The organism is Microbulbifer maximicatervae (SeqCode) (assembly GCF_052468295.1).
In genome coordinates this window covers 2,764,973-2,820,676 of sequence record NZ_CP174340.1, presented here as the reverse complement: position 1 = coordinate 2,820,676, position 55,704 = coordinate 2,764,973, and the positions used below count along the sequence as shown (strand labels likewise).

Here is a 55,704-nt window from a genome sequence, read left to right as displayed (position 1 = left end):
ACAAAGTGGGACTCGAGTCCAATCCTCACAACTTCCTGTTGATGCACGCAATGGGCCCCAACGTAGCCGGTGTTATCGGTTCTGCGGTAGCTGCGGGTGTGATGATCAGTATGGTGCGGAGCCTTACTGGCGGGTAACCAAAATCCATGGCTTTGGAAGAGAGGGCGAACAGTGTTCGCCCTTTTTTGTTGACCTAAAACAAATGCATTTTGTCCGCTTTTGCTGGTTAAAACAGATCCTTCTGATTTAAATAATGTGAAGAGGCAGTCATGGATGGATTTGGTACGCTTATCAGGTCAATAGAGCATCTCCATCGATAGAATTCATTTTGAGTTAAGGTTAGTTGCGCTATATTCCTCCCAAAATGTTTACTGGAATAAAATTCATTAGGAAGTAACCCCAATGCGTAGTTTGCCATTCTTAATTGCCTTTGCTCTTTTCTCCACCAGTGCGTTTGCACATGATAATCATCAAACTGCGGAAGAAGTTCGCCTGTTAAAGAAAGAGGTGGTTAAGCTCCGTAAAGAAGTACGCTCTGAACACAAGCAGAGTGTGGGATCTGAAAATGTTCGTGACTTAGAAAAAGAAGTGGTGAGGTTGCGAAAAAATGTCCATCGGCTTCAAGATTTGATTTTGGAATTACAGGCGAGTATTGAAGCTCAGTCTGAACTCGTACATCCAGTTCCTGTAGAGGAGCGCCCTAAGTGGGCCTGCTATATGTCAGATGTAAAAGCTGGCGGTATTCACTCTAAGGGTTTTAGTCGTATTGAAGCGAAGGGGAGATTACTTGAAATTTGCTCTCAACGTGGTGGCCTTTGCTTTGAGAGCGGAATTAAATGCTCCGATGAGTAGTAACTAACAGCTAGTTTGATAGGGGGCAGCAACTCTTGAGTGAGTATGCGTCCCTGGCTACCCCTTACAAAGGAAGGACGATAACTATTAGGTGGGAGTACAGCTCAGCAACCCCTGTCCATACTTAAGCTTCTTATCTAAGGTTGCCTAGTTTGCTGAAGTGAGTGTCTAGGATCTTATATAAAAAGTCACGCCCTTGCTGATGGAGTTTCTCTGAGGAGCCATAGGTCTTAAAGTATTCAGGAAATAGTTGGGCAATATCTTCACTGGACCACTCTAGGTGAAACTGCAAACCCATTATTCTTTTGTTGAATAAAAAGGCCTGATGATGGCACAAATCAGATTCAGCCAAGCAGCTTGCCCCCTCCGGAATTTCAAAGAAATAACTATGTGCCTGGAACACATTCTCAAAATTAAAATTCAGTGCTGTTGTAGACCTTATAGGTAGCCAGCCCATTTCCTCTTGAGGAAGTTGGCGGACCTCTGCTTCCAATGCATATGCAAGAATCTGTGCCCCAAGGCAGATGCCCAATATTGGGATCGGAAGTTCAATGCAGTTTTTTACCCATGCAATCTCATTGGCAAGCCAGGGGAGCCTTGCGCGCTCACAAACGTTCATCATCCCACCAAGGATAATAACTCCGCTAAAGCCGCTTTGAGGAAGTGGTGACTTCTGGGGGTTAATGATAGAAAGCGGTATTCGCTTCTCTGTAGCCCAGTCATAAATATACCCCGGGCCCTCATTCTCCTCATGTTGGATAATCAGTATCGGTTTGGTCATTTACTGGAAATCCTGACTTTCAAAATACAGCTCTTCCTTATAGTGGATGCCGGCTTTAGTTAGGCTTTTTGGCCAGCTATCTTTCGAAAGCGGTTTTAAACTGCTGCTATAAATGTCGCTGGAAAAATTATGGTCGGTGCTGACCAGCAGTATTTGGTCGAAGCTGGGGGTGGATGCAATTTCATGCACAAGCAAAGTGTAATTTTTAAGGAGTATTAATTGGTAGTGCCCATTTTCTGTTCGGGTAAGGGGGCTGTCCATTAGTCGAGAGGTTACCCGGAAAGTAACAGCTTGCAGCGCAAGTTTTCCTCCTCGTTCAAAATGCCCTGTAAACATTTGGGCGTTAAAGGCATTGAGTTTTCCCTCGCGTAGTTCGCGTAAAGAAAATTCCTCTGGAAGCAATGTAACTAACTCGTTTCGCTTGAGGAGGTTTTGCACCTCCTCCTGGTCATCAGTCTCCAATTCCAAAATAACTTGATGACTGTGTTTTCCGCCATGTAGTGGCATGTGTGTGGCAATAATTTGCCCGCCGACGGTAAACAAGGCCATGCCATGAATTCCGATCGAATTGTCACTTCGTGCTAATGAAGGTTGTGCGGAGCATACGCTTGAGCTGATTGTCAGAGCGAAAAAGAGAAGAATATTTTTCATCGGTTTTGTGTAGCTATGACCTTGGATGCAGGGGATTCTAAGAGTACTCTAGTGAATAATCGATTCAAAAATAGAGACATTTGATTCCACTATGGAAATAGAAGCACTTGAGAAGTTTCTAGTGATTGCTGCGACGGAGAACCTGCAGCGCTCCGCAGACAGGCTGGATACGAGTCCAGGTGGATTGAGTAAAACCTTAAAAAGGCTGGAGGGAGAGCTGGGTACTCGCCTGTTTGATCGAGTTGGCAAGCAACTGAAAATCAATGACGCAGGCCGCAGACTGCAAAGTCGGGCAGTTGAGATTGTGGCGATTGCCAGAAGAATTCGCTCTGAAGTTGGTGGGCTAGAGGGAAATCAGGAGTGCCGAATTGCTGCTCCGACCATGCTGCAACTAGCTTGGAGTACATTTATCCACCGCAAAATTATTAGTGAGGAAGCAGGGGGGCAGTTGTCATTTACATCGGCCTATGAAGCCCTGGCATTGAAGATGTTATCCAGGGGGGAGGTAGATCTGGCTCTGATAACCGGAGCAGTGTTGGGGCAATTGTCATCCTCGATGGATGCCCGGCCACTTGGTTCAGTATCAATGTGTATTGCTGCAGGACCTGATCACCCTTTGATAGTGGAGCAGGGGGCTGAAGTGAAGGCTGCATTGTCAGATATTTTGAAATATCCATTTGCCGCACCTAGGATATCTCCCTTCTGTGGTGAAGAGCGGGGGATAGGTAGCGATGGCTGGCCGGAAATTAATCATCCTCGCAAGGTGCAGGTCGTTGTAAATGATTATGGGGTTCTTTGCCAGCTAGTAAAAAATAGTAGGCTGCTCGCTTTTCTGCCTGAGCCTCTGATAACTGAAATGGGTGGAGTAATCGTTAGGGTGGAGGATGGCGATATAAAATCTAGTGAAGAGATCTTTGTAGTAGGAAGGAAAACGAATGCCTCCTGGCTAAGTAAATTTGCCGAGAGGGCTTAGTGTTTGGATTGGAGCCAGCTTCCATAGAGGGTATTGTAGCAACTAAACTGCCGAAATATTCGGTTGGTAACTGCCATATTTCCACCTAGATGGCTTGCCCATCTCCTGATTCATCTCGAACCAGAGCCGGGCGCTCCTCCTCGGGGAGAACATAGAGTCGGTATTGGTGACTGGTTGTTGTTTTCTGAAATAACTGTTCTCCCCGCTTAGTGAGTTGCCAGTAGAGAGGTTGCTCTTTGAGATGTGCACCACAGACTACAATTTTTACCAGCTTGTCCTGTGTAGCTAATGGCGAGAGCCGCTGTCTTGGTTGGATGTCTCTCCCGGGCGTTCTCCTGTAGCAGCCAATGGGAGATTACAGGCCTGGTGTAAACTATTAGAAAAACTTAGCAGGGACATATCGCAATATTTCTGGCTAAACAAAGTGACTCCCCAACTAATTCCGGAACTAAGAAAGCCAACGGGTACTGCGGTCGCAGAATAGTCCAATAAGTTCATAAAATTTGTGTAGGTTCCGAGAATAGAATTTCTTTGAATGGGTTGCTCGGATATTTGCTGGCGGGTGTAAGCAGTCGGTATAGTGGGAATAATGATAAAATCGACATTCTCCAGTGTTTTATCACAGATTCTCTTTAGTGCTTGTAAGCGGTATTGTCCCAAGAAAGCATCAGCTGCAGTTTTTGTTTCCGCGGAGTTAATAACCTTCCGGATTACCTCAAGCATAGATTTCGGTTTTACACCTTGAGTTGCAATCCAGCGCTCGGCTACCCAAGGACCTTCGTATAGTAGCTTTGCCGCTTCTATAAAAGGATTAAAGTCTACAGTTACAGCCTGTCCGCCCAGCAGTTTTAATTTTTTGATAGATTGATTAAAGAGTGTCTGGGTTTCTTTGTTCCCTTGAAAATCAGGTTGCTCAGGTATACCAAAAGAAAAAATGATCTTATTGTTAGGGAAGCTTTCCTGGAAGTACCGCAGCCTATTTGAAGATGGGGTGGTACGGCTATAGATATCGGCTGAATCAAACTTCGCCGTAATATCAAGTAGCTTGGCGGCATCTTGACAATTTAGGGCGAATATTGACACGCAGTCGAGACTTTTACAGGCGGGGACAACCCCTGTAGTGCTCAGCAGTCCCCGAGTGGGCTTGTGGCCTATTAAATTATTGAGTGCCGCAGGTACCCGACCAGAACCAGCAGTATCTGTTCCCAAAGCAAAACTGACTTGCCCAAGTGCTGTGGCAATAGCTGATCCCGCACTGCTCCCGCCAGAAATATACTCCTGGTTAAAAGAGTTTTTACCTTCTCCGTAAGGGGAGCGAACACCTACTAGACCGGTGGCGAATTGATCGAGATTGGTTTTGCCGAGCGGTACGGCTCCTGCTTCAATCAATAGCTTTACAACAAATGCGCTTTCGCGAGGGATATAGCTAAAGTCTGGGCAGGCTGCTGTTGTAGGTACTCCAGCAAGATCAATATTATCCTTGATAGCAAAGGGCACTCCGTATAATGGCAGATCGCTGGGCCTTAATCGGTCCAATGCTTCTAGATAGGGCTCTAGCTCTTCTCGCGTTAATAGGGTTATCCAGGCGTTATAATTGGCTTGCTGCAGTGCTTGCTTTAATAGACTGGCAATGAGTTCACGCGGTGTTGTAATACCTTGGGAGTAAGTGTTTCTTAGATGGTCTAGCGTTAAATCGTGGGCCATAAAAGGGTTCCGAGAATAACTTCAACTAGATACCGGACTGTTATTTATTTCGATGTTTGTATTGCTAAGATTATATTTTTTCAAGAATTTTCATCTCAATGTAAACCGCATAATTTTAGATTTAGCAAATACATAATTAGTTTGATGTCCTCTCCGGTGGACAGGGTGTCCCTGCTGCAATCCAACCTTTCATTGCTTCAATGAACTTATCGTGGGGGATATTTACCGGTTGGCGGCTGTCTCCGGGGTGCCATCCCCACAATACCAGTGGGCTGGTACTGACAAACTCCAGTTGACTGGTTGGTGCTCGCCCGCCGTTGTCTTGGGGAGTAGTTAGCAGCTTGCAGATTTGAGCCGAGGATTTTTGTGACCAGTTCAACTCAATGGGTGCCATAACCCACCCTGGAGCTCCAGGCGCACCGGTAACAGGGTTGTTTTTACTTGAATGGCAGTTATTGCAACGCATGGTACCTGCCCCCATATTATCTGGACCGCGCTCCACTCTAGGAACATGGGGAGCCCCTTCATTAATAAGTGGCATCTCCAACTGGTGGCAATTGAGGCAGCGGGGGTGCAGAAGGACCTCTACGATAGTTTCCCAGTCCTGGTGCCCTGGAGTGCTGCTGGCCTCCTCTTGCTGGGATGCACCTCGATGTTGATCGCAACCGGTTAACGTGAGGAGTGCTATGGCACACAAAGCCAATAGGGGGCGAAAGAGAGCTGTGTCTGGCCGCATTTTCATTCGGCTTGCCTTTAAGTTCGATTTTCACTCTCAAACATAATTGGGCCTGAGGACTAGTGATAGTTTCGAGATTGATTGCCGCGTCAAAAGATAGACCTGGCGGGTTCAGTTCCATTGGGTTGTGACCAGTGATTCATATCTGGGGAATAAGGCGCCTTAGTACGTGGTATGATAGGCGCGTTTTACTTGTTTGATTCTTATATAGCGGGCGCGACTTTTAGCGTCTAGGAGAGTGTATGTCCTGGTTAGGGGCGGGGTTAGGTGCAGGCTTTGGTTTTATGTTTGGCGGCCCAATTGGTGCGGCATTGGGAGCCTGGATCGGCAGTTCATTTGGTTCCAGTTTGCAGCAGCGCCTCGGGAAGGCTGCTTCGGCCCTGAGCAGGGATGGAGCCCAGACAATCTTCATCGTGACTCTATTTTCGATGTTGGCAAAAATGGCTAAGGCAGATGGCCTGGTTTCTAAAGCTGAAGTGGAGTTTATAGAGGGCTTTATTAGAAACAACCTCCGTCTGGGCACTGAGGAGCGCAAGCATGCAATCCGTATTTTTGAAAATGCCAAGACTGATAAGTACAGCATTTACGATTACGCAAAACAGTATCGCCAGCTGGTTCGCGATCAAGCAATGCGGGAAATGGTGTATCGCCTATTATTTGCTGTTGCTTATGCCGATGGTGAATTACATAGCGCAGAAGAAGAAATTTTAAAACGCATCACTGTTGATCTTGGGTTGCATGAATCTTTATTTGCGGCAATGCAAAATGAGTTTGTGCACGGGGGTAGGAGTACGGCTGCAAATCTGGAGCAGCATTACGCAGTGTTGGGTTGTACCCCGGAGACTAGCGATAAAGAGCTTAAATTAGCTTATCGCCGAAAAGCAGCAGAGTACCATCCCGATAAAATTGCTTCTAAGGGGTTGCCTGAAGAGTTTATGCGTCATGCTGATGATCAGATGAAAAGTATTACTGTTGCCTATGAAGCGATTGTGGAGGCGAGAAAGCAACAGGCTAAGGTTGTCAGCTAGGTTCTGGAAAATAGCCTTGTTGTATCGCAAATAAAGGAGTTGATAGATGAGTCTTGCTGAGACAATTAAAGATAAACTGACTGCGGAATTTTCCCCTCAGCATATTGAAGTGCAATGCGAAAGTCATATGCACAATGTGCCTGTTGGCTCTGAAATGCACTTTCGGGTCGTTTTGGTGAGTGAGGCGTTTAATTCGGCAAGGAAAGTGCAGCGCCATCAAAAAGTCTATGCGGCTTTGTCTGAAGAAATGGCTGGCCCAATACATGCTCTGGCTCTGCACACTTACAGCCCGGAAGAGTGGGAGGGACAGGCCCCCCAGAGTCCTGAATGCCAGGGTGGTGGAAAAAAGTCGTAATTCAGCGCTTTATTTAAAACAACTCAGACAGGTTCCAGTTCTGGGGCCTGTCGCGTTTTTCATGTAAACAGTCATTCAAAAATTTCAGTTTCTTTTTGCGTCACGAAAGCCCTCATAAGCTTTTGCTGGTTGTAAGAATCAGTGGTGAAATGGCGTCTATTTTCTGTTTATTAATTTAGATCTCTTCATATCTCTCTTGCTCTGGTGGCCGCTAGAATTCCAAGAGGCGCCTATCCATTTTAAAAATCATACTTTGTTCGGGAAAATTAAACGCCAAAAAGCGGTTTAAGTGCCAGAAAACAATAAATACTTTTTTACACGCCAACATTTGTTTGTTTTTTCTACACCTGTTACTTCGTGCGACTAGACTGACCATTGATTGGGCTGATTGCTGTTTGATCTGCTGAATATCAATGGAGTTACCACAAATGAAGATGACGCGTATTCTGATCCCCGTTATGACGCCCCTCGCCTTAGCAATCTCTAGTGTCGCTTCGGCAGGACCGGCTGGCTATGCCCCTCCCCCACCAAAGACCCAGGAGTTTAAGGTTCGAATTGGTGGGGCCTATATCTCGCCCAATTCGGACAATGTCACATTTGCTGACAGATGGCTCGAAGGGCCAGATGATTTTATTGACGATTGGGGTGCATTCCGCTCCAACGTTGATCCCAGTGATGAGTGGGGCTGGTTTATCAATGTAGAGTGGCGGGCTACCGACCATATGAGTGTATCCCTGAGTTACACCGAGGGTGACCGCCATACAGGAGGAGACAATAGGCCCTGGCTACGTCGCTTTAATCCAGACTTTGACGAGTTCCATCGTCGCCGCGATTTCGCTAGGTGGAAGCCTCAGATCACGGCCGCCTATCTGAATTATTATCCGTTAGATCCCAGCTGCATGGTTCAGCCTTATATGGGAGTAGGTATCAACTATACCGACTTTACCGATGAGCGTCTGAGACATTGGGGTTGGTGGGATTTCGATGATGATGTTGAAGTGTTCCGGCCTTGGGATGGTCGTGTAAACCTGGGTGACAACTGGGGATACACTTGGCAGATTGGTGTCGACTTTAATTTCGGTCATGATAGTAGCTGGCTGATTAATCTTGCCGCTATTTACTATGATGTAGATACCGATATTGAGGTGGATGCCTTCTGGTTCGATACCAATGATGACAATGAGTTCTATCGCCACAGATTCGGTGGTGATTACCTCTTTGATCCCTGGTCATTCAACATTGGTGTAGGCTACAAGTTTGATTTCCACTGGTAATCAGTCATGCAGCCAAAAAAGGGCGCTTCGGCGTCCTTTTTTATTTAACGCACATTTGATATTAAGGGGAAGGCGCTTAACCTTTCTTGGGTGCTGCAGTTATCAATCACTTGATTACAAGTGACGCTTATATTGATCACAGTTATATTCTTTAAATTTCTCTCTCAGTTTTCTTATCTTGTCTTTCCATTTTTCCATCTGCTCTCCTGATCCGCCATCTTTTCTCTCTTCGCGGAAGTGCTCAATTTTTTGTTGCCACTTTTTACATTTCTTAAAGGATGCATCCTCCTGTGCATGTGCTGGGTTGGTGGAGAGAAGTACAGCAATTAGTGCGACAGTGAGGCCTGTTATTTTCATTGTTTTTCTCGTTTGTTGGTACGCAGATGATCCCATCTTCCAAATATAAAGTAAATAACTTGAAGTCTGGAGGTGTTATCTGTGTGGTAAGTGTTCTCTTAATGGTGCTTGATTGTTCTTGGTGCGATTACTTGTGTTGCTTACATTTTGGGTTTGATGGATGAGAGTCTGATTTTGGTCACTTTCGAAGTGTGTTTCTTCTTTTTATTTTTTTTGGGGGTTTTTTAAAAAATAATGCTCGATTGGTTCTCATTCTTTTATGGAGGTTTAATGTTGTTGTTGACTCTGTTTTTTGTGAATTGATAATCCCGCGCAAGAGGCTCCTTGATTGTTGAGTAATTTGGAGCTCGTTTATTTGACCATTAAATAAAACTAAAGATGAATTTATTTTTTAAGAAGTATTTAAAATTATTGTTGTCTGTAAATACGCGTATCCTGGCTGTTTTTGCGGTGCTCCTGCTTTGGGGGTGTGGCGGTGGAGGGAGCAGTGGCAGCTCTGGAGGTGACGATAGCTCTGGTTCCAGTGGGGGGCAGGTGTCTACAGATTTGGAGTCTCCCTCTAACTTAATAGCCGTCACGACTTCGGCTTCCACTATCCGTATCTCCTGGGAGCCAAATGAGAGTGGTGATGTTTCCTATTTAATATATCGCGATGGTGAAGAGATAGCGGAGACGCAGGCTGAGCGGTTCGAAGATAGTGGTTTGTCCAGCGGTACAAAATATAGCTACAGCGCTGCGGTGAAAGTCAGTGACGGTAGCTATAGTGAGCCGTCAAATGAGGATGTTGCAAGGACACTGGATAGCGATCGAGACGATGACTGGTATAACGGCACCTCCGTCGATACAACCTTTGCAGAAGTAAATACAACAATTGCACGTCTCGATGAATGTACGGCGGGTGAGCGAGTTAGCGATGTATGGGATATAGCTACAGAAAACCTTAATGAGTGTCTTAGGGCTGCCGCAGAGGTTATAAGCCTGGGAGATCGAGTAGGCGCATTAAGAGCTTATGTGGCGCGGCTGCGCAGAGAGGAAGATCCCGCACTTATTGAGTTGGGAATGCGCTTATTTCACAGTAAATCCCTGAGTTTAAATAACGATTCTTCGTGCTCATCTTGTCACCACCCCACACTGGGTTGTGGCAGTGATGGTTTGTCGTTACCGATTGGTGTAAATACGGTAAATCCTGACTTATTGGGGCCCGGTAGAAGCGATGGTAATCTGATGCCGCTATTACCGCGTAACTCGCCCCCCACCTGTAATTCTGCTATTTGGTCGGATAGCCTTTTTTGGGATAGGAGAGTCAGTTTCAGAACAGGTATTAACAACATTGAGGATAAAGCTACTTATTTAGCCAATCAGGTCAGAACTGATGATGGAGTTGTCTCTGATGACGTAAATAGTTTTTCTGAAGAGATAGCCAGTAATTCCCTGACACTGTTGATGGCCCAGGCCCACTTTCCTGTAGTTACAGCAGAGGAAATGGGTGAGCGGGGAAGCTTTGCCAGTGATAGCGATTATCGCGAGAACATTGCGTCTGGTTTGAGTGATGAGTGGGATTCACTTTTCGAAGACGCTTTTGGGGATAGCGAAAAAACTTTCCTGCGGGTGTCTGAAGCCTTGGCTGCCTACCAGGCTTCCCAGCTATTTATTGATAACCCTTTCTTTGACTTCCTTGATGGCAATGATGATGCCATGACTGAGATGCAGAAACGTGGTGGAATCCTGTTTTACACCAACACTGCTTGTGCACAATGCCATGATGGGCCATTTTTTACTTTGGAAACGTCCAGGGGGTTTCGCTATCCACAAATTGGAGTCGGTACCAATGAAGATGGTAGCGATTTGGAAAGATATAGGGTGCCGTCGCTTCTCAATGTTTCCATTTCCGGTCCATGGGGGCACGCGGGACAGTTTGGCAGCTTAGAGCGAAATATCTCTCATTACTTCAATACTGTGGATTCCATCCAAAGTTATTTTGGTGTTGATGATACTGGCACACCCTTGACCGATACTGTTGCAGATTTGTGTGAGCTGGAGCAATTCGAGTATTTGGGCAGTGGTTGTGTTGATATTGTCGCACCCAATGGTTATCAGCTTACCATGGACTTGGTTGGTGATAGCCCAGCAAATCGTGGCGAGTCCGATGACGAAATCGAAATTTTGGCTGAGTTCCTCCGGGCTTTGACTGATCCCAGTGCGTTACCTGGGACTCCAGAAATCGATGTATTGATTCCGCCGAGAGATGGAGGTCCGGATGGCCGTCAGCTGGATGCGGTAGATCAGGAGGGGAACTCTTTATAGTAAGAAAAAAGTGCCCGACAAAATCGGGCACTTTTTTTGAAGGGGAAACCTGAGGGGCTGCCACCCCAGTGCTTACTGATTTGAGGGGAAACTGAACTGAATACCTTCCCTAACCCCGCTGGCAGGCCAGCGCTGGGTGATGGTTTTGCGTTTGGTGTAGAAACGCACTGAATCGGGTCCATATGCGTGAAGGTCACCAAACAATGAACGCTTCCAACCACCGAAACTGTGGTGTGCTACCGGTACCGGCAGAGGTACGTTGATACCGACCATTCCAACTTTAATATTGTCGCTGAAATAGCGTGCGGCCTCACCGTCGCGAGTAAATAGACAGGTGCCGTTACCGTATTCATGAGCATCGATAATATCCATTGCCTCTTGCATGGACTCGACACGCATCACACAGAGTACCGGGCCAAATATCTCCCCGCTGTGAATCGACATTTCCGGAGTGACTCGATCAAATAGGCAGGCACCCAGATAATTACCATTTTCAAAACCGGAAACGGTTTGGTTGCGCCCATCTACAGCCAACTCGGCACCTTCTTCGATACCAGCGGCAATATAACTCTCCACTTTTTGTAAGTGTTGCCGGGTTACCAGTGGCCCCATATCGCTTTGGCTGTCCATACCATCGCCGATTTTCAGATCAGCAATTTGTACTTTGAGCTTCTCAACAAGGGCATCGGCGGTTTCATTACCTACCGCTACAGCGACAGAGATGGCCATACAGCGTTCACCACAGGAACCATAGGCTGCGCCCATTAGAGCAGCGGCAGCGTTGTCCAGGTCGGCATCGGGCATGATGATCGCATGGTTCTTGGCACCACCAAACGCTTGCACTCTTTTTCCATGGGCGGTGCCTGTGGTGTAGACATACTCTGCGATCGGAGTCGATCCCACAAAGCTCACCGCTTGGACACGTTTATCGGTGAGGAGTGTATCGACGGCCTCTTTACCGCCGTTAACTACATTTAGTACCCCTGTAGGGATGCCGGCTTCTATACCCAGCTCCGCGATAAACAGTGCAGAGGAGGGGGTGCGTTCGGAGGGTTTTAGTACAAAGGTATTGCCGCAGGCAATTGCCATGGGCCACATCCACAGGGGGACCATAGCGGGGAAATTAAAGGGGGTTATGCCGGCACAAACACCCAGCGGTTGGAATTCGCTCCAGGAGTCTATTGCCGGCCCGACATTTTTACTGTGTTCGCCCTTTAGCATTTCCGGAGTAGAGCAAACGTACTCGATATTCTCGATGCCCCGCTGTAATTCCCCCATCGCATCGTCGAGGACTTTGCCGTGTTCCAAGGTAATCAGTTCACAGATCTTTGCGGCGTTCTCCTGCAGCAGGTCTCGCAGGCGGTACATAATTCGTACTCGCTTGGCCGTCGGAAGGTTTCGCCAAGCGGGGAAGGCTGCTTCAGCTGCACTAATGGCCTCTTCAACAGTCGCTTTAGAGGCTAGCGAAACCTGGGCGATCACTTCGTTGGTGGAGGGGTTGGTGACCTCTTGGAGTTCGGAGTTACCTGCGGCACCGGTGTCATTAACCATGTTGCCATTAATCAGGTGGCCGATTACTTTCATAGTTCTCTCTCAGTCGGGTTTATCAATTATTGTTCTACTGCTTTGCCCCTTTGTAACACAGCTCTGTGTTTTGGGGAAAAGCTCCCGACTGTTCGGAGTTATTCGTGTTTGGGAAAATCCCTGAGAACCGCCAAAAATGCATCGCCGAAGCGTTCGAGCTTACTGTCTCCAACGCCGGAGACCGCTAATAGCTCGCTGCGTGTTTGCGGGTGGGCTTGTACCATACCGCGCAGAGTCGCATCGTGGAAGACGACATAAGGCGGCACGCCGCGCTCTTCTGCCAACTGTTTGCGACAGTTGCGCAGGGCTTCCCAAAGCACTTGGTTTTCTGGGCTGAGATCATCCAGGCTGCGATTGTCACGGCTCTGCGAGCGTGCGGCTTTTGGGGGAAGCTTGCGCAGGTTGAGAGTCTCCTCCCGGCGCAGCAGCGGGCGACAAATTTCAGTGAGTCTCAGCCCTTGGAATTCACCTTCTACCTCTAAGTAACCGCGAACAATCAACTGCCGCACCATCGCCCGCCATTCGGCTGCGCTCAGGTCTTTGCCGATGCCATGAGTGGAGAGCTGATCGTGCTCGAATTTGCGGACTTTCTCGTTCTCGGAGCCGCGCAGTACATCGATCACGTGGCTAGCGCCAAAGCGCTGTCCGGTGCGATAGACACAGGAGAGTAGTTTTACCGCTGCCTCACTGGCATCCCAGGTGGCAGGTGGCTCCAGACAGGTGTCACAGTTGCCGCAAGGTTCGTCCAGTGGTTCCGCAAAATAGTCCAGCAGGGCCTGGCGGCGGCAGCTGGTGATTTCACACAGCCCAAGCATGGTATTCAGGCGGCTGCGTTCCTGGCGCTTGTGTTCTTCGCTGCCCTCTGAGGACTCCACCATCTGGCCGATCTTTACCACATCCTCGAGACCGTAGAGGAGTAAAGCAACTGAGGCCCCACCATCGCGGCCGGCACGGCCCGTTTCCTGGTAGTAGGCTTCTATGCTTTTGGGCAGGTCCAGGTGAACAACGAAACGCACATCCGGCTTATCAATCCCCATACCAAATGCAATGGTGGCGACAACAATGACGCCCTCTTCACGCAGGAAGCGGCGCTGGTGCTCGGCGCGGGTCTCGGCGGGTAGCCCGGCGTGATAGGGCAAGGCAGTGAAGCCCTGCTGGCTCAACCACTCCGCAGTGTTCTCCACTTTGGCTCGGGACAGGCAGTAAATAACCCCGGCGTTGCCCTGGTGTCCGTTTTGTAAGAATTGCAGCAGTTGGCGACGCTGGTTGTCCTTGGGCTCAATGCGGTACTGGATATTGGGGCGGTCGAAGCTGCTGACAAAGTGGCGGGCCTCTTCCAAGTCCAAGCGGCGAGCAATTTCTGCACGGGTGCGCTTGTCTGCTGTCGCTGTCAGGGCAATACGGGGTACCCGGGGGAATTGCTCGTGCAGGCAGTTGAGTTGCAGATAGTCGGCGCGAAAGTCGTGCCCCCACTGGGAAACACAGTGGGCTTCATCAATGGCAAACAGCGACAGTTCCACCCTTTGCAGTAATGACAGGGTTCGTGGCTGTAGCAACCGCTCCGGGGCCAGATAGAGGAGATCCAGCTCACCGTGTAATAGCTGGTTTTCGATTGCCTGGATTTCGTCGTAGGCCACTGATGAATTCAAGTAAGCGGCGCGGATGCCGGCTTCCTGAAGAGCTTCTACCTGGTCCTGCATCAGGGCAATCAGGGGGGAGATTACAACTCCACACCCGGGGCGCGCCAGGGCGGGAATCTGGTAGCACAGGGATTTACCACCGCCGGTGGGCATTAATACCAGGGCATCATTGCCGGCTACCAGTGTGTCGATAACTGCTTTTTGAGGATCGCGGAAATCGGTATAGCCAAAAACGTGTTCGAGAATATGTTGTGGGGAATTCATGGGCGGGGAGTATACCTTGTGGCTCGATCGCGCGTGGTATGTTTATTGATGAGTATGCCGCTGAAATTGAATGAAATTGACGGCTTTACGCCTGTGACATATTTCGCGGGTTATAATCCTACGCCATCACAGCGGCAAGCTAAGGATAGGGCTATGCGCACATTGATTTTGTCAACTGTGTTGTCGTTGACGGTTCCTGCCGGACTTCTGGGGTGCGCCTCCACCTCCCCACATAATCTGGTTCAATCTGTTGTTGCTGACACTCACCTGGGGTGGCAAACAGCACCGGAAAACCAACTGGCATTTTCCCTGGCGACCGCATCGGGTGTTGCCCAGGTTGAGCTACAGCCTTTGCCGGAAGAGTTCACAGTGGTCACTCTCGAGTTACCCGGCATGCAAAAAGTTGAAAATATTCAGTGGGAAAATGAAGAAGGGAAATTCACTACGCTGTATGACGGCGAGGTGAGTTTGGAAGGCGTCAGCATACAGAGCCGGGGGCACGGCTATCGCTTGCAGTTGCAGTTGTCTGCGATGGACTATCTCCGGGATGGGGGGGTGCTGACCGTTACGGATCAGCGTTAGAAACTCTACTGGTACGCTCAAAGCCCAGTCCTGCAGGGCGAATCAAATAGAGCTGTTTCCAGTACTTTCCAGTTACCCAAAGCCCATTTTTGGCTTTGTCCCAGGCGATCCCATTGGCCACGGTGTCAGGATGATTTCTGCCGGCCGGATTGAGAGCGCTGAGATCGATAATGCCGCGCACCTGGCCACTCTCCGGATCGATGGCAATAATCTGTTTTTCTTGCCATATATTTGCCCAAATCAGGCCCTGGGCAAATTCCAATTCATTGAGTCTGGACCAGTTTTTACCTCCGCCTTGAACTTTGAGGTGTCGCACTACCTCAAAAGTATCGGGATCGCGGAAAACCAGTTCGCCACTGCCATTACTCATAATCAGCTGCTGGCCATTACTGGTGAGGCCCCAGCCTTCGCCTCGATAGTGCATGACCTTCAAATGTTGGAGCTTGTCTGCGTGGTAGACATGGACCTCTCCCGCCTTGTAGGTCAGCAGATAAAGTTTATCGTTGAGAACTGTGAGCCCTTCGGCGAAACGATTCCTAGCCAGCCATTTGCGTCTTACTGGATTGGCCCCAGGATCGGTATACTCGGCGAGCCAGGAGCGGCGGTAGCGACCACTGCTCTCCCACCAGCGTTGACCATCGTAGAAAAGCCCCTGGGTGAAATGGTCCCCTCCACGCTGGCGCTCTTCCAGGATGGAAAAAGGGATTGTCTGGAGTTGTGTCTCTGCAGCTGCACTTTGCGGCCACGGGGCGTAAAGCAATAACAGTATCCAGCTGTTCACGAGAAGTCGGTTCATCAATAGCCTATGACCAGAATTAAAACTTTTATCACTTTGACGCTGCTGGGTGGACTCGCAGTGGTGCTGCCTATAGCTATCTTTGTCCTGCTGTTTCAGTGGCTGTTCGGTCAAGTTAGTGATCTTGTAGCTCCCGCTGTGGTGTGGCTTGAGGCGCATACAGAATTTAAGAATACCCTTGCCAGGCTCGTGGTGATAGCCCTGATCCTTGGTGGTTGTTTCGCGATTGGTTTGTTGGTGAAAACCAGTGTTGGCAGCTGGTTGCACCGCCATGTGGATCACTGGTTGGGACGCCTGGCGCCGGGTTACAGCACCATCAAAGATGTGGTGATCCAGTTTATTGGTGGCGGTGGTGAAGGTGTGTTGGCGGGGCCGGTAGCCAAGGTCCGCATTCACGGCATTGATAATCCGCTCACTGTCACCGCAATTGTCACTTCTCAACACCCCAATGGAGATATGACCGTCTATGTGCCCACAGCGCCGGTACCCACCTCCGGGTTTGTGTTTCACGTACCGGCAGAGTGCGTAGAAATACTGCCCGGCGTGAGTGTTGAGGCGGCGATGAAGACGATCGTCGCCTGTGGTTCCGGCAGTGCCAACTTGCTGTCTTCAGAGAAGAAGGAGACTGGAGTCCCCTCTACTTGATATCTCGGTTTCTACCCAGATCGCGAATGGCAAAGCGAGCCGGGTGCAGTGCTTTGGCCAGGGTTGCGCTGACCGGAAGGGGCTCGTTGAGCATCCAGGCAGTCAGCACCTCGGCTGTTAGTGGTGCGTAGGTAAAGCCACGGGAACCCAAGCCTCCCATTACATAGAGGCCTTGCTGGTAGTCAGCCCGCTCGGGGACGTACTGCTTGCGGTTCTTGCGCAGTGCGACATAGGTATCGCTGATAGAGTCCCAGATGGGTAGGGGGCCGGCTAAGGGTAGGTAGTCGGGGGTCGCTGCGCGCAAAGCCGCTCGGCCAGTGAGAGACTGTTGTGAGAACTCATCTGCTATTTGCGGCAGTAGCTCTGCCAGGGTTTGTAGATTCTCGCTGTGCTCGCTAACTCGTAGGTCAGTAGCGGTCTCCTTAAGCTTAAAGGTGGCACCAAAGCTCTGACGCCCTTGATAGGCAGGAGTGATATAACCCTCACCGCACAAAGCCATTTGTAACTGCGAAGAATTTTCAGTGGCCGTTGCTCTGGACACCTGCCCGCGAATTGGCTTCAGGGGGAGGGCCGCCGCAGGAGCAAATTGGCGAATATCATTGGCGCCGCACAGAACTACCGCATCAAATTGAAAGTCACTGCGGTCTGTTTTTACTGACCAACCGCTCGATTCTCGCCCTAACCCTTTTACCAAGCTGTTGCTGTGCAGGTTGATATTTGGGTGCTGTAATAAAGTGGCGCAGACTTTGCGCGGTTCAATCCACCCGGCGTGAGGAAAGTGCAGTCCACCCACGGGTAGGTCGACGCCGGCCAGGGAGCTGGCCGCTCGAGCATCGACAGGTTCAGCCAATAGCTGCCCATCGCTCTCCGCCAGTGTGGCGGCAACCTGACTCTGTAATTGCTGTTCCCGCTCAGTTTGCGCCAATTGAAGCAGACCGCTGAAGTGGCTCACTTTAGAGCAGCGGCTGCGGTAGTAGCGCTGGGCAAACATCAAAGCGTGGAGATTGAAGTCTCCGTTGGGGCCGGGCTTGGGAGATAACTTGGCGTATAGAATTCCCTGGTCATTCCCAGAGCCGCCAGAGCCGGGTTCCTCACCCTGTTCAAATACCTGAACATCGATGCCGCGCTCTGCCAGTGCCCGGGCAATAGTGGCACTGGCTATTCCCGCGCCGACAATAGCGACGGTTTTAGGAGGCTTGCTTTCCTGGTGAGGCAGGTGCCACGGAGTTTCTCTGGTTTCGCTCACTTGCGGGCTCTCCAGAGTGCCACACAGCATCTCTCTTTTGCGCCCGAAGCCGGGAACCTTGCGCAGGGAAAAACCGGCATCACGGAGTCCGCGCTTAACCAGCCCGGCACAGGTAAAGGTGGCGAAAGTGGCGCTGGGACTGCTCAGAGCGGCCATGTTGTTAAACAGCTCTGGTGTCCACATATCCGGGTTCTTGGCTGGGGCAAAACCGTCCAGGAACCAAGCGTCTACCTGGTGATCGCTGTCCCTTTGCAGGAGCAAGCTGTTCAGGGCCTCACTTGCCTCCCCGATAATCAGGGTCAGGCTGACTGGGCCAAAGTGCAGCCGGTGAATGCCGGCGGCCAGCAGGGGAGGGTAGCTATCAATCAAAGGCTGAGCGAACGGGGCCAGTTGTGGCCAGAGATCCAGTGCCCTGCGCAGGTCGTTGGGACGCAGCGGGAACTTCTCGACCGAAATAAAGTGCAAGCGAGCACTTTCCGGGGCCGTTTTCTGCCAAAGCTCTGCGGCGGCGAGAAAGTTCAGGCCGGTGCCGAAGCCTGTCTCGGCGATGGTAAAGGTGCCGCTCTCCGCGAGCTGTTGCCAGCGTTCAGCCAGGGCATTTTGCTGCAGGAAAACGTAGCGGGTTTCCTCCAAGCCGGAGGCGCTGGAAAAATAGATATCGTCGTAGGCGCGAGACAGTGGTTGGCCGTCTTCACGCCATTCAATCTCTGCGTACTTCTTGTCCGGTTCGCTCACAATAAGACTTCCGTCAGCCCCCATCCTGCAAGCCAAACTCGCGCATTACCTGGTCGCACCAGCGCTGGATACGCTCTTCGCTCAGATCGAATTCGTTCTCCTCATCCAGGGCCAGCCCGACAAACTGGCTGCCATCGGCGGTTAGCCCCTTGGACTCTTCAAACTCGTAACCTTCTGCGGACCAATAGCCCACTGCACGGGCACCGCAGGCGAGCAGCTGTGAATGCAAATAGCCCAAGGCGTCCTGGAACCACTGGGGGTAGCCTTCCTGATCCCCCAGACCAAACAGCGCGACCTTTTTCTCGTGCAGGTCCAGCGCGGCCAAGTCGTCCCAGATATTTTCCCAGTCCTCTTGCAGTTCGCCGTAGTCCCAGGTGGGAATGCCGAACAAAAGGAAGTCGTAGTCTTCGGCGAGGCCAATATCCGCCTCTGCGATATTGTGGATATCAATCCATTGAGGACCGATACACTGGCGGATCTTCTCCGCAGCCATTTCGGTATAGCAAGTGCTGGAACCGTAAAAGAGTCCGATTGGGGCTTGGGAACTTTGCATAACAGGTGAACTTCTTACTGCTGGGACACGGCGCCACTAAAATCCAATTGTCGCCAAGCCTCGTAGATAACAATGGCGGCGGCATTGGACAGGTTGATACTGCGGCTCTCGGCACGCATGGGGATACGCAACGTGTTTTCGGCCCCTACTGCTTGCAGGAACTCTGCGGGTAGCCCCCGGGTCTCCGGGCCAAACACAATGGCGTCATCCGCCTGGAACTCGATCGCGGTATGGCTTTTGCTTCCCTTGGTGGAGAGCGCCAGCACCCTGGCGGGTTGTTCGCTATCGATAAAGGTCTGCCAGTCCTTGTGGCGCACCACGCGACTGTACTCGCTGTAGTCGAGGCCGGCGCGACGCAGGCGTTTGTCATCCATATCGAAACCTAAGGGCTCGATAAGGTGCAGCTCTGCCCCGGTATTGGCACAAAGTCGAATAATATTGCCGGTATTTGGCGCTATTTCAGGTTGGTATAGAACAATCTTGAACATGAGGTGGCGTTTGCGCTGGAGAGACTTCTAGCTAGACCGGACAGCAGTGCCCGGCCCTGTACGGCTGCGGATTATTCCACAATTAGATGGGGGTGGCGATCTCCTCGCAATCGATCTCGACCCCGAGTTCATTGGCAATCTGGTCCAGATCGTCACGCAGGCCGTCGAGATCTATGTCTTCGGCCACACTGATAGTGCACTCGGCATTAAACAGGGGCTCACCGCTCCAGGGGGTGCTGCCGTAAGTGGTTTCCAGATGCTCCATATTGATATGGTGAGCGGTAAGTGCGCGCGAGATCTCGCGGACTATGCCGGGACGGTCGTTGCCAACCAGTTTCAGCGTCAGCGTTTGCTGGGGTTTGGCGGATACTGCAATGGCATCTTCAATGACCAGGTTGTAGCCTGCGTTTGCCAGGGCTGATAACGCCTCTTTAAGTGTCTCGCTTTTATCTGCGGGCACCGCCACCCGCAGGATTCCGGCAAACTTCCCAGCGAAGTGGGCCATATGGCTGTCTTCCCAGTTGCCGCCGTTATCTGCGATAACTGCTGAAAGCTTTTCCACGACACCGGGCTTGTCATCAGAGATCATGGAGATAACGAGATGCTGTTGCATATAGGGTTCCTTTGCTTCACGAGAGACGTTGAGCTGACATTGTAATAGGATCTCGTCGAATAACTCTATCGGCCAATCTCAAAAGCGTTATTTTGAAACCAATATCCAAGTACTTTAACGAGGGACTGTTGATGAACGTGATTGCGGACTTATGTGTGATCCCTATCGGCGTTGGTGTTTCCGTCAGTAAATACGTTGCTGAGTGTGAACGGGTGCTGGAAGAGGCGGGGCTTTCCTATCGCCTGCACGCATACGGTACCAATATCGAGGGGGACTGGGATAAGGTGATGGCGGCAGTTAAAGAGTGCCACGAGCGAGTGCATCAAATGGGCGCCGACCGAATCAGTTCCAGTCTGAAATTGGGAACTCGTATTGACCGCGAGCAATCTATGCAGGATAAGATCGACAGTGTGCAAACGAAGTTGGACCAACGATAACAACACAGGAAAAACTATGACGAGCAATTTTAAGAAATCCCTGGTGGCCCTGGCCGGTGCCTTGGCTTTGGCGGGCACAGCCCAGGCTGCAGATTTCTCTGCAGCCATTAAGGGGGATCATCGCAACAAGGATTATATCGCCCGTGATCAGTACCGCAATCCAGCGGAGACCCTGAAGTTTATGGGGATCGAGCCGGATATGACGGTAGTGGAAATTACTCCGGGTGGCGGTTGGTACACCGAAATTCTGGGGCCCTACCTGAGCAAGGAAGGGACCTTATATGCGGCGCACTTCCCCGAGAATAGTGAGTCCGACTACTTCAAGCGCTCCCTGAAGAACTTCAAAGCGAAGCTGGCTGCCAATGATAAGGCCTACAAGAAAGTGATTGTGACTGAGTTTGCCCCGCAAACCGGTCGCGAGATTGCTCCGGCAGGCAGTGCCGATGCCGTTGTAACTTTCCGCAACGTACACAACTGGATGTATCGCGATTATGCCGATGAAGCTTTTGCCAGCTTTTTTGCCGCGCTGAAGCCCGGTGGTGTTCTGGGGATCGTTGAGCACCGTGCCAAGCCAGGTACCAGCCTGGAAGATATGGTGAAAAGTGGTTATGTCACCCAGGAGTATGTTATCGACCTGGCTAAAAAAGCGGGCTTTGAGTTCGAAGAGGCCAGCGAGGTAAATGCGAACCCCAAAGACACTGCTGACCACCCCAAAGGCGTATGGACCTTACCACCGGTAATGCGCTTGGGTGAAGAGGACCGTGAAAAGTATCTCGCTATCGGCGAGAGCGATCGTATGACCCTGCGCTTCCGCAAACCCAAGTCCTGATCGTTTTACAATATTCTGGGGGTGGTTATTGCCACTCCCAGCCTACCTGAATTAGTCGCTGTATGATTATTCCCTTCGAACAACTAGATGCCGATACCCTGCAAAGTCTGCTGGAAGAATACGCCACTCGCGAGGGCACCGAATACGGTGAGCGTGAGGTGGAACTGGTGGACAAAGTTGCCAGCCTGCGTCGCCAGCTGCAATCCGGGCAAGTGGTGATCTGGTTTGAGCCCGGTGAAGAAACTGTAAACCTGGTCCTGGCCGAGGACCTGCCCCCCGATGTCTGAATGGTTAATCGATAGCCCGAGTGAGCCCCGTGCGCGCTTTCTGTTTGCTCATGGCGCCGGGGCGCCGATGGATAGTGAGTTTATGCAGTTCCTGGCGCAAGGGCTGTGTGAGCAGGGTGTGGAAGTTGTCCGTTTTGAGTTTCCCTATATGGCGCAGCGGCGCACCGGGGGAAGTAAGCGGCCACCCAATACCATGCCCCAGCTGCAAGAGTCTTTTCGCGAGCAAATCGTCCAGCTAGGCCCCGAATTGCCCCTGTTTATCGGTGGTAAGTCCATGGGCGGACGCGTGGCGAGTCTATTGGCGGATGAATACTGGGGGCAGAAGGTGATTGCCGGTGCCGTATGCCTGGGGTATCCCTTTCACCCCCAGGGCAAGCCGGAAAAGCTGCGTACCGAGCACTTGGTGGATATTCGCTGCCAGACCTTGGTGATACAGGGAGATCGGGACCCATTAGGCAGTCGGGCTGAGGTAGAAGGCTACGGATTGGCGAACACCATTGAGGTCGAGTGGCTGGAAGATGGCGATCACGACTTTAAACCCCGTCGCGCCAGCGGTTTTAACCAACTTCAGCATTGGCAATCCGCAGTAGAATTGGCTGCCCAGTTTATGCTGCGATCTCCAGGACAGTAATGCGCTCTTCCCGCACCATCAGTGGGTTGAGTAGATTCATCTGTGCACGGCGCTCCTGGCTAGTATACCAGTGTTGCCAATGGAGTTCAGATTGCCATTTGGAGAGTGTGAAGCGCCGCAAGGGATTGCCCTTCTCGATATAGGTCTGCCCCTCGATAAAGCCTACGGTGCGGTAGGCGCAAGTGAGGATTTTGCGGGCGGCCTCTTCATAGCTGCCCTGCATTTCTGCCGCAATTTCCCGTTCTATCAACACATAGATCATTGTCAGCCCGAATTGCGTAAGCCCTATGAGGATTTTAGTGCGGGCGCAGGGGAATTACCGCGTGGCCCTCATGCCTCTGGAGATGACGACGGCGGTAAAATTGCGCACAATAATACTTATGAAGTCAGATCACACCTTAGATGCCCGTGGCCTCCTGTGCCCGGAACCCGTCATGATGCTGCATTCAGCGGTGCGCAATGTCGCCGATGGTGAAGTGTTGAAAATGGTTGCTACCGACCCCTCTACTCAGCGGGATGTGCCCAAGTTCTGCCAATTTCTTGGATATGAGCTGGTGCAGCACGCAGAGGAAAATGACGAATTTGTCTACTGGATTAAAAAAGCGGAATAGCGGGTCGCGGTTGCTCCAGCCCCCATGCCATTGGCGGGGGCTGGCACACTCCTGAATATTAAGACCCAACAGTCCCTAGGGAGCTGTCACCAGGGCAGCGATAGCGGCCAGGGCTTCGGGGTCCTCGGATTTAATTTTGTTAGCGATATGGTGTTGGAAAAAGTACCGGAATCCCTCGCTCTCCTGCGCGGGGTACAGGCAGTGATCCCCCGGTAAAACCGGAGTGGTTTCAACGATATCGTGGTCTATTAGCATGCCGTGAATCTCCCCGTCGGCGTGCAACCTCCAGCTGACGACCTCAATCAGTGTCAGGTTCTCGCGCTGTTCATCCATAAACACAGCGTGGGTGCCGATGGTGTCGGGGATCTCCTGGAGTACTTCCTCAGCTTTATTGCTCTCGTATTCAAAGTATTCCGCCGCAGTCTCCAGCTCGACGATCTTGTGAATGGGGGGCTGATGGAAGATTTCCTCGATGCCGGGGTCATAGTAGCCCTCAAAGCGTCCGTCGAGAGGGTCCTTGATGTCGGGACAGGCCACTATGGTGTTTAACCAGGGAACGAGGCCTACGACCTCGCCATTTGCTTTGAGACCCCAGCATAAAACTTTCAGGCTATATAGATCTGTGCCGCTGGAGTTGTTGGAGTAGAGCATTTCCAAGCCGTCTAGCTCCGGCGATAGGCGAATAAAGCGCCTGTCCGCAGAAGTTTCGATGGGCTCGCCGGTGAAGAGGTCAACCACATTGTTGATACTGTGGTCTGTCATGGAACACCTCCTTGCAGGGCCGGTTGTATACCGTCTCCACGTCAGATGAAGGTGCGACAGCGAAATGCCCTACCTCTGAAGGAAGACTGGGGCAGGAGGGTGTTTGATTGCTTTAATTCCCTCCTCGGGGAGACGCTAGAAGGACACGCCCTCTGCGGCATCCCTGTTCCTAAAGGTATATGTTGATTTGCCGAAATACAACCAGCGCCTTTTGCGTCCCGCAAGCGCCTGCGCTTTGATCGGGGCGCAGGCGTTGATATAGTCCCCGCCTTTGAGGTATCCCGGAGAACGCCTTGCCTGTTGCAACCGCAGAAATGGCTTCTGTTCCTACGAAACTGCCAATGGCTGATCGTATCGTCAGAGTCTTCGATCACTGTTTTTCAGACCCAAATGGGCTCAATACCCGACTTCGCGGGGGCTTTTGCGAGCCCTATTACCGGCCCAGGGGGGAAGGTCAAACCTACCACCAGGTAGAGTTCACCCTGGACTATGCGGCCAGCGCTTTGCATGAAGTGGCGCACTGGTGTGTCGCCGGAGAGGCCCGGCGGCAGTTGCCGGATTACGGTTACTGGTATGCGCCGGATGGTCGCAGTGCCGACCAGCAGGCTGAGTTCGAGCAGGTAGAGGTCAAGCCACAGGCCCTTGAGTGGATCTTTGCACGGGCTTGCGGACTCAAGTTCCGCGTGAGCGCCGACAATCTGGAGAATGGATTGGGCGCCAGCGACCCGTTTAAAAAGGCCATCTGGCAGCAAGTTCTGGACTATTGTGATACCCGGCCCAACCCTCGGGCCTGTGCATTCGCCGAAGCCCTGATGAAGGAATTCGGTTGTCCCAATCCTTTTGACCGGGGCAGCTACCAATTGGCGGATCTCTCTTGAATAGTTATCTCATAGACGCATCGGTATATATTTTTCGCTACTACTTTGCGCTGCCGCCCAATTGGGAGAGTCGCAGTGGTTACTCCACTGAAGCCGTTTACGGCTTTACTAACTTCCTGTTGGATATGTTGGCGCGACAACCGGGCTATATTGCCTGCGCCTTCGACGAATCATTGGGAAGCTGTTTTCGCAACGAGATTTACCCAGACTATAAGTGCAGTCGCGCACTGCCCGATGAAGCCCTGGCTTTCCAGCTGGCGGCGTGTCGGGAAATGGCTGAGGTGCTGGGTATTGCCAGCTTTTCCAGTGAGCGCTACGAGGCCGATGACATACTGGCCACATTAACCCGGAAGCTGCACCGGCATAACCCAGTGGTCGTGAGCCGGGACAAGGATCTGGGGCAGCTGCTGGCTCGGGGTGCTGTATCCCTGTGGGATTTTGCCAACGACCGGCACTTGGATGGCGAGGGCGTACGGGAAAAGTTCGGTGTGCGCCCGGAGCAGATTCCCGACTATCTGGCCCTGGTGGGAGACACTAGCGATGATATTCCCGGGATACCCGGCGTTGGCCCAAAGACAGCGGCACGCCTGTTAGAGACATTCGACACTATAGAAATGTTGCTGGAGCAGCTCGATACCCTTGCCACAATGCCCATTCGCGGAGCCAAGGGATTGGTGGCCCGGATAGAGGAATACGAAGAACAGCTGCACCTCGCCAAGCGTCTGACCAGTCTTGAGGAGCGGGTTCCCCTGGATATAAAACTGGCAGATTTGTGCCCACAGCCGGTGGATGTCTATCTGGCCCGTGCCCTGGCGGAGGAATTTGGTATCGGTGGCCTGAGCAAGAAGATTGAACGCACCTTAGCGGGTGTTGATGGAGAACTTACATGACGGATAGCGCTGCACAGAGTGCGGGATTAAAAATTGTTGCCGATGAGAATATTCCTGCGTTGGAGGAGTATTTCGGTGATCTGGGAACGCTGGAGCGCTACCACGGCCGCACCTTGAGCCGAGAACAATTGATTGATGCGGATATTTTGCTGGTGCGCTCGGTCACCCAGGTTGATCAAAGCCTGCTGGAGGGGACCCGGGTGCGCTTTGTTGGTAGCTGCACCATAGGCACTGATCACCTGGATACCCAGTGGTTGGAGCGCAATGAGATCTTCTGGAGCGCCGCGCCTGGCTGTAATGCCAATTCCGTGGTGGAGTATGTTTTCTGCACCCTGGCCGCACTGGAAATTGACTGGCATGGGCGCAGCTTCGGCATAGCGGGCTGCGGAAATGTGGGCGGATTATTGCAGCAGCGCTTGCATGCCCTCGGGGTTTCCTGCGCAGTTTACGATCCCTGGCTACCGGAAAACCCGGATGCGAGTGAGCTGGAAAAGGTGCTGAGCCAGGATATTGTTTGCCTTCACGCACCGCTGGTTAAGGGCGGCACCTACCCCAGTTTCCATATAATTGGAGCAGAGCAGTTGCGCCAGCTCCGCGATGGCAGCGTATTGATTAGCGCTGGCCGGGGTGGGGTGGTAGATAACCGGGCACTGTTGGCGGAAATCCAGCGAGGCAAGCGTTTTACTTCCGTACTGGACGTATGGGAGAACGAACCGGATATCGATATTGAATTATTGCAGCATGTTGACCTGGGGACACCGCATATTGCCGGTTACAGCCTGGATGGGAAGCTGGCTGGCACCCGTATGATTCGCGAGGCCTTGTGCCGGGAACTGGGTATTGCACCCATGTCTGCGGAATGTCAGCCGGCTGTTACCTCTAAAGAGATCAGGGGAGACTCAGCAGAAGAATTACTGTTGCAGATGTACAACCCCCGCGCGGACGATCGCCGCCTGCGCGCGGCTGCAGCAGGTGATGTGCCGATGGAGAAGGCTTTTGATTTGCTGCGTAAAGAGTACCCCGAGCGCTTGGAGTTCAGTCACTACAAAACTTCAGCCCAGACTTTGGGTGACGAAGAGAAGCGGCAACTGGAAGTGTTGGGGTTGGCGTGCAGTTAAGTAAGCAAGTAAAAAAGCTTGGTTTAATTATTAACCCCTGGGCTGGCATTGGCGGCCCGGCAGGTCTCAAGGGGAGCGATGGTGCCGAAACGGTGCAACGCGCGCTGGACGCAGGTATCGAGCCCCAGGCAAATCAGCGTGCGGCGCTGGCCCTTGAGGAGCTAAAACCCTATAAGGATGAGCTGGAAATCCTGTGCTTTGCCGGCGATATGGGGGCCAGTACAGCGCGTAAACTCGGTTTTTCTGTCTGTGAAGTGGGCGTGGCCGAGTGCTCGCCATCCTCCCCGGAAGATACAGAGCGTGCAGCAGCCACTATCCGCAACAATGGTGCAGACCTCATTGTTTTTATTGGCGGTGACGGCACTGCGAGAAATATCGTCAATGCCCTGGGGGATAATTTCCCGGTGCTGGGTATTCCCGCCGGAGTGAAAATGCACTCCGCCTGTTTTGCGATTTCCCCTAAAGCGGGTGGTGAGGTTTTGCGCCGTCTGATGGCGGGGCAGCTGGTGGACCTCGCTGAGCGTGAAGTGCGGGATATTGATGAGCAGTCATTCCGCAGTGGGCGGGTAACCACGCGTTACTACGGCGAGTTGCTGGTGCCCCAGGAAGGCCAGTTTTTACAGGCGGTAAAAAATGCCGGCCGCGAAGTGGAAGAGCTGGCAGTTGCGGATATCGCCGCAGAGATTACCGAAGACCTGGACCCGCAAACCCTGTATGTCGTTGGCCCAGGCTCTACCACTTTGGCAATCCTCAGCGAGTTGGGCTGTGAGGGAACACTGTTGGGGGTGGATTTATTACTGGATGGCCAGTTGTTGCAGCTGGATGTCAGTGCGCCGCAAATTGAACAGGCCATCGCCGATCACAGCGGGCCGGTAAAAATCATTCTCACCGCCATTGGTGGCCAGGGTCATTTAATTGGCCGGGGTAACCAACAATTGTCAGCCAATGTACTGCGGTGCGTTGGGCGCGATAATTTAATCGTGGTTGCGACTAAAACAAAAATTACGGAATTGCATGGGCGCCCGCTATTAATCGATAGCGGTAACCCCAAGCTTGATAAACGGTGGAGTGGTTTTATTCGAGTGGTTACCGGCTACCGGGATGCCATTCTTTATCCACTGAGTAACGGGGATATTGAATAAGCGATGAGTGCAGATTGGCAGTTACTGCTGGAGCAGGTAGAAAATAAACTAGGACAAAATGTTGGCGACAGCCGCCGTTTTTTTCACGGCAGGGGTCGCAGCTATGAGGGCTTGGAGCAGGTCTGCGTCGACAGCTTTTTCCCCGCTTTGTTAGTGACTTTTTTTGAAGAATATGAAAGTGAAGTAGAGCTGTGTGAAAAGCTCTGGCAAATGGCCGAGGCGCGAGGTTATCAGGGGGTCGCTGCGCAGCGACGCTATCTCCCTGGGGCACCTTTACAGTGGCACTTCGGAGAGCCGGTAACAGACCCTGTCGCGCAGCGTGGAGCCCTTAAATTCCCCCTCACATTTGATCGACAAAATGTTGGTTTCTTCCTGGATATTGAGCCGGGCAGGGCCTGGCTTGAAGAGCAGGTACGTGCAAGGGCTGGGCAGGCGTCAGCAAAAATGCTCAATCTTTTCGCTTTCACCTGTGCCTTTTCTGCGGTCGCGCGAGCGGCAGGTGATATCGATATTGTAAATGTGGATGTCAATCGCGGTGTTTTAAATCGCGGACGGGAAAATCACGAGGTTAATGGGCTGTCGCTCAAAGGGGTTCAGTTCCTGCAATTCGATGCACTGCGTCAATTCAAGCGCTTCGACCGTCGCGGCCCCTTTGACCTGGGCATTGTCGATCCGCCGACGCGACAAAAAGGTCGCTTCGATGTCAGTCAGAATTATGAAAAGTTGCTGAGGCAGCTGCCCGCTTGTCTCGCCGCTGAGGCGGATCTGCTGATGGTGATCAACTCGCCCCGGCACAGCGAAGCCCAGTTTAGAGAGTTAATCCTCGGATCTGACAGCGGTTATGAAGTTGTAGCGCGCTTGGAGCAGAACCCGGATTTCCCTGATCGGGACCCGGATGCTGCCTTAAAAATGCTGCACGTTAAATATCGTCGCCAATCCCAGTAATGGCGATTGCCAATGCCGCGCCTTAAGGAGCCCCTTACAGCGCGGCAAACTCCCGCATCAAGCGCTCCATCAGCGCCTGCAACTGGCCTGATGATCCCTCGCGCACAGCGCTGTTGAGCAACTGGGCGTTGCTCTGTCCGGACTCAGCTTCGGCATTAATCATTAGCAGGAAACCCTTGTGGGTTAATACCGCATCCTCCATCGCCTCCTGGCGCACCAGCTGGGAAAAGTTGATATAGCCGCTCTGCTTTAGCCAGGTCATGGACCCCAGGCAGGCTAAATAGCGTGGGGAGTGCAGCCCGTACTCATCCGGTGAGTCGGGGCCGGAAATATCTTCCACGTAAACGGTTGCCGGTACCGGGAATTGATTAAACATTGCCAGCAGTACCCTGCCGGCATCCCGGTAAAAATCGTGAATATGTAAATCGTCCAGCATCAGCAGGAATATCGCTCCAAAAAGTCGCCCAAGCGTTCCATCGCATGCGATAAGTCGTCGGCACGGGGCAGGAAGACAATGCGCAAGTGGTCCGGTGCATCCCAGTGGAAGGCACTGCCTTGAGCCAGTAGTATTTTTTCCTGGCGCAGGAAATCCAGCACCAGCTGCTCGTCATTTTCGATCTTATGATGATCCAGATGCAGCTTGGGAAACAAGTAGATAGCACCACTAGGTTTGACACAGCTCACACCGGGAATGTCATTGAGCATGCGGTGGGCCATATCTCGCTGTTGGCGCAGGCGCCCGCCGGGCAGGACCAAATCGTTAATACTCTGGTAGCCACCGAGAGCGGTTTGTACTGCGAACATGGCGGGTACATTGCCGCACAGGCGCATAGAGGCGAGTATTTCCATCCCCTGGATAAAGCCCTTGGCCCTGTGTTTGGTGCCGCTGATAACCATCCAGCCAGAGCGGAAGCCGGCCAGGCGGTAGGACTTGGAAAGGCCGTTAAAACTCAGGCAGAGCACGTCCGGGGCCAGTTTGGCCATCGGGGTAAATTCCGCATCGTCGTAGAGAATCTTGCTATAAATCTCATCGGCGAAGATCACCAGGTTGTGACTGCGGGCAACCTCGACAATATCCTCCAGTAGTTCCCGGGGATAAACGGCGCCAGTGGGGTTATTGGGATTGATAACCACTATGCCGCGGGTTTTTGAAGTGATTTTTGTTTTGATATCCTCAATATCAGGCAGCCATCCGGACTCCTCATCGCAGCGATAGAGAACCGGCTTGGCACCGGTGAGGTTGGTGGCGGCCATCCACAGGGGGTAGTTGGGCATTGGCAACAGCATTTCGTCGCCATTGTTGAGAAGGGCCTGGGTGCTCATGGAGATCAGTTCGGAGACGCCGTTGCCCAGGTAAATATCGTTAATCTCGACGCCTGGGATACCCAGGGTCTGGCACTCTTGCATAATGGCCTTACGCGCAGCGAAGAGCCCTTTGGACTCGACGTAGCCCTGTGCCTCAGAGAGATTGTGAATGACGTCTTGGATAATCTCGTCGGGGGCGTTAAAACCGAAGGGGGCAGGGTTGCCAATATTCAGCTTGAGGATGCGGTGGCCTTCCTCTTCCATGCGCTGGGCCTGCTCCATCACGGGGCCGCGAATTTCGTAGCAGACGCCGTGCAGTTTTTCTGATTTATTGATGTCCTTCATGGTGACCTGGAAGCTCTATTGCAGAGCAGGAGCGGCCCAGGGCCGCGAGTTCAGTGCGCGAAAACCGGGTAATGTCCACCAGCGGTAGGTACCACTCCTGCGGGAAACCGGGAACCGATACATATAGACATTGCCACAAAGTGACGCCTGACCGGAAACCCCAATTGATTACGGAAACACTAGAGTATGTCAAAACAGATGGATGAGAACTACTGGCGGGATAAGCTTACAGATGAGGAGTTTGAGGTCTGCCGGGAAGGTGGGACAGAGGCGCCGTTTAGCGGCGAATATTGGGATGTTTTTGACGATGGCGTCTATCGTTGTCGTTGCTGTGGCGAGGTTTTATTCGGCTCGCAGTCAAAATTTGAGAGCGGGTGTGGCTGGCCCAGCTTTGATGCAGAGCATTATGAAGGGGCGGTGAAGGAGCTGCCTGACAGCAGCTACGGTATGCAGCGTGTAGAGATTCGCTGCAGTAAGTGCGATGCCCATCTCGGTCATGTGTTCGACGATGGTCCCACCGATACGGGACTTCGCTACTGTGTGAACTCTCTATCGGTGAAGCTGGACCAGGGCAGTGATGAAACGGAGGATGACACTGAGTGACGGAATCACACTGGAGTAATTGGCTATTGCGGGTGCAGTGGATTCTGTTACTGCTGATTGTCCTTGCGGCTGCCGCTTTGCGTTACGGGTTGCTGCACTTCTCTGTGGTTTTCAAAATATTTGTGTTTTCTGGCGGTGCAGCCTTGGCAATTGCGCTACTGAGCCTGTTTGTTTTTGTCTGGGGAGTGAGCAAGAGCAAGCCGTTGGTGCGCAGCAATGCTCTGTGGGCGGCGTTGCTCGGACTGCTGCCGGTGGCAATACCTCTGGTAACCGTAGGCAAGGGCAACTTCGATGTGCCAAGAATTCACGACATCAGTACCGATACCCGCAATCCCCCCCAGTATCAAGAGGTATTGAAGTTGCGCCAGAAAGGCGATAATAGTGCCGAATACGGTGGAGAGAAGGTGGCCGAATTGCAGCGGGAGGCAGATATATATGCCGATATAATGCCGTTGCACGTGGACTTCCCGATAGCTCGTACCACTGAGATCGCTGCTGAAGTGGCCGAAGACCTGGGCTGGAAAGTGGTTTCCTATGAGCCTCAGCGGGGCCACCTGGAGGCTGTAGCGAAAACACCGATCCTCGGTTTTACGGACGATATCGTTGTACGGGTCAGCGCTGACGTGGGTGGTGGCTCCAAAGTCGATGTGCGTTCCAGCTCCCGAGTCGGGGTCAGTGACTTAGGTACCAATGCGAAGCGTATCCGCCAATTTCTGGAAGAGTTGCACCTGCACGCGCTGGTGCTCGAGGGAACTGGCACAGAGCGGTACTAGAATGCACTCCAGAAATGGCTGGGTTTTGTAAGTGTCTGACAACAAAAGAAAAAAAATCAAAAAGAGTGTTGACAGGTTTAGCGGTGATCCATAGAATGCGCCCCACTTCTGACGCAGGGCTACACTCAAAGGTGGAGCGAAACGACAGAAGGTTTCTGGGTCCCCATCGTCTAGAGGCCTAGGACACCGCCCTTTCACGGCGGTAACAGGGGTTCGACTCCCCTTGGGGATGCCACGCGGGAATAGCTCAGTTGGTAGAGCGCAACCTTGCCAAGGTTGAGGTCGCCGGTTCGAACCCGGTTTCCCGCTCCAAATTTCCGCTTTGCGAGATGATCTCTAGTCAACTCGGAAAGCACGCCACCGAGAAATCAGTGGCATCGCCATGGACAGCATGGCAGCACCGGATCGAAAGGTCGAAGTGCAAGTTTCTGTCCCCATCGTCTAGAGGCCTAGGACACCGCCCTTTCACGGCGGTAACAGGGGTTCGACTCCCCTTGGGGATGCCAATACGACCCGGTAGCAATGCTACCGGGTCAATTGCGGGAATAGCTCAGTTGGTAGAGCGCAACCTTGCCAAGGTTGAGGTCGCCGGTTCGAACCCGGTTTCCCGCTCCAATTTTCTGCTTTGCGAGATGATCTCTAGTCAACTCGGAGAGCACGCCACCGAGAAATCAGTGGCATTGCCATGGACAGCATGGCAGCACCGGATCGAAAGGTCGAAGTGCAAGTTTCTGTCCCCATCGTCTAGAGGCCTAGGACACCGCCCTTTCACGGCGGTAACAGGGGTTCGACTCCCCTTGGGGATGCCAATACGACCCGGTAGCAATGCTACCGGGTCAATTGCGGGAATAGCTCAGTTGGTAGAGCGCAACCTTGCCAAGGTTGAGGTCGCCGGTTCGAACCCGGTTTCCCGCTCCAATTTTCTGCTTTGCGAGGTGATCTCTAGTCAACTCGGAGAGCACGCCACCGAGAAATCAGTGGCATTGCCATGGGCAGCATGGCAGCACCGGATCGCAAGGTCGAAGTGCAAGTTTCTGTCCCCATCGTCTAGAGGCCTAGGACACCGCCCTTTCACGGCGGTAACAGGGGTTCGACTCCCCTTGGGGATGCCAATACGACCCGGTAGCAATGCTACCGGGTCAATTGCGGGAATAGCTCAGTTGGTAGAGCGCAACCTTGCCAAGGTTGAGGTCGCCGGTTCGAACCCGGTTTCCCGCTCCAAAAATAAAAAGCCGCTCAATCGAGCGGCTTTTTGTTTTTCCGATATAGTAATTCTTATCTTCTGCACGGTTACTTTTGCCCGGGACTCCTGCAAGTTCCGGTTCATCCCACCAAGTGACGTGTATGAAAAACCCTAGCTCCCCTCAGGTTGAAATTATTCGGGCAAGCGCGTTGAATAACGCTCCCCACTATAGGAGTGCAAAATGAGCGCTGCGCTATCGATCCATAACTTACAGAAAACCTACGACAATGGTTTCCAGGCCCTGAAAGGCATCAGTTTTGACGTGCAGCCGGGAGACTTCTTTGCGCTGCTGGGTCCCAATGGGGCGGGGAAGTCCACCACAATCGGTATCATCTGTTCCCTTGTGCGCAAAAGCGGTGGCTCAGTGTCGATTTTTGGTGAGGATATCGACGTCGATTTTGCTGCGGCCAAGCGCCTGTTAGGTGTTGTGCCACAAGAATTTAACTTCAGCCAGTTTGAGAAAGTGTTCGACATTGTCGTTACCCAGGGCGGTTTTTACGGTATGCCGCGCAAACTGGCTGAAGAACGCACTGAGAAATACCTAAAACAGTTGGGTCTGTGGGATAAACGCGCTACCCAGGCGCGCATGCTCTCCGGCGGTATGAAGCGCAGATTGATGATTGCCCGCGCGCTGATTCACGAACCGAAGTTGCTGATTCTGGATGAACCCACAGCCGGAGTGGATATAGAGCTGCGGCGTTCCATGTGGAGTTTCCTGGAAAAAATAAACCAGCAGGGCACCACAATTATCCTCACCACCCACTACCTGGAGGAAGCCGAGAGCCTCTGTCGCAATATAGCGATAATCGACAAGGGCGCTATTGTCGAGAACACTTCGATAAAGTCACTGCTGAAAACCCTGAACCGGGAAACCTTTATCCTGGATTGCGCGGAATTTTTCACTGAGTGCCCGGACTTGTCCGGTTATGAAGGGCGTTTGCGGGACAATCACTCACTGGAAGTCACTATTGAAAAGGGGCAATCTCTGACCGAGGTATTTGCGTCATTGCAGCGGCAGGGCATCACAGTTACCAGTATGCGAAATCGCGCTAATCGCTTGGAGGAATTGTTCCTGTCCATGTTGTCGGAAGAAAAAATGTCGGGGCTAGAAGAGTGAAGGGCAGATTAATCTGGATATCATTCAGCACTATTTACCGTCGGGAAGTCCGGCGCTTTATGCGTATATGGCCACAGACCCTGGTACCGCCGGTAATCACTATGTCACTGTACTTTGTGATCTTTGGCTCCCTGATTGGTCGGCGAATCGGTGATATGGGGGGGTATCCGTATATCGAGTTTGTTGTACCGGGTTTGATCATGATGTCGGTGATTACCAACTCCTATGCCAACGTAGTTTCGTCTTTTTACAGCGCTAAATTTCAGCGCAGTGTGGAGGAGCTTTTGGTCTCGCCAACGCCGAATTGGGTGATTATGGCGGGCTATGTTCTCGGTGGTGTGTCACGGGGATTAATGGTGGGGTTGATAGTGACTCTCGTAGCGATGTTTTTTACCTCGCTGACGGTAGAGCACGTCTTTGTCACGGTAGCGATTGTATTTTTGACGGCGGTGCTGTTTTCCCTGGCCGGGTTTATCAATGCTATTTTTGCCAATAGTTTTGATGCTATCTCTATTATTCCGACCTTTGTATTAACTCCCCTCACATACTTGGGAGGCGTGTTTTACTCTATCGACCTGCTGTCGCCTTTTTGGCAGGGGTTGTCGAAATTGAACCCAATTCTTTATATGGTGAACTCCTTCCGTTACGGCATTTTGGGTGTTTCCGATATTAGTGTTGTCGGGGCATTTTTGGGCGTCCTGGTATTTATTGCGCTTTTGGCATCCTGGGCCATTTATCTGATGAGCCACGGTAAGCGACTGAGACATTGAGCAAATTTATGACAAGAGAAGACTGGCGAAACCTCCCCCTGGGGCAGGAGACCACCTACGAATCCACTTACAACCCCGAGTTGCTCCATCCAATTCAGCGCTCTGTATCCCGAGCCCAGTTGGGGCTCTCTGCCGGCGCAATGCCTTTCTTTGGAGAGGATGAATGGTGGGGTTTTGAGCTTTCCTGGCTGAACCCCAGGGGCAAACCACAGGTGGCGGTGGCTCGTTTTAGTTTTCCTGCGGAAAGCCCCTGCATGGTGGAGTCAAAATCCTTCAAACTGTATTTAAACTCTTTCAACCAGAGCAAGTTTGAATCCTGGAGATTGGTACAGGATGCCCTGGTGCGGGACCTCTCTGCAGCGGCGGGGGCAAATGTCGGCGTTACCCTGATGGATGTGGAAGATGCAGCGCTGGCAGTTGAGAAGCCAGAGGGCTACTGTCTGGATCATCTCGATATAGAAGTGAATAATTACGAGCCGGACCCCGCACTCCTCGCCCTCGAAGGCGGTGAGGAAGATGTGAGTGAGGTTCTTTATAGCCACTTGCTGCGCAGTAATTGTCCGGTAACGGGACAACCGGATTGGGCGACAGTGGTTGTGGACTATAAAGGGCCGGCACTGAAGCGAGAGGCACTGTTGGCTTATATTGTCTCCTTCCGCGAACACCAGGATTTTCACGAGCACTGTGTCGAGCGTATCTTTTGCGACTTGCAACAGTTGGCGGAATTTACCGAGTTAACTGTATGTGCTCGCTATACCCGTCGTGGCGGCTTGGATATTAATCCGCTGAGATCGACTCGCATTGAGAAACGTATGCCTTCGCGTTTTGCCCGTCAGTAATTTCCTTTCTTAAGTACCACCGGAGTCTCCGGTGGTACGGCCCTTCAATATCACTCTTTTTCTAAGGCCGACCTGGGTTGGCGCTGCGGTCTCTTAAGCTACGCTTTCCAGATAGGCCGGGGAAACCGACAGTGCAGTTGTGTTGGCCGCCCCACAGGAGGTGGAGTTGAGGCTGACAGATGGAGATTAATACGCAGTCCCCAGTAATTCCTGCCGTAGTAATCGGTTTTGCCCCACTTCTTTTTTCCCAATCCTCCACTGCAGAAGTTTATGTTAAAGCTGATGATCTGATACGGGTGATTGAGGCCCAGCAACAGCAGCTGGAAGAGCAGCAGGCCCAGATTCAGCAACAACAGGCAGACCTAGAAGCCCTGCGTCGGCAAATTGAGCAAATGCAACGGGCACCACCATCCCGACCGTCTCTGGAAGTAACTCCTGTACAGCCCGTTGAAGCACCGGTGAGCAAGGAGGATATGAATGATTTACAGCGACAGATTGAGGAAATACGCCAGGAAGTTCCACCTGGTTCGCTGCCTCCGCCGCGGGCCCAGTCTGATCAGGCGGTACCTGACCCCAGTGACATCGAAGATGTGATTGCCAATGCGACAACGGAGTGGCCTGGCTCCATTCCCTTGTTGGGAAATACCATGAAGGCGAAGATCAGTGGCTTTGCGGACTTGGATGTCAATTATGATACCGACGCGATCATCAGCCCCGCACAATTTGTACCTGCCGATATTGTGACTTTCGACAAAACGGCTGCAGAGGGAGCGGACGGGCAGACAGAATTTACCGTGCAGACCTCCAGGTTGGTATTTGAGACCCTGCAGCACTGGGAGGGACGTGAATTTAAAACCCTGATTTCGATGGACTTCCTGCAGGACTCCAGTGTTACCACTCCCAACCCCCGTATGCGCAAAGCTTATGGAGAAGTGAGTAATGCGCTTTGGGGGGGCAGTATTCTTGTGGGGCAGCAGTGGTCAACATTCGCGAACTTGGAAGCGGTCCCCAATACTCTGGATTTCCAGGGGCCTAATTCGGCATTTGGCTTGCGCCATTCAATGGTCCGATGGATTAAGAGGTACGGGCCACAGTATTACTTTCAGGTGGCTATTGAAGCGCCAGATTCACAAATATTCGAGGATGCAACCGAGGTTGCACGCTGGCCTGATGCGGTATTTGCGCTGGAGTCGGACTTGCCTAGGTCCCAGGTACAAGCGGGTTTGGTATTAAGGGATTTGCGCGCGAGTGGCGATCCGGATTCAGCCGTATCGACCACCGGCTGGGGATTAAATTTAAGCGGCACTTTCAATATGCCCGGCGTACTTTCCAAGGATGTCCTTTATTACTCTTTGTCCGTCGGTGCGGGATATAGCGGTCTACTTAATGACGCGCCACCAGATGCAGCTTATGATTTTTTTGATAACTCCGTAGAGGCACTAAACACTACAGCCTGGTATCTGGGGTACCAGCACTGGTGGACTCCTTGCCTGTATACCGTAGCGACCTACGGCAGGGTAAGGCAGGATAATCTGGACTTCCAACCCGGTGAGGCCTACAAAGCAACCCAATACCGCAGTATCAATATTGTCTGGTTACCCTTTCCCCGTTGGTTGACTGGAATCGAGGTGCTCTACGGCGCTCGCAAAGACAAAGATGGAGATAGGGGTTCTTTGGTGCGGACACAATTTACGACCCGAATGACATTTTAAGAAAGTAAAGTGTTTAAACGAGGTGTTCAGGTATATGCGAGTCAAACGAGAGAAGCTATTTCAAGCACGAGTTATTCGGTTGTTATGCAGCCTTTCAGTGATTTCTCTTCTGCTCGGATGGACTTCAGCCAGTACCGTGGTTACGCGGGTATGGCAGTCCCCATATATTGGTATTCAAAGCTTAGGAAAAACCCTGGTACTCGCATATACCCTGGTACCGAGGCCGATAGTCGGTGGGCAGGTAGAAAGGGAGTGGGTCATGCAACTGCAGGATACGGGTATTGATGCGCATTCCTGGAGTGCTCTCGGGGCAATAACTGGTGTTCCCTCAATGGGGGAGATTGCACCTTTACTCCGGGAGAGAGGATTTGACACTTTATTGGTTACCCAATTATTGGCATTAAAACGGATCAACCCGAATATCCGCAACTCCCAGGTTGCTGTTGTGGAGACACGTCTATATTCGGCGCCTAGTGACGAAGTTTATTGGTCGGTTCAGTCGGATACTTTTTTATACAAGTATTCAGGGGAGGAGCTGCGCCATCCCAATGAGAGAGATTTACGCGAGTTTGTAGAGGTGATGATTCGCACTATGTCTGGCAATGGCGTTTTATAGCCGCTAATTTATCGTGATTTTTATCGAACCTTTCTCCAGGGCAATAGAACTGTTGTATTCAGCTATTCTGGTGAGACAAACCGTTGATGGGCCTATCAAAGAGTGCGCGTTCAATGGTTCGAAAAGGAATTCAAAGCGTTAGCAGGAATAGATGCCGGCTAACTACTTTTGGCGGTAGGCTTTACCATGGATTGGAATCTAAAAGCCCCTGTGGTTTTTTGGCGTGTGTGTCTAAGGTACTGGAGATGTGTTGATGTGCACGCTCCACGATTATTGTTTATTCTGCCCGTTTTTCTCTCAATTTTATTAATCCCCTATTCAGCCAGTGCTTCTGAAACTTTTCTGATGCCGTTGGGACCAGTGGCAGAGGAGCAGAAAGTACACTTCTTTTGGGCTATGGCACTCACCATGGTTGCTGTTCTCCCGGTATTCATCCTGGTGCCAGTAATCCTCTTTAAATACCGAAGAAAAAAAGGTCATGGATTCTATGCGCCAAAATGGGAAACCTATGGTCCGCTCGAAGTCATTATGTGGGGTGTGCCATTCCTGGTCATAATTGTGCTGTCAGTGATGCTCTGGCGTGCAACGGCGCGGCTCGATCCCTACAAGGAAATACAGGGCGTTGTACCCCCGGTAAAAGTGCAGGTGGTGGGGCTCGACTGGAAGTGGTTATTTATCTATCCGGAGCTGGATATTGCAACAGTCGGTGAATTGGTTGTACCGGTACACACTCCAGTCTCCATGATATTAACCAGCGATACGGTAATGCAGTCGTTCTTTATTTCTGCATTGGCTGGGCAGATCTATGTGATGCCGGGTATGACGACAAAGCTCAATTTTATCGGTACAAAAACTGGCGACACCAGAGGGGAGAATACCCAATACACCGGCAATGGTTTTGTCGACCAGAATTTTGCAGTCAAGGTTGTGACTGATGAGGACTTTGAAACCTGGGTAAAGCAAGTACGGACGGGTGGGATTGTCCTGAGTCCAGAAAATTATAACCGCCTGGCACAGCGAAACACCAAAAAACAAGCATACAAAGTCTTGGGAAATAGCAAGATGCCAGAAAATACACTGTATTTTAACTTGCCGGGCACAGACCTTTTTCACGAAATAGTAATGCGTTATCACTCCGGTAAACCGCTGAGCATCGAAGAGCAGCCCGGCACCCGAAAATTCGGCCGGGGCGAGGATGATGCCGAGGGAGCGCAGCCATGAACAATTTGGATTACGGTTGGCTGGGTAAGCTCAATTGGGATTCTCTGGTGTTTAGCGGGTTTCTTGAGCGGCCCTCAGTCAGTGAGGCCGTTGCCAGTGTGGCGGGCTCGATAGTAATACTGGCAACAGTGGGAATCCTGTTTTTATTGACCTGGTTTAAAGTCTGGGGAACACTCTGGCGGGATTGGTTGACCAGCACTGATCACAAAAGAATCGGCATTATGTATATCGCTTTTGCGATCGTGATGTTGGTTCGAGGGTTGCTGGAGGGGATGGTAATGCGTGCTCAGCAAGCCGCCGCACCGGAAGGCTTCCTCTATGCAGATCACTTTGCCCAGTTGTTCAGTACACACGGCACCATAATGGTGTTTTTTGTGGCAGTTCCGTTTTTGGTGGGCCTTATTAATTTCGCTATGCCGCTGCAGATTGGTGCCCGTGATGTGGCCTTCCCGGTACTTAATCAAATCAGCCTGGCGGTGACAGTTTCCTCCGGTATTTTGTTGATGGTCTCTCTGGTGGTGGGGCAGTTTTCTACTGGGGGTTGGTCGGCTTATCCGCCTTATACGGGGGCGGATTTTAGCCCTGGGGTTGGGCCTGACTACTGGATATGGGCGATCGTATTTTCTGGGGCGGGGACGACATTAACGGGGATTAATTTCACCGTCACCGTGTATAAATGCCGTGGTCCAGGAATGCACCTATTCCGTATGCCACTGTTTTGTTGGACCGTACTCTGTGCCTCCATTCTAATGATTTTCGCAATGCCACCTCTCAGCGTTGCCGCACTGATGTTGGGCTTGGATCGCTACCTGGATTTCCACTTCTTCACCAATGACCTCGGTGGAAATATGATGAACTATGCCAATTTGTTTTGGCTCTTTGGTCACCCTGAGGTCTATCTGTTGGTGTTGCCAGCCTATGGTATTTTCTCCGAGGTCTTTTCTACCTATTCGGCCAAAACCCTGTACGGCTATAAATCCCTGGTGATTGCCACCATGTGTATTGCGATCCTGTCCTTTACTGTGTGGTTACATCACTTTTTTACCATGGGGCAGAGTCCGACGATCAATATTGCCTTTGGTATAGCGACTATGCTGATCGCGGTGCCGACCGGAGTGAAAGTTTACGACTGGATGGCGACCATGTATCGCGGTCGAATACGTTTTACCACTCCAATGGTTTATGCCATCGGATTTTTAATCCTGTTTGTGATTGGTGGCCTCTCCGGCGTTATCCTGGCTAACCCCACTGTCGATTTCCAAGTGCACAATACACTGTTCTTGGTGGCGCATTTCCACAATGTTCTGATACCCGGCGTGTTGTTTGGAATTTTGGCAGGGTACAACTACTGGTTCCCCAAAGCATTTGGTTTCCGCCTTAATGATAAATGGGGTAAACGCTCAGCCTATCTCTGGTTTGCAGGATTTATGGTGACATTCTTCCCGCTCTATGGCGCCGGCTTATTGGGGATGCCAAGACGATCATTCAGCTATGCCGATCTCACATTCAAGCCGTACATGATCGTTGCTTTTATCGGCGCAATGATTGTTCTGGCGGCGTTAATTTCGCTGGTTATTCAATTTATCGTAAGCATCAGGGACCGAAAGAAAACCCAGGTTCCTGTGGGTGATCCTTGGGATGGACGCTCCTTGGAGTGGAACTCTCCCGCTCCAGTACCGGCTTATAACTTTGTTGAAATACCCAAGGTTACTGATCGGGATGCATTTACTGAGGCTAAGGAGCACGGTGAAGCCTATAAGCGGCCTAAAGTCTATCGAGACATAGAGCTCCCTAAAAATAATCCTCTCGGATTTATTTTGTGCGTTGTCAGTGGAATTTTGATGTTTGCCCTGGTTTGGTACATCTGGTGGCTTGCACTGATCTCCGCATTAACCATTTTGGTTGCAGTTATCGCGGCCACCTTCCGCAAAGAAACGGAATATATTATTCCTGCCAGTCAGTTAGAGAAGGATACGGAAGCTTGGTTGGCCTTGGTCGAGAAGAGCGAGGCAGTGAGCCGGGACCTGGAAGATTCCCCGCGAAATGTCGGCCTTGCGAAGCTGGAGATCTAAATGAATCCCGTCTCTTCACCGAAAAGCCCGGGCAGTATCAATCCCCACGAAGCCATCCACAGAGATCCCGATATGGTGATCTTTGGCTTCTGGGTCTTCATGATGAGCGACCTGATTTTCTTTGGGGTGGTATTTGCGATTTATATCACCATGGTGGGCGCTACCGCCGGAGGGCCGGGCCCGAAAGAGCTTTTTGATTTCGGCAGCTTGTTCGCCCAAACGATGCTTCTTCTAACCAGTAGCCTCACTGCGGGTATTGCGACAGTTATTGTTAAGCATGAACGCAGTCGCGCTGCCTTTCTATTTTGGGTGGTGATAACCCTGTTGCTGGGCATGGGTTTCCTGGCATTGGAGCTGTACGACTTTGCCGGGATGGCCGAGAAGGGAGGGGTGCCACAGCGCAGTGGTTACCTGTCAGCATTTTTTGGTTTAGTGCCCTTGCACGGTCTCCATGTCACTTTCGGCTGTCTATGGATGATCGTTTTGATCGTTCAGGTTTTCACTATGGGGTTGGGGGATGTCGTAAAGCTGCGCTTTCTGCGCCTGGCATTATTCTGGCATTTCCTCGATTTGATTTGGATCGGAATTTTTTCCGTGGTTTATTTCGGTGGCTGGGTCTATGGCTAAAGAACCGACTTTTGCACAACACCTGCGGCTGTATATCACAGGTTATATCCTGTCTATTGTACTCACTCTTGCGGCTTTTGCCGCAGTGCTGACGATCGGAAGGGAGAATAAAAGTGTCTTGATTCTCGTTGCGTTACTAGGGGTTGCGCAACTGGTAGTGCAATTAAAATATTTCTTGAACGTAACGACCCAACGGGACCGGAGGGATAACCTGGCGTTAATTCTTTTCTCTAGCTTAATTCTTTTGATTATTGTGTTGGGTACAGTCTGGATTATGGGGAACCTGGCGGTGCGTATGCATACTACTATGTAGCGTTTTACGCTTACGCACCTTTTATAAAATTAGATAATGACTTTGCTCTTCAGGTTGGATGCTGCTTTTTGTAGGGACTGTAAAACCTTTTCCTTATCGTAATTTCGGATTTTATCCAGGTCTAAATGCATTGAGAATCCGGGGGCATGCTCCTCCAAGTAACTCTGCTGGCCACCCAGGTTCTTACGCAGATCAGTAACCTGGTAAACCTTCACCGGGGTACTAATACCTTTTACGGTGATGTGCCCTTTGTCCCGGCACATTACTGTGTGTTTGATCATGGCCCAGGTCTCGTGGCTAATCAGGATTTCTCCCGGCTGGGCGGCGCCTTCCAATCGAGAGGCGAGGTTAACGTGGGTACCCATCACCGTGTAAGACTGGTAGTTGGCAGTACCAAAAATGCCGACAGTACAGTAGCCGGTATTAATACCCATACGAACCTGCAGGGGGCGCGAGATACCTTTGTTGTACCATTCCTGCTTCATTTCACGTACGCGTTTACGCATCGCCAGGGCCATAGCTACGCAGCGCAGAGCGTCTGACTTTGGTCCTTTACTCTCATCGTCCCCAAAAACAACCATTACCGCATCGCCGATAAACTTATCGATAGTGCCGCCGTATTGCCCAGCGATGCGTGCCATTTCAGAGAGGTAATTATTGAGCAGCTGGGTAAAGGTCTCTGCCTCTAATTCCTCGGTGAGCTGGCTGAAGTCTTTGATGTCAGAAAAGAAAACGGTGAGGAGCTTTCTCTGGGTCACCAGAGCTTCTTCATCCCCAGTAGTGACAGAGCGCCACAGCTTTTGTGGCAAGTACTTGGAAAGTTTGTAGGAGCGAACCTTGCTAACGCGCTGCTCAACCATCAGGGAGTGATTGGCTTCCTTAAGCTGGCCAATCTGGCGGTGGGTAAAGAATGCATAGGCGCATAAATAGGCCAGAATACAGATCAGGCTTACGGTGCTGATAGTGAGGTCAGCGCTCACCAGTAAGGATGGTTCGTGCATCAGGTACCCGATAACGACCCCAACCAATAAGCCGGTATTGTGCTCAAACCAAGCGCGACCACCGCCGCCCCCAGTGAGGGCATTCAGCTGGACCATGGTAACCAGCAGCAGCGAGGGCAGCATGCTGAAGTCTGCCAGGGATATGGTGATGCCGATCAGTACTGTATCCAGGAAAGAAAGGCAGCGGCGGGTTTTCAGTGCTTTTTTATCGCCAGTTTTGTAGAGGATAAATTGGGCGAGAGCGGTATAAGCAATGATAAAAAGAGCAGATCCGGTAATAACCAGCTTGTCTGATTGCCATGGCGCATCCCAATTCACCGCGTTTGCCAGGGTACCGGCAGCGGCAAATAAAATCAGGGTGCGAAAATAGGTGGAGTAGCGAGGGTTAACATTCCGCCCCGTGCTCTCCTCAAGCTGGTCCTGCATTTGTGTTGTTCTTTGTCCGTTTGAGCAGAAAGTGAACACCTTGCGCGTTGGCGATAGGGTGGCTCCGATTTCCCCATCCACCGTATAGCCACGCCGTGACTCCAGCAGCGCAGTTTACTCTTCCGAGGAACAGAATGCGAAAAAACTGTGCATGCAAGTGATATTTTTCTCGTTGTTGTTGCCAGTGATATTACCGCACCTCCAGCCTCAGAACCTCCCAATTTTCATGGCAGATTTGCAGTTTAGGCAGGGAGGGTACCTTAGGGCTTTGTGTATCAAGGTTTATATAGATAGCGACCACTGACTCTACAGCAGACAAAAGATTATGACAGGGTGCTTTTTCGACATTACTAACCTAGATCAATCTGAGCTCAGGAATCCGGGTGACTTGTACAGGTGAAGAGAAAAGGGGGGTGTCAGCAAAAGGCAAGTTTTCCTATAGCTGCTTTAAGGGGTTGGGTATCGGCCTCAGATAAAGCCGGGCTTATATTCACCTTTGAGTCAAGGGGTTACATAAGTTGTACAGCCCATATATTGGAGAACTGAAGGGGCAGAGCAGGCCGGAAAACTAATGCTGGTCGGACTAATATAGAGCCTGGATCAATCGACTCACAGAGTCTAGCCACCAAACCTGCGATAGCTGAGGGGCTCATTTGAGGGGGCAAATAGCCGTGGTGACTTGTAGCGGATAGTCTGAGCTCCCTCATGATGCCCCGTTTTAACAGCCAGAGAGACTTTTTTCGCATTAGTGCTTGCACAACAAGGAACATTTGGGTAAAGTGCGCGCTCTCTCGACGACACAGCAGCTATCTTCCTGATTTCCTTGAAGATTTCGCTGAAGAGAGAGACCGCTACAACGCGGAGAGCCCTCGCGAAGGGTGACAATTTGGTGAGGTGTCCGAGTGGTCGAAGGAGCACGCCTGGAAAGTGTGTATGTCGCAAGGCATCGAGGGTTCGAATCCCTCCCTCACCGCCATCTTCTAAAAGCCCGGCTTATGCCGGGCTTTTTTGTTTCTGCCTTTCGATTGGTTTCTCTATGTCTTCTTTGGCGATTCTACTCGTCAGCCTAGAGATTTTTGGGCTTTGCTAAGGGGGGATCTCATCTTAGAAGGGTTTGCCAAATACTACTGCGTTTGTAATTGACGGGCTGTTAGACTTAAGGGGTGCACAAAGGCCTCTTTACTCATTCTGCTGTAGTATTTTATATAGGTACTCATTTTTGTTGCTATTATCCCTGCTGTCTAAATTGTGGGCTAAGTTAGTTTTGAGGGAATTTTAACTGTGAGTTAGCTCTTCTCCTTGCTTTTGCCTGCAGCTCCACTGTCTACTTTTTTGGGTTAAAGTCATACATATTTATATTTTGGCTCTTATTGAGACAAATTATCTAAATAAAATTTGTACCTACTAAGTGAAAACTTCTTATTCAGCAATCTTCTCTATTTCCTATTTTTTCTTTCATTTAGAGTGGCTTGTTGGAAGTTTGCGCTATCGGCCATTTAAATAATGGCAATAGTCTCAGAACTGCCTACAAAGTATTTGGAGGCAGTGAGAGTTACGCAGCTAGTATCAACTCACTACGCCGAGTTATCAGCTATAACGCAATAAACAAACCCTAATAGGGGTGGGGTGGGCGCAAAGCTTTTTCCAAGCATAGTTGGCCAGTTTGGCGGCGGTGTAAGAGGAGGCAGTTGGGGAGCCATTCAATGGCTTATGTGGGCTCTCAGGGAAGCCGCTAGTAGCTGAGCATGAGCACTAAGAAAAAGGTAAGTACACATTCACCCCAGATTCCACTGGAATTTTCTTCGACATTTGGGTAAAGTGCGCACTCTCTCGACGATATAACAGCTATCCTATTGATTTACTTAAGGGTTTTGCTGGTAAGAGAGGCCGCTTTAAGGCGGAAGGCCCTCGCAGGGGGTGACAATTTGGTGAGGTGTCCGAGTGGTCGAAGGAGCACGCCTGGAAAGTGTGTATGTCGTAAGGCATCGAGGGTTCGAATCCCTCCCTCACCGCCATCTTCTAAAAGCCCGGCTTATGCCGGGCTTTTTTTATTTCTGAAGTTTTTGTTCTTTAGTCTTGAGTACCAAAGACCTTAGCTGCCACCGCTTTCTCCTATAGTCGGAGGAGGCTGCTAGGCAGAGACCCTATTTATTACCGCAATACTCATCAAAATTGCTGGGAGTGTTAGCAAAGCCAGCCTTCTCTGCAAGTTCCCATGGTCGTTCGCATTCTTTAGTTTTACTACACCAAAGGTAGCCGGCTGAGTTTATACATCCGTGGGCATCCTTGTCTGAACCGACCGGTGTGGTGGGCTTGAGATCCTCTGGAGTATCTGAGGAGCACCCCATCAGGGACGCGACTAGAATAAAAGCGGCGGCTTCTTTGATTTTGAGCATTACAATCACCAGAAAGTTAAGGTTATTGTTAAGTATACGATTTAGTGCAGTACCCTTCACAAGCCGTGCCTGATTGTTACTTCAAGGCCAGTTCTTTAATATTATTATTAAGTTTGAAAGGGTATGGGGTTGATAAGCCCCTTCATTCTAGTAGCTTATCTGCAAATCTGGCTATACTTAAAAATCACCCTCTCGATAACTCTCAAAAGTGCTGGTTACTTTAATATCCTGTCTTAGGGCTGTGATATCTCTATCGCAGGAAAAAATAAGTCCGTAAGTAGTAGCGGATTGCCTAAATCTACAATATTTCATACTGACTTCACCATACTGGCAAGCAGCTTTTCACATGCTCTATAGAGAATAGGTTCTAGCTCTTTTGCTCCAAAAACAGGCCTATATCTGAGCATCCCTCTTAGGCTGAATACTCCTGAAAATGTTGTGGTCAACTCCAACCGGACACTTCTTTAAGCACATTTCTCAAATTCGATAGGGGCTAGGTCTCCCAGTGTTGTATGTATTCTTCGTGAGTTGTAATAAGCAATATAGGCTCTTACATCTGCTACCGCATCCTCCCTTGTCGGATAAAGGTTTCCCGTTACCCACTCCCGCTTCAGGCTGCTGAAGAAACGTTCAGTCGGTGCGTTGTCCCAACAATTTCCCTTACGGCTCATTGAACACACCATCCCATGCTGACTCAATAACGTTTGGTAGGTATGGCTGGCATACTGACTGCCACGATCAGAGTGATGCAGGAGACCTTTTGGGGGCGAACGCAAATTGACAGCCATCATCAACGCACGAGTTACCAGGGCCGTTTCCATCTTCCGATCTAGATGCCAACCAATAATCCGGCGCGAATAGAGATCAATCACTACCGCCAAGTACAACCAGCCCTGCGAAGTCCAAATATATGTAATATCAGTCGTCCAAACTTGATTTTTAGCACTCGGTGAGAACTCCCTATTCAGAAGGTTCTCTGCGACCGGTAGGTGATGTTTACTGTCTGTCGTTATTGTAAATCGCTTCTTACGCTTTACTGCCAAGCCTAGCTTTTTCATGAGCTTGCGGACTCGATAGCGCCCGACTTCAAAACCTTCTTTACGTAACAGCTTCATTAACCGACGACTTCCGAGGCTCTGTCTAGATTCTGCAAATAGGGCCTTCAAACGATGGCATAGTTGCCATGTTTGAGCATCTATTGAGCTATTACCACGGCAACACCAATCGTAATAGCCAGTCTTACTTACCTGCATTACCCGGCAGAGCACCCTAACAGGAAAGCTGCCTTGCTGTTTTTCAATAAAGCTGTACTTTATTTCATTTCTTTCGCAAAGAAGGCGCTGGCCTTTTTTAGGATTTCTTTCTCCATCCGCAACTGCTTATTTTCACGTCGTAATCGCTCTAATTCTGCGCGCTCACCTACATCCAACCTTACACCGTCTTCTTCCTGCTTCAGTTCCTTTATCCAGCGTCGCAGGTTATTGGCTGTTGTTCCTACAGCCTCTGCTGCTTTAGAAATTGAATACCCTTGCTCAGAGACTAGCGCTACGGCGTCTTTCTTAAATTCCGGCTTGAAATACCGGCGTGTACCTTTTGTTGTCATACTTCACCTCGCTTGGTAGTTTTACCATCTTAGCGAAGTGTCCGGAAGGATTAGACCACTACAAAAATATTCTCTCCATGGCATTTTCTCTCGAGCCCTATAAGAGGAGTGTGTTTTATTGGAGTCGGCGTAATAGAGTCGAGCTGCGACCTCAATCTTTGGCCGCCAGAATACAGGCATTGCACCAAATTCTCCAAAGTATGCGGTGTCAAACTCACCCCCTCTTACTTTTAAGACTACAACCTCTAGTGCTAAATCATTGGATTTAGGTTCTATTCGACTCGATATATGTGGTAAGGAGAAAATTTCTACCAGCCTATGACGAATGCCCGCCTCTAAATCTTCGCCCTTAAAAGCTCCCCAAGCACCAATCTTGCTAAATTCATTCTGTGAGACGACAATCATTTTATCCAGATAGACTCGTGGTTTACTCTTTTTAAATAACTTTGAGAACATTCTTACTGTAGCCAGATGTAGGTTTTGTGAGGATGGGTATAAGGGTTAGTGCTAGAGGTGTCGTGTGAAACTGACATCCTATTAGACATGGAATGATAGGTTTTCTGTCTATATTTTGCACTACTGTTAATGGCTAAATTGTACCTCCCATGGGCAAAGAGCCAAATAGATATTGCTTGTCGGGAACCATCTTTTCTCTGCCGCCCATGATGACCGGTTGTAGCATGAGCTTGAATGAATGATGGTAATAAACTAAAGGTATAGTGTTCTTGGGGGATTAGTTACCTATTAGTTTTGGTAACTCTCTCATCGCTTGAAAGGACACTACGCCAACGGTATTAGATTCTTCATTAAAACGATTAAAAAAGTAAGTTTTCATGCCTGCTTCTATACCAGCCTTAACTCCCACTGGCCCATCATCTATAACGGAGCAGTTCTTAGGATGGTGGCCCATACTTTTGGCGGCATGTAGGTATATGCCTGGGTCAGGCTTCCATATACCTACTTCATATGAACTGAATAAATTATTTCCGAAATACTTAGATAGCCCGCATATATCTAATGCATGCTTGATTTTTTGCAGGGGGCCGCTAGATACTACCGCTTTCTCACCATCAAGTGCCTCAAGAGCGTCTGCTACACCTTCAACAGGTTTTAACTCTCTGGTAAAGAGTTTTGTGACTATATCGCGATAAGCTGCAACAAAATTGCTTTTCAGTTTGATATTATTCTCTTCTTCTAATAGGGATAGAATGCTTGCCAGTTTCCAACCCCTAAATCTTATGACCAGTTCATCAGCATCTAGGGAGACTCTGAATAACTCCGTGATACCTCTGCAAGCCCCGAAGGGCGGGCCTTGAAGGCCACAGCTGCTGCGTTGCAGCTCTTGCCAAGGGCTACGGCCATTCGCGGCGAGCTGCGCCTAACATCTGCAGCCTTCAAGACCCGCAGAGGCATTACGGAGTTATTCAGAGGCTCCCTAGTTTTATTCCGTAATTTTCGAACATCATAGCTAAGCCAATACTGGAGAGATGTTCGCTATCAACTAAGGTGCCATCGTTATCAAAAAGCAGGCATTTACTCACAGATGAAACTCCTATTGATTTCTTTTATGTTACGCTATTTTTCCCATAGTGAGTTTATATAAATGATATATAAAGCCGCCGCTGCAATAGGCATGAAGTGCCACCAATAAGAGGAGGCGTCCCCTCCGAGGTTGTATTGGTATATAACAATACCGGCGGCAAGTACGCTAATTGAGGGTAATAAGTATAGGGAAGCCGCAAGTATCACTGATGAAAGTTTTGATAAATTTCCTCTATTAGCTACGCCACCTCCAGCGAATGCGCCATCATAAAAAGGAATCCGCAAAAAGATAATTGAAGAAATGAGCCTACAATAACCCAAGTTAAAGACATGTTGATCCGTCTCCTTTGTATAATTAACTCTAAAGTCCTGCCGTGCTAACTGACCCTGGTGAGGGTATTGCTGCTTTTTCTTTTTTGTGGCTTATTATTCTAATTATATGATTTATTACGGGGTCTTCTCCTGCGAAATACTCTTCAGATGAGAGTGTTACGGGAACATGTGGTGCAATCCAGATGCGATGATCTTCGGCCTTTGAGGCCTGATGATATTGAGATGAAATAATTCCCCAGACACCGCTGTAAGGAAGTTTAAACCATCCCGCCTCACCTAAATGGTTGGGTCTGCTCCCACTTGGTTCACCGACAATGATGATGTCAGTCAAGCGATCGAGGTCTGCAAGTAACAAATGTGCAGCGGAGAAGGTATTCCGTCCAATAATCACAAATAGATTATTCTCTTCGCTATTTTCTGAAAAATGAATTAACGATCTTGTTAAGGGAGGGATAATAGAACCATTGCCGCCGCTGTTGTGACGCAAATCTAGAACAAGATTTTTGACTTTTCTACCCTTGGTGAATGCTGTGATCTTTTTACTGAATACGTCCAGTGGGTGTGACTTATCTTGTGCGACCCTATTAAATTGTAAATATAGGAGATCATTGTCAGAATTGTATTCAAGCCAATAGTTTTCTTTCTTGTTCCTTAGGTAAAGTAAGTTGTCCCTATTATTAGGTGCGGGTAAGGTTGGAAAACCTGTAAAGTTGAAAGGTTTTCCTGATAGAACTACTTGCTCTTTGGCTCCTGATTTTTCTTCCAAAGTTAGTGGGATCTTCGATGCACTTTCTACTATGCCTAAACCCTCGAGAACCTCCGGTAAGGCCAGATAGTAAGGCCCCAGCCAGTATTGTTGCATTTCGTTATCGCGGGCATTTACAGTGGCAATCTTTTTCATTACTGCATCTATCGGCTGGTTGGCTACAGAAAGGAGTTTTTTCCCTACAAGATGCTTATATTCGGTATCGGCACCTACAATGAATATCCCATCATTAAACCAATAGAGCTGGATTGGTAACTTGCTGAATGAGCCATTCCTAGAGTGGGTTGGGACAATAAAGTTGTGTCCATTCCCTAAGCTGGCAAGTAGCGCCATCATTCTAAATACGATTTGTTGGTCGGTTAAGTGGGGGATTTCTGTTTTAATTTCGTTTATGTGTAATGCTAGATCTTCCTTTGATGAGTGATGGTAGGGGTTAACATGTAGGCGTAATATTTCATCAGCTAGGAAGTTTAAATCTGTCATCCAGCGTTCATCTCTCGATAAATTTTCCAGCTGGCTTTCCCCAGAAAGCTCCTTATACATGTCGTCTTGAGATATGTGTTGAAAATCACTACTACCAATGAGGCTCTTTCGGTCATCCCATCTGAAATCGAGTGCTTTTTGAATCCAGCCTAGCGCTTGGTCTTTCTCTTCCATTTTGGAATAGCATTGTGCAATTTTGATCATTATATCGTTAGAGGGGGATGAAGCTGATCTTATCCCCGATATGATTGTCCCTAGTTCTAGGGTTCGTTTGAGTGAGGGAATTGCTTTGTTACATTGGTTCGTCTCAATGTATCCATGCCCGAGTAAAAACCAAGTGTCTCCATCATCTTTATATTGGGCGGTTAGTTTTTCGAGCAAGGGAATAGCTTTTTCCCAGTCATCGGTTTTTGCAAAACTTACTGCTTGTTCTCGCTCTATCCAATATTCGGAGCCGCTAGAGGGAAAGGACTGGGAGGGCATTTGACCAATAGCGCTGTTGGTCATAAGGTCTGCCTTTGAAGCGACTACTTCAGGTGATGGAGTTAAGAAAAATCCGAGTGCCGAAAAGGTCAAAAAAATTTTCATGCTTGTTTGTGCTTATTCTTTTACGATTGAGATTCTTAGGGGTAAGCTTGAATCAGGTATGCCTAAAGCAATATTAAACTTAATGTTAGTAATCGCTTTACAGTTTTTGTTAATGGGGGGCTCATTCCCTGCTCGTAAAGGCGAGTTTGAGCCCTAAAGCTGCGAAGCTACCAGCAAAGGCTCGTTGGATAATAATGCTAATTTTTTCAGAGTGAATAACATAATTTCGAATGACTGTTGCTAGTAAGCCATAAACAGTGAAAACCAGAAAGGTCATAGCCATGAAGGCAAGTCCAAGAATCAGCATACTATCTAAAGGGTTCTGTAATTGAGAGGGAATAAACTGGGGTAAGAATGCCAGGAAGAAGATGGTTAGCTTTGGGTTCAGGATATTAATCATGAATCCCTTGAAAGCAATTGAGGTTAAACTCTGTTTCTTTTGATTTTCTTCTAGAGTCAGGGAGTTGCTAGATTTAAGCATTGACCAAGCTAGGTACAATAAGTATGCGACTCCTGCATATTTTACAAACTGGAATGCTAATGCACTGGTATGAATGATTACGGACAGCCCCATGATGCAAGCAAGGATAGAGGGGATGATGCCTAGCGTACAACCTAACGCTGCAGAAATACTTGCCCGTTTACCCTTAAATAGCCCCGCAGCAACTGTATATAGAACTCCCGTTCCAGGTATCAGCACAACGATAAAAGAGGTAATCAAAAACTCAATGCTTATCATAAGGGCAAGTCCTGACATGAAATTATAGATTTAAATGCTGGATTTAGGGATAACCCTTTTGAATGGTGGCCTCTCAATCTTCTTCAATTTTTAAGCTTATACCAGCTATTGGTGTTCCTGGGGGAAGGCCGCTGAGTTGCTCATGTATCTGTCCTAACAGATCTAGATGGACTTCCCAAGATATAGATTGATAATTTTCTGTAATGTACTCCCCGCCCATTATCGGTGGTCGGATTGGTGAATAGCAACAACCTTGAGTTAATGGTTGGTCCACTAACTCAAGTAATAATCTATATTTAAACCAGTGGCCCGGAATATCTTTCATTGCTGCTATCATCTCTCGGAATGTACTCCAGGATTTAGCGGCAAGTTCCATTTCTCCTGTGCCAGTATCTAGGAAATAGACACGTTCCTTGTTCAGTAGGCCTTCCTTCCTTTTGAAGAATAAATCCCCCATGGAGGTCAGAAGACACATGGAGGCCTTTTTGCCAACTAGCCATCTCCAGCATTCAAGGGCATCTCTTTTTCCTAGATCAGTAACTGGAGCAAAAATATCTACTTCATTATCCATAATGTATTTCTATATGCCTGCGGTAAAATTGCCCAAAACTCATGATTGTTCTTAATCCAAGCCTCTGTCACACATCTATGGCGCTACGTCAAGATTTTTGTGGAGACAGCAGTTCGCTTGCAGATTGAGCGGAGCCGAACTCTTGTTGGCCCTTTCTCCAGAAATAAATGCTGATACAAAAAATAACTACAGGTAAAACCATACCAAATTCATTGAGATACCAACCTGAATCTGTGCTTTGTAGGGTCAATGGATTGAAGAATTTTTGAATAAATGCATTGTGGCTCATGTGGAAAATAACGGCAGGCCAAACACTGTTAGTCTTTAATCTTACGTAAGTCATGATGACTGACATTGACATTAAGCCTAGCGTAAAGAAAAACAACTGATAGCTGAGAGGGGCTGTTCCATTCCCGTAGACACCTGCTACTATCATGGGCCAATGCCAGGCGGCCCATATAAACCCAGAAGTTAGTGCGATCCCTGAGAAGGACATAAGCTTTGAGAGCTCAGGTACAAGCAATCCACGCCATCCAATCTCCTCCCCTAAAACTCCAGGCAGTATCAATATAAAGCTGATACTTGCAGTAATTAAGAATCTAAAGAGGATTACACTGGTATCACTCCAGCCATCTACTTTATACCCTTCTCTATAGTGCAGTAACGTATTCTGAGTTATACCACTCCCCGAAACCTAAGATCCACATAATGAGGTAGGCAGCTGCTACATAGCCCAAGGGTACCAAATAGCTTAACCACTGATATCTCCAGCTTCCCCAAGACCACCCTAAGGAGCCCAGGCTCTTCTTGAATATCAAGCATGTTATGACCGTGGCAAGACCAACAGAAAGCATTAAGGGTACTGCGCTTTCCATATGAAAAATTAGCCAGTATCCGAGAGGGTAGGGGCTCGCTGTGAGGATTAAAAAAACAGCGATAATTTTGAGCGAACTCAGCGATTCTTTCATCTAGATCGTTAACTCCGTGTTATCTTGAAAATGGCTAATCTGTAGTATGTCTATGTGCGAAATAGGATGTTTCTTGTACTGTTAATGAGTGGGGATTACAAGAGGCGTAAGGTTTTGAAGGTTGCCCTGCAGAGTACTGTTATTGAGGCTAGGTGAATTTTACACTCTCTAAATTATCTATTCTAAATGTAGAAGGAACAGCCTATTGACCTTTTATTTGGCTTGGCTGCTTTAAGTCTACCAGACGACACATTGCATCTTTTTGTAGATTCGATTAACGGTATCCTTTGTGAGATACCCAGAGATATTGATCAATCTTTGTAGGCTTAAAGAGTCTAGCTTTAGGTAGGCCTATTTTTTTTGGTAGTTCGAGGCGCAGCTCGAAGTGTCTTTGTTAACAACCGCTTACTGGGTAGGTATTATTTTTCATGTGGAAGTCAACTTTTGAATGAGAATATATATCCTATCAGCTATGCTTGATCTGTGTTTAAGAGGGTGGTGAAATTGAGGGGATGTAAGTACAGTAGAAGTAGTAAAAAGTTACCTAATTACCACTTATGCTAAGCCAATTTTTAGCAACCTTTCTGGCATCGGTGGTGTCCGAAGAGAGACGTAAATCAATCTTGGAATGAGTGCCGACAAATCAAACCTCCGATTAAAGCGATATTGAAATTCTGCCAAATAGCGCTGTGCATATTTCGGCCTAATAGCATGGTAAGTGCTACGTAGCGCACTCTTTAAATTACCAAGTACTGTATTTACCCAATAGAACTCAGGCTCTTCAACAGAAGCTCGGCCACCACCACAAACAATTTTGTCATGTACACAACCGGCCTCCTTAATGGCATTGAAGCATGGAAGACCATCTGAGATGACTGTGCTGCCACTGCAAAGGTACTTTTTACTCCAGGTTGAAATTTCACTGCTTTTGAAGCCCTTGATAATTGAGAGCTTAATACGGGTTGGGCGTCCCTCCTTGGTTGTTTCAACGGCCGCCACAAAGGGAGTTTTACCCTTGGCTCCGCGCCCGGGCTTGCATCCAGTACGCTCACCACCGAGATAGGCATCATCTAGTTCAATAAAACCGGACAGTTTGTATCGTTGGTCTCGCTCCATCATCACTTGCATGAGTTTCTGCTTCATACGCCATGCTGCGTTGTAAGAGATACCTAGATGTCGAGATAGCTCCATAGAGGAAATGCCCTTCTTATCCTGAGTAATCAGGAAAATACCGAGAAACCAGGTGGTGAGGGGGAGCTTCGTGGAGTCAAAAATTGTACGAGAGGTAATCGATGTCTGACGCCGACAATGGTTACATTGCTTAAGCTTGCGATAAGCGAGGTCGCAATGCTTGTCATGCCCGCAGTGAGGACAACTAAAGCCATTGGGCCAACGCCACTGCGACAGTGCATCGAAGCACTGTTCCTCGCTGCCGTACATTTTGAGGAATTGGGTCAAACTAATACCCTTCTGAAACTGTACCTTGTTGCGAGCCATGGCGTATTCCCTTGCAGATCAACGAGATAGCTGTATTTATATACAGTTACGCATAACTTAGCAAGAGTGGTAATTAGGAAAAGTTAAACTCTTCTTAAAGGTATAATTTCAGGTGCTTGCTATTTTTAATTTAATATGCACCTCTGTACCAGCTAGATGTAAAATTTTATAATTATCTCACTGTTAGAGTAGTGCATTCTACTCGTAGCATTACTGTATACAAGTTTATGGATGCCTTCTGATCACTTTAAAGCTCCACTCTCAATTGCTTCATGAAGCTTTTTCTCTATAGTAGACCACAATTTATGACTGCCACTTGCTATTTTTTCTGAGTTGACAGTGAAAACCTGTTCCTTGGAAATATTGTGTTTCTGCCAGCTATGGCCGTTACCATAAATGTTATGTAGTAGTGGCGGCACTCTATCAATCGCTTTTGCAAACTTAGCATCAGGTGAAACGCCTTCCTCAAATTCCTCCCATAAAGCTATAAATTCAGCTGAGAGCTTGTCCGGTAATATCGATAGTGTTTGCGCTAGACTTTGGG

57 protein-coding genes and 10 tRNA genes (2 of these 67 only partly in view) are annotated in these 55,704 nt (G+C 49.8%); 40 read left to right on the top strand and 27 right to left on the bottom strand.

Annotated elements, in window-relative coordinates; genetic code table 11:
* On the top strand, positions 1–137 hold the end of the coding sequence (locus tag ACJJIQ_RS12885) for a sodium ion-translocating decarboxylase subunit beta (protein WP_445362095.1). 1,180 nt of this gene lie to the left of the window's left edge; only the last 137 of its 1,317 coding nucleotides appear in the window; the start codon falls outside the window, past its left edge; its stop codon occupies positions 135–137.
* A 265-nt stretch (positions 138–402) separates the two neighbouring features.
* Positions 403–852 carry a hypothetical protein gene (locus ACJJIQ_RS12880; protein ID WP_444927297.1) on the top strand — a complete coding sequence of 150 codons (450 nt, stop codon included), beginning with the start codon at positions 403–405 and terminating at the stop codon, positions 850–852.
* 133 nt (positions 853–985) lie between these two features.
* Here ACJJIQ_RS12880 and ACJJIQ_RS12875 read toward each other — a convergent pair whose 3' ends face one another.
* Both ACJJIQ_RS12875 and ACJJIQ_RS12870 read right to left on the bottom strand, forming a co-directional pair.
* The gene (locus tag ACJJIQ_RS12875; protein WP_445362094.1) at positions 986–1,633 is read right to left on the bottom strand and encodes a type 1 glutamine amidotransferase; all 648 of its coding nucleotides are present in this window, start codon (positions 1,631–1,633) and stop codon (positions 986–988) included.
* A complete protein-coding gene (locus tag ACJJIQ_RS12870; RefSeq protein WP_445362093.1) occupies positions 1,634–2,284 on the bottom strand; it encodes a hypothetical protein in 651 nt (216 codons plus the stop codon).
* Positions 2,285–2,375: 91 nt separating this feature from the next.
* Here ACJJIQ_RS12870 and ACJJIQ_RS12865 point away from each other — a divergent pair, with 91 nt between their 5' ends.
* Positions 2,376–3,257, top strand: a complete 882-nt coding sequence (locus ACJJIQ_RS12865) for a LysR family transcriptional regulator (RefSeq protein WP_445362092.1) — start codon at positions 2,376–2,378, stop codon at positions 3,255–3,257.
* Between the two features lie 85 nt (positions 3,258–3,342).
* On the opposite strand, the gene ACJJIQ_RS12860 is transcribed toward ACJJIQ_RS12865, so the two are convergent.
* The 3 genes from ACJJIQ_RS12860 to ACJJIQ_RS12850 all read right to left on the bottom strand — a co-directional run bounded on the left by ACJJIQ_RS12860 (position 3,343) and on the right by ACJJIQ_RS12850 (position 5,703).
* Complete coding sequence (locus ACJJIQ_RS12860) at positions 3,343–3,519, bottom strand: allophanate hydrolase-related protein (protein WP_445364813.1); 177 nt, start codon at positions 3,517–3,519, stop codon at positions 3,343–3,345.
* 23 nt (positions 3,520–3,542) lie between these two features.
* Positions 3,543–4,961, bottom strand: a complete 1,419-nt coding sequence (gene atzF / locus ACJJIQ_RS12855; RefSeq protein WP_445362091.1) for an allophanate hydrolase — start codon at positions 4,959–4,961, stop codon at positions 3,543–3,545.
* A 136-nt stretch (positions 4,962–5,097) separates the two neighbouring features.
* Positions 5,098–5,703 (bottom strand): hypothetical protein, encoded by a 606-nt coding sequence (locus ACJJIQ_RS12850; protein ID WP_445362090.1) that lies wholly within the window; start codon positions 5,701–5,703, stop codon positions 5,098–5,100.
* Between the two features lie 236 nt (positions 5,704–5,939).
* On the opposite strand from ACJJIQ_RS12850, the gene djlA reads away from it, so the two are divergent.
* From djlA to ACJJIQ_RS12835, 3 genes are all read left to right on the top strand, one after another.
* Positions 5,940–6,725, top strand: a complete 786-nt coding sequence (gene djlA / locus ACJJIQ_RS12845) for a co-chaperone DjlA (RefSeq protein WP_444916028.1) — start codon at positions 5,940–5,942, stop codon at positions 6,723–6,725.
* Positions 6,726–6,771: 46 nt separating this feature from the next.
* Positions 6,772–7,080, top strand: a complete 309-nt coding sequence (locus ACJJIQ_RS12840) for a BolA family protein (RefSeq protein WP_282933570.1) — start codon at positions 6,772–6,774, stop codon at positions 7,078–7,080.
* Positions 7,081–7,508: 428 nt separating this feature from the next.
* Positions 7,509–8,354: an OmpW/AlkL family protein gene (locus ACJJIQ_RS12835; protein WP_445362089.1), complete on the top strand. Its 846-nt coding sequence runs from the start codon at positions 7,509–7,511 to the stop codon at positions 8,352–8,354.
* 114 nt (positions 8,355–8,468) lie between these two features.
* On the opposite strand, the gene ACJJIQ_RS12830 is transcribed toward ACJJIQ_RS12835, so the two are convergent.
* On the bottom strand, positions 8,469–8,711 hold the full coding sequence (locus tag ACJJIQ_RS12830) for a hypothetical protein (RefSeq protein ID WP_445362088.1): 243 nt from the start codon (positions 8,709–8,711) through the stop codon (positions 8,469–8,471).
* Between the two features lie 378 nt (positions 8,712–9,089).
* Between ACJJIQ_RS12830 and ACJJIQ_RS12825 the strand changes: the two genes are divergently transcribed.
* Positions 9,090–11,015 (top strand): cytochrome-c peroxidase, encoded by a 1,926-nt coding sequence (locus ACJJIQ_RS12825; protein ID WP_445362087.1) that lies wholly within the window; start codon positions 9,090–9,092, stop codon positions 11,013–11,015.
* Positions 11,016–11,087: 72 nt separating this feature from the next.
* On the opposite strand, the gene ACJJIQ_RS12820 is transcribed toward ACJJIQ_RS12825, so the two are convergent.
* Complete coding sequence (locus ACJJIQ_RS12820; protein WP_444957210.1) at positions 11,088–12,599, bottom strand: CoA-acylating methylmalonate-semialdehyde dehydrogenase; 1,512 nt, start codon at positions 12,597–12,599, stop codon at positions 11,088–11,090.
* A 98-nt stretch (positions 12,600–12,697) separates the two neighbouring features.
* Positions 12,698–14,503, bottom strand: coding sequence for a DNA helicase RecQ (recQ, locus tag ACJJIQ_RS12815; RefSeq protein ID WP_445362086.1), 1,806 nt, complete (start codon positions 14,501–14,503; stop codon positions 12,698–12,700).
* 18 nt (positions 14,504–14,521) lie between these two features.
* On the opposite strand from recQ, the gene ACJJIQ_RS12810 reads away from it, so the two are divergent.
* Positions 14,522–15,085 carry a hypothetical protein gene (locus tag ACJJIQ_RS12810; RefSeq protein WP_445362085.1) on the top strand — a complete coding sequence of 188 codons (564 nt, stop codon included), beginning with the start codon at positions 14,522–14,524 and terminating at the stop codon, positions 15,083–15,085.
* On the opposite strand, the gene ACJJIQ_RS12805 is transcribed toward ACJJIQ_RS12810, so the two are convergent.
* Positions 15,069–15,881, bottom strand: coding sequence for a glutaminyl-peptide cyclotransferase (locus ACJJIQ_RS12805; RefSeq protein ID WP_444905855.1), 813 nt, complete (start codon positions 15,879–15,881; stop codon positions 15,069–15,071). The two genes, ACJJIQ_RS12810 and ACJJIQ_RS12805, sit on opposite strands and share 17 nt — an antisense overlap.
* A gap of 9 nt (positions 15,882–15,890) precedes the next feature.
* On the opposite strand from ACJJIQ_RS12805, the gene ACJJIQ_RS12800 reads away from it, so the two are divergent.
* Positions 15,891–16,526, top strand: coding sequence for a DUF502 domain-containing protein (locus ACJJIQ_RS12800; RefSeq protein ID WP_108732551.1), 636 nt, complete (start codon positions 15,891–15,893; stop codon positions 16,524–16,526).
* Here the strand turns inward: ACJJIQ_RS12800 and mnmC are convergent.
* The 4 genes from mnmC to ACJJIQ_RS12780 all read right to left on the bottom strand — a co-directional run bounded on the left by mnmC (position 16,519) and on the right by ACJJIQ_RS12780 (position 20,161).
* The gene (gene mnmC, locus ACJJIQ_RS12795) at positions 16,519–18,507 is read right to left on the bottom strand and encodes a bifunctional tRNA (5-methylaminomethyl-2-thiouridine)(34)-methyltransferase MnmC2/FAD-dependent 5-carboxymethylaminomethyl-2-thiouridine(34) oxidoreductase MnmC1 (RefSeq protein WP_445362084.1); all 1,989 of its coding nucleotides are present in this window, start codon (positions 18,505–18,507) and stop codon (positions 16,519–16,521) included. The two genes, ACJJIQ_RS12800 and mnmC, sit on opposite strands and share 8 nt — an antisense overlap.
* Positions 18,508–18,520: 13 nt before the next feature.
* Positions 18,521–19,060 (bottom strand): flavodoxin FldB, encoded by a 540-nt coding sequence (fldB, locus tag ACJJIQ_RS12790; RefSeq protein WP_108732552.1) that lies wholly within the window; start codon positions 19,058–19,060, stop codon positions 18,521–18,523.
* Positions 19,061–19,074: 14 nt separating this feature from the next.
* On the bottom strand, positions 19,075–19,548 hold the full coding sequence (trmL, locus tag ACJJIQ_RS12785; protein WP_108732553.1) for a tRNA (uridine(34)/cytosine(34)/5-carboxymethylaminomethyluridine(34)-2'-O)-methyltransferase TrmL: 474 nt from the start codon (positions 19,546–19,548) through the stop codon (positions 19,075–19,077).
* Positions 19,549–19,630: 82 nt separating this feature from the next.
* Positions 19,631–20,161 (bottom strand): glycine cleavage system transcriptional repressor, encoded by a 531-nt coding sequence (locus tag ACJJIQ_RS12780; RefSeq protein WP_282933559.1) that lies wholly within the window; start codon positions 20,159–20,161, stop codon positions 19,631–19,633.
* Positions 20,162–20,253: 92 nt separating this feature from the next.
* Here ACJJIQ_RS12780 and ACJJIQ_RS12775 point away from each other — a divergent pair, with 92 nt between their 5' ends.
* From ACJJIQ_RS12775 to ACJJIQ_RS12760, 4 genes are all read left to right on the top strand, one after another.
* Positions 20,254–20,598, top strand: coding sequence for an MTH1187 family thiamine-binding protein (locus ACJJIQ_RS12775; protein ID WP_444916616.1), 345 nt, complete (start codon positions 20,254–20,256; stop codon positions 20,596–20,598).
* A gap of 16 nt (positions 20,599–20,614) precedes the next feature.
* On the top strand, positions 20,615–21,427 hold the full coding sequence (locus ACJJIQ_RS12770) for a class I SAM-dependent methyltransferase (RefSeq protein ID WP_445362083.1): 813 nt from the start codon (positions 20,615–20,617) through the stop codon (positions 21,425–21,427).
* A gap of 62 nt (positions 21,428–21,489) precedes the next feature.
* A complete protein-coding gene (locus tag ACJJIQ_RS12765; protein WP_108732557.1) occupies positions 21,490–21,714 on the top strand; it encodes a YheU family protein in 225 nt (74 codons plus the stop codon).
* Positions 21,707–22,345, top strand: a complete 639-nt coding sequence (locus ACJJIQ_RS12760) for an alpha/beta family hydrolase (RefSeq protein ID WP_445362082.1) — start codon at positions 21,707–21,709, stop codon at positions 22,343–22,345. Before ACJJIQ_RS12765 ends, ACJJIQ_RS12760 begins: the two co-directional genes overlap by 8 nt.
* On the opposite strand, the gene ACJJIQ_RS12755 is transcribed toward ACJJIQ_RS12760, so the two are convergent.
* Positions 22,320–22,607, bottom strand: a complete 288-nt coding sequence (locus ACJJIQ_RS12755) for an antibiotic biosynthesis monooxygenase family protein (protein WP_413665059.1) — start codon at positions 22,605–22,607, stop codon at positions 22,320–22,322. The genes ACJJIQ_RS12760 and ACJJIQ_RS12755 overlap by 26 nt on opposite strands.
* 70 nt (positions 22,608–22,677) lie before the next feature.
* Here ACJJIQ_RS12755 and tusA point away from each other — a divergent pair, with 70 nt between their 5' ends.
* Positions 22,678–22,956, top strand: a complete 279-nt coding sequence (gene tusA / locus ACJJIQ_RS12750) for a sulfurtransferase TusA (RefSeq protein ID WP_444942551.1) — start codon at positions 22,678–22,680, stop codon at positions 22,954–22,956.
* A 75-nt stretch (positions 22,957–23,031) separates the two neighbouring features.
* Here the strand turns inward: tusA and ACJJIQ_RS12745 are convergent, their stop codons facing one another.
* Positions 23,032–23,718 carry a hypothetical protein gene (locus ACJJIQ_RS12745; protein ID WP_108732560.1) on the bottom strand — a complete coding sequence of 229 codons (687 nt, stop codon included), beginning with the start codon at positions 23,716–23,718 and terminating at the stop codon, positions 23,032–23,034.
* A 293-nt stretch (positions 23,719–24,011) separates the two neighbouring features.
* Between ACJJIQ_RS12745 and ACJJIQ_RS12740 the strand changes: the two genes are divergently transcribed.
* From ACJJIQ_RS12740 to ACJJIQ_RS12720, 5 genes are read left to right on the top strand one after another with little or no spacing between them, the layout of a single operon-like run.
* Complete coding sequence (locus tag ACJJIQ_RS12740; RefSeq protein ID WP_445362081.1) at positions 24,012–24,596, top strand: elongation factor P hydroxylase; 585 nt, start codon at positions 24,012–24,014, stop codon at positions 24,594–24,596.
* Positions 24,593–25,486 carry a 5'-3' exonuclease gene (locus ACJJIQ_RS12735; protein WP_413665061.1) on the top strand — a complete coding sequence of 298 codons (894 nt, stop codon included), beginning with the start codon at positions 24,593–24,595 and terminating at the stop codon, positions 25,484–25,486. The genes ACJJIQ_RS12740 and ACJJIQ_RS12735 overlap by 4 nt, the downstream gene beginning before the upstream one ends.
* Positions 25,483–26,604: a 4-phosphoerythronate dehydrogenase gene (locus ACJJIQ_RS12730; RefSeq protein WP_445362080.1), complete on the top strand. Its 1,122-nt coding sequence runs from the start codon at positions 25,483–25,485 to the stop codon at positions 26,602–26,604. The genes ACJJIQ_RS12735 and ACJJIQ_RS12730 overlap by 4 nt, the downstream gene beginning before the upstream one ends.
* The gene (locus tag ACJJIQ_RS12725; RefSeq protein WP_445362079.1) at positions 26,595–27,746 is read left to right on the top strand and encodes an ATP-NAD kinase family protein; all 1,152 of its coding nucleotides are present in this window, start codon (positions 26,595–26,597) and stop codon (positions 27,744–27,746) included. Before ACJJIQ_RS12730 ends, ACJJIQ_RS12725 begins: the two co-directional genes overlap by 10 nt.
* Positions 27,747–27,749: 3 nt before the next feature.
* Entirely contained in the window at positions 27,750–28,691 is a 942-nt protein-coding gene (locus tag ACJJIQ_RS12720) for a class I SAM-dependent methyltransferase (RefSeq protein ID WP_413665063.1), read from the top strand.
* A 34-nt stretch (positions 28,692–28,725) separates the two neighbouring features.
* Here the strand turns inward: ACJJIQ_RS12720 and ACJJIQ_RS12715 are convergent, their stop codons facing one another.
* Together ACJJIQ_RS12715 and ACJJIQ_RS12710 are read right to left on the bottom strand one after the other, a co-directional pair.
* Positions 28,726–29,127 (bottom strand): hypothetical protein, encoded by a 402-nt coding sequence (locus tag ACJJIQ_RS12715; RefSeq protein WP_445362078.1) that lies wholly within the window; start codon positions 29,125–29,127, stop codon positions 28,726–28,728.
* The gene (locus ACJJIQ_RS12710) at positions 29,127–30,341 is read right to left on the bottom strand and encodes a pyridoxal phosphate-dependent aminotransferase (RefSeq protein WP_413665065.1); all 1,215 of its coding nucleotides are present in this window, start codon (positions 30,339–30,341) and stop codon (positions 29,127–29,129) included. Before ACJJIQ_RS12710 ends, ACJJIQ_RS12715 begins: the two co-directional genes overlap by 1 nt.
* Before the next feature lie 186 nt (positions 30,342–30,527).
* On the opposite strand from ACJJIQ_RS12710, the gene msrB reads away from it, so the two are divergent.
* The 19 genes from msrB (at position 30,528) to cyoD (ending at position 42,247) form a co-directional block, all read left to right on the top strand.
* Positions 30,528–30,944, top strand: coding sequence for a peptide-methionine (R)-S-oxide reductase MsrB (msrB, locus tag ACJJIQ_RS12705; protein ID WP_413665066.1), 417 nt, complete (start codon positions 30,528–30,530; stop codon positions 30,942–30,944).
* Entirely contained in the window at positions 30,941–31,717 is a 777-nt protein-coding gene (locus tag ACJJIQ_RS12700) for a DUF1499 domain-containing protein (RefSeq protein ID WP_282933544.1), read from the top strand. Before msrB ends, ACJJIQ_RS12700 begins: the two co-directional genes overlap by 4 nt.
* A 159-nt stretch (positions 31,718–31,876) precedes the next feature.
* A tRNA-Glu gene (locus ACJJIQ_RS12695) sits at positions 31,877–31,952 on the top strand.
* A 1-nt stretch (position 31,953) separates the two neighbouring features.
* A tRNA-Gly gene (locus ACJJIQ_RS12690) sits at positions 31,954–32,029 on the top strand.
* 118 nt (positions 32,030–32,147) lie between these two features.
* Positions 32,148–32,223, top strand: a tRNA-Glu gene (locus ACJJIQ_RS12685).
* A 33-nt stretch (positions 32,224–32,256) separates the two neighbouring features.
* Positions 32,257–32,332 (top strand) — tRNA-Gly (locus ACJJIQ_RS12680).
* Between the two features lie 118 nt (positions 32,333–32,450).
* Positions 32,451–32,526 (top strand) — tRNA-Glu (locus tag ACJJIQ_RS12675).
* A gap of 33 nt (positions 32,527–32,559) precedes the next feature.
* Positions 32,560–32,635 (top strand) — tRNA-Gly (locus tag ACJJIQ_RS12670).
* Positions 32,636–32,753: 118 nt separating this feature from the next.
* A tRNA-Glu gene (locus ACJJIQ_RS12665) sits at positions 32,754–32,829 on the top strand.
* A gap of 33 nt (positions 32,830–32,862) precedes the next feature.
* A tRNA-Gly gene (locus tag ACJJIQ_RS12660) sits at positions 32,863–32,938 on the top strand.
* Between the two features lie 203 nt (positions 32,939–33,141).
* On the top strand, positions 33,142–34,077 hold the full coding sequence (locus ACJJIQ_RS12655; protein WP_444932706.1) for an ABC transporter ATP-binding protein: 936 nt from the start codon (positions 33,142–33,144) through the stop codon (positions 34,075–34,077).
* The gene (locus ACJJIQ_RS12650) at positions 34,074–34,847 is read left to right on the top strand and encodes an ABC transporter permease (protein WP_445359999.1); all 774 of its coding nucleotides are present in this window, start codon (positions 34,074–34,076) and stop codon (positions 34,845–34,847) included. The genes ACJJIQ_RS12655 and ACJJIQ_RS12650 overlap by 4 nt, the downstream gene beginning before the upstream one ends.
* An 8-nt stretch (positions 34,848–34,855) precedes the next feature.
* The gene (gene queF / locus ACJJIQ_RS12645) at positions 34,856–35,686 is read left to right on the top strand and encodes an NADPH-dependent 7-cyano-7-deazaguanine reductase QueF (protein ID WP_445364786.1); all 831 of its coding nucleotides are present in this window, start codon (positions 34,856–34,858) and stop codon (positions 35,684–35,686) included.
* A gap of 179 nt (positions 35,687–35,865) precedes the next feature.
* Complete coding sequence (locus ACJJIQ_RS12640) at positions 35,866–37,398, top strand: DcaP family trimeric outer membrane transporter (RefSeq protein WP_445364785.1); 1,533 nt, start codon at positions 35,866–35,868, stop codon at positions 37,396–37,398.
* Positions 37,399–37,432: 34 nt separating this feature from the next.
* Positions 37,433–38,014: a hypothetical protein gene (locus ACJJIQ_RS12635; protein ID WP_444894406.1), complete on the top strand. Its 582-nt coding sequence runs from the start codon at positions 37,433–37,435 to the stop codon at positions 38,012–38,014.
* 255 nt (positions 38,015–38,269) lie between these two features.
* On the top strand, positions 38,270–39,235 hold the full coding sequence (locus tag ACJJIQ_RS12630; RefSeq protein WP_444912602.1) for a cytochrome c oxidase subunit II: 966 nt from the start codon (positions 38,270–38,272) through the stop codon (positions 39,233–39,235).
* A complete protein-coding gene (locus ACJJIQ_RS12625) occupies positions 39,232–41,307 on the top strand; it encodes a cbb3-type cytochrome c oxidase subunit I (RefSeq protein ID WP_413665088.1) in 2,076 nt (691 codons plus the stop codon). The genes ACJJIQ_RS12630 and ACJJIQ_RS12625 overlap by 4 nt, the downstream gene beginning before the upstream one ends.
* The gene (locus ACJJIQ_RS12620; protein WP_444894403.1) at positions 41,308–41,934 is read left to right on the top strand and encodes a cytochrome c oxidase subunit 3; all 627 of its coding nucleotides are present in this window, start codon (positions 41,308–41,310) and stop codon (positions 41,932–41,934) included.
* The gene (gene cyoD / locus ACJJIQ_RS12615; RefSeq protein WP_444912603.1) at positions 41,927–42,247 is read left to right on the top strand and encodes a cytochrome o ubiquinol oxidase subunit IV; all 321 of its coding nucleotides are present in this window, start codon (positions 41,927–41,929) and stop codon (positions 42,245–42,247) included. The genes ACJJIQ_RS12620 and cyoD overlap by 8 nt, the downstream gene beginning before the upstream one ends.
* A 29-nt stretch (positions 42,248–42,276) precedes the next feature.
* Here cyoD and ACJJIQ_RS12610 read toward each other — a convergent pair whose 3' ends face one another.
* Positions 42,277–43,674 carry an adenylate/guanylate cyclase domain-containing protein gene (locus tag ACJJIQ_RS12610; RefSeq protein ID WP_282933535.1) on the bottom strand — a complete coding sequence of 466 codons (1,398 nt, stop codon included), beginning with the start codon at positions 43,672–43,674 and terminating at the stop codon, positions 42,277–42,279.
* Between the two features lie 888 nt (positions 43,675–44,562).
* On the opposite strand from ACJJIQ_RS12610, the gene ACJJIQ_RS12605 reads away from it, so the two are divergent.
* A tRNA-Ser gene (locus tag ACJJIQ_RS12605) sits at positions 44,563–44,650 on the top strand.
* A 951-nt stretch (positions 44,651–45,601) separates the two neighbouring features.
* Positions 45,602–45,689: transfer RNA gene (locus ACJJIQ_RS12600), tRNA-Ser, on the top strand.
* Between the two features lie 129 nt (positions 45,690–45,818).
* Here ACJJIQ_RS12600 and ACJJIQ_RS12595 read toward each other — a convergent pair.
* The 9 genes from ACJJIQ_RS12595 to ACJJIQ_RS12555 form a co-directional block, all read right to left on the bottom strand.
* Positions 45,819–46,070 (bottom strand): hypothetical protein, encoded by a 252-nt coding sequence (locus ACJJIQ_RS12595; protein ID WP_445364784.1) that lies wholly within the window; start codon positions 46,068–46,070, stop codon positions 45,819–45,821.
* 464 nt (positions 46,071–46,534) lie between these two features.
* Positions 46,535–47,673, bottom strand: a protein-coding gene (locus ACJJIQ_RS12590; RefSeq protein WP_445354143.1) for an IS3 family transposase whose coding sequence is annotated in 2 segments (ribosomal slippage) — positions 46,535–47,424 and positions 47,424–47,673 — 1,140 coding nt in all. Because the reading frame shifts where the segments join, the coding sequence is not laid out codon by codon here.
* Positions 47,674–48,406: 733 nt separating this feature from the next.
* A complete protein-coding gene (locus ACJJIQ_RS12585; RefSeq protein WP_445364812.1) occupies positions 48,407–48,913 on the bottom strand; it encodes an HAD-IA family hydrolase in 507 nt (168 codons plus the stop codon).
* Between the two features lie 663 nt (positions 48,914–49,576).
* The gene (locus ACJJIQ_RS12580; RefSeq protein ID WP_445364783.1) at positions 49,577–51,385 is read right to left on the bottom strand and encodes a hypothetical protein; all 1,809 of its coding nucleotides are present in this window, start codon (positions 51,383–51,385) and stop codon (positions 49,577–49,579) included.
* A 121-nt stretch (positions 51,386–51,506) separates the two neighbouring features.
* On the bottom strand, positions 51,507–52,124 hold the full coding sequence (locus tag ACJJIQ_RS12575; protein ID WP_445364782.1) for a LysE family translocator: 618 nt from the start codon (positions 52,122–52,124) through the stop codon (positions 51,507–51,509).
* A 73-nt stretch (positions 52,125–52,197) separates the two neighbouring features.
* Complete coding sequence (locus ACJJIQ_RS12570; protein ID WP_445364781.1) at positions 52,198–52,695, bottom strand: T6SS immunity protein Tdi1 domain-containing protein; 498 nt, start codon at positions 52,693–52,695, stop codon at positions 52,198–52,200.
* A gap of 88 nt (positions 52,696–52,783) precedes the next feature.
* Complete coding sequence (locus tag ACJJIQ_RS12565) at positions 52,784–53,218, bottom strand: CPBP family intramembrane glutamic endopeptidase (RefSeq protein WP_445364780.1); 435 nt, start codon at positions 53,216–53,218, stop codon at positions 52,784–52,786.
* A 1,000-nt stretch (positions 53,219–54,218) separates the two neighbouring features.
* Positions 54,219–55,160: an IS1595 family transposase gene (locus ACJJIQ_RS12560; protein ID WP_445362153.1), complete on the bottom strand. Its 942-nt coding sequence runs from the start codon at positions 55,158–55,160 to the stop codon at positions 54,219–54,221.
* Between the two features lie 242 nt (positions 55,161–55,402).
* Positions 55,403–55,704: the 3' portion of an HD domain-containing protein gene (locus tag ACJJIQ_RS12555; protein WP_445364779.1), read on the bottom strand. Its footprint extends 280 nt past the window's final position; 302 of the gene's 582 nt are visible here — the last part of the coding sequence; its start codon lies off the right edge, out of view; it ends in the stop codon at positions 55,403–55,405.

Bases quoted from the DNA above. Each gene is read 5' to 3' on its own strand.
- ACJJIQ_RS12880 (WP_444927297.1), top strand. From the start codon at position 403: ATGCGTAGTTTGCCATTCTTAATTGCCTTTGCTCTTTTCTCCACCAGT.
- ACJJIQ_RS12875 (WP_445362094.1), bottom strand. From the start codon at position 1,633: ATGACCAAACCGATACTGATTATCCAACATGAGGAGAATGAGGGCCCG.
- ACJJIQ_RS12870 (WP_445362093.1), bottom strand. From the start codon at position 2,284: ATGAAAAATATTCTTCTCTTTTTCGCTCTGACAATCAGCTCAAGCGTA.
- ACJJIQ_RS12865 (WP_445362092.1), top strand. From the start codon at position 2,376: ATGGAAATAGAAGCACTTGAGAAGTTTCTAGTGATTGCTGCGACGGAG.
- atzF (WP_445362091.1), bottom strand. From the start codon at position 4,961: ATGGCCCACGATTTAACGCTAGACCATCTAAGAAACACTTACTCCCAA.
- ACJJIQ_RS12850 (WP_445362090.1), bottom strand. From the start codon at position 5,703: ATGAAAATGCGGCCAGACACAGCTCTCTTTCGCCCCCTATTGGCTTTG.
- djlA (WP_444916028.1), top strand. From the start codon at position 5,940: ATGTCCTGGTTAGGGGCGGGGTTAGGTGCAGGCTTTGGTTTTATGTTT.
- ACJJIQ_RS12840 (WP_282933570.1), top strand. From the start codon at position 6,772: ATGAGTCTTGCTGAGACAATTAAAGATAAACTGACTGCGGAATTTTCC.
- ACJJIQ_RS12835 (WP_445362089.1), top strand. From the start codon at position 7,509: ATGAAGATGACGCGTATTCTGATCCCCGTTATGACGCCCCTCGCCTTA.
- ACJJIQ_RS12830 (WP_445362088.1), bottom strand. From the start codon at position 8,711: ATGAAAATAACAGGCCTCACTGTCGCACTAATTGCTGTACTTCTCTCC.
- ACJJIQ_RS12825 (WP_445362087.1), top strand. From the start codon at position 9,090: ATGAATTTATTTTTTAAGAAGTATTTAAAATTATTGTTGTCTGTAAAT.
- ACJJIQ_RS12820 (WP_444957210.1), bottom strand. From the start codon at position 12,599: ATGAAAGTAATCGGCCACCTGATTAATGGCAACATGGTTAATGACACC.
- recQ (WP_445362086.1), bottom strand. From the start codon at position 14,503: ATGAATTCCCCACAACATATTCTCGAACACGTTTTTGGCTATACCGAT.
- ACJJIQ_RS12805 (WP_444905855.1), bottom strand. From the start codon at position 15,881: ATGAACCGACTTCTCGTGAACAGCTGGATACTGTTATTGCTTTACGCC.
- ACJJIQ_RS12800 (WP_108732551.1), top strand. From the start codon at position 15,891: ATGACCAGAATTAAAACTTTTATCACTTTGACGCTGCTGGGTGGACTC.
- fldB (WP_108732552.1), bottom strand. From the start codon at position 19,060: ATGCAAAGTTCCCAAGCCCCAATCGGACTCTTTTACGGTTCCAGCACT.
- trmL (WP_108732553.1), bottom strand. From the start codon at position 19,548: ATGTTCAAGATTGTTCTATACCAACCTGAAATAGCGCCAAATACCGGC.
- ACJJIQ_RS12780 (WP_282933559.1), bottom strand. From the start codon at position 20,161: ATGCAACAGCATCTCGTTATCTCCATGATCTCTGATGACAAGCCCGGT.
- ACJJIQ_RS12770 (WP_445362083.1), top strand. From the start codon at position 20,615: ATGACGAGCAATTTTAAGAAATCCCTGGTGGCCCTGGCCGGTGCCTTG.
- ACJJIQ_RS12765 (WP_108732557.1), top strand. From the start codon at position 21,490: ATGATTATTCCCTTCGAACAACTAGATGCCGATACCCTGCAAAGTCTG.
- ACJJIQ_RS12760 (WP_445362082.1), top strand. From the start codon at position 21,707: ATGTCTGAATGGTTAATCGATAGCCCGAGTGAGCCCCGTGCGCGCTTT.
- ACJJIQ_RS12755 (WP_413665059.1), bottom strand. From the start codon at position 22,607: ATGATCTATGTGTTGATAGAACGGGAAATTGCGGCAGAAATGCAGGGC.
- tusA (WP_444942551.1), top strand. From the start codon at position 22,678: ATGCCTCTGGAGATGACGACGGCGGTAAAATTGCGCACAATAATACTT.
- ACJJIQ_RS12745 (WP_108732560.1), bottom strand. From the start codon at position 23,718: ATGACAGACCACAGTATCAACAATGTGGTTGACCTCTTCACCGGCGAG.
- ACJJIQ_RS12730 (WP_445362080.1), top strand. From the start codon at position 25,483: ATGACGGATAGCGCTGCACAGAGTGCGGGATTAAAAATTGTTGCCGAT.
- ACJJIQ_RS12720 (WP_413665063.1), top strand. From the start codon at position 27,750: ATGAGTGCAGATTGGCAGTTACTGCTGGAGCAGGTAGAAAATAAACTA.
- ACJJIQ_RS12715 (WP_445362078.1), bottom strand. From the start codon at position 29,127: ATGCTGGACGATTTACATATTCACGATTTTTACCGGGATGCCGGCAGG.
- ACJJIQ_RS12710 (WP_413665065.1), bottom strand. From the start codon at position 30,341: ATGAAGGACATCAATAAATCAGAAAAACTGCACGGCGTCTGCTACGAA.
- msrB (WP_413665066.1), top strand. From the start codon at position 30,528: ATGTCAAAACAGATGGATGAGAACTACTGGCGGGATAAGCTTACAGAT.
- ACJJIQ_RS12655 (WP_444932706.1), top strand. From the start codon at position 33,142: ATGAGCGCTGCGCTATCGATCCATAACTTACAGAAAACCTACGACAAT.
- queF (WP_445364786.1), top strand. From the start codon at position 34,856: ATGACAAGAGAAGACTGGCGAAACCTCCCCCTGGGGCAGGAGACCACC.
- ACJJIQ_RS12640 (WP_445364785.1), top strand. From the start codon at position 35,866: ATGGAGATTAATACGCAGTCCCCAGTAATTCCTGCCGTAGTAATCGGT.
- ACJJIQ_RS12635 (WP_444894406.1), top strand. From the start codon at position 37,433: ATGCGAGTCAAACGAGAGAAGCTATTTCAAGCACGAGTTATTCGGTTG.
- ACJJIQ_RS12625 (WP_413665088.1), top strand. From the start codon at position 39,232: ATGAACAATTTGGATTACGGTTGGCTGGGTAAGCTCAATTGGGATTCT.
- ACJJIQ_RS12620 (WP_444894403.1), top strand. From the start codon at position 41,308: ATGAATCCCGTCTCTTCACCGAAAAGCCCGGGCAGTATCAATCCCCAC.
- cyoD (WP_444912603.1), top strand. From the start codon at position 41,927: ATGGCTAAAGAACCGACTTTTGCACAACACCTGCGGCTGTATATCACA.
- ACJJIQ_RS12610 (WP_282933535.1), bottom strand. From the start codon at position 43,674: ATGCAGGACCAGCTTGAGGAGAGCACGGGGCGGAATGTTAACCCTCGC.
- ACJJIQ_RS12595 (WP_445364784.1), bottom strand. From the start codon at position 46,070: ATGCTCAAAATCAAAGAAGCCGCCGCTTTTATTCTAGTCGCGTCCCTG.
- ACJJIQ_RS12580 (WP_445364783.1), bottom strand. From the start codon at position 51,385: ATGAAAATTTTTTTGACCTTTTCGGCACTCGGATTTTTCTTAACTCCA.
- ACJJIQ_RS12575 (WP_445364782.1), bottom strand. From the start codon at position 52,124: ATGATAAGCATTGAGTTTTTGATTACCTCTTTTATCGTTGTGCTGATA.
- ACJJIQ_RS12570 (WP_445364781.1), bottom strand. From the start codon at position 52,695: ATGGATAATGAAGTAGATATTTTTGCTCCAGTTACTGATCTAGGAAAA.
- ACJJIQ_RS12560 (WP_445362153.1), bottom strand. From the start codon at position 55,160: ATGGCTCGCAACAAGGTACAGTTTCAGAAGGGTATTAGTTTGACCCAA.